Raw genomic sequence first — 55,379 nt, 5'->3', positions numbered from 1 at the left:
TCATTTCTTTATATACGGCTTTTTCGATCAAAGTAAAGTGGCAAGACTGGTGTCCTTACATCACAGCGGGGATACCACCATGCCTATTGCCCTCCTGGCGCTGACCATCAGCGCCTTCGCTATCGGGACGACGGAGTTCGTCATCGTCGGCCTGATTCCCACCATCGCCGCGGACCTCGGCGTGAGCCTGCCTTCGGCCGGCCTGCTGGTGTCGCTGTATGCACTCGGCGTAGCCGTCGGCGCGCCGCTGCTGACCGCGCTGACCGGCAAGGTGCCGCGCAAGGCGCTGCTGCTCGGGCTGATGGCCTTGTTCACCGTCGGCAACCTGGTGGCCTGGCAGGCGCCGGGCTACGAATCGCTGATCGTCGCGCGCATCCTCACCGGGCTGGCGCATGGCGTGTTCTTCTCGATCGGCTCGATCATCGCCGCCAGCGTGGTGCCCAAGGACAAGGCCGCCAGCGCGATCGCCATAATGTTCACCGGCCTGACCGTTGCACTGGTGACGGGCGTTCCGCTGGGCACCTTCATCGGTCAGCACCTCGGCTGGCGCGCGACCTTCCTGGCGGTGGCGGCGCTGGGTGTGATCGCCTTCCTCGGCAGCCTGGCGTTCGTACCGAAGAACGTGCCGCACAGCAAGCCGGCGACCATCCGCCAGCAGCTCGGTGTGCTGGCACAGCCACGGCTGCTGCTGGTCTATGCGATGACCGCGGTCGGCTACGGCGGCTCGTTCATCGCCTTCACCTTCCTGGCGCCGATGCTGGAACAGGTCAGTGGCTTTTCCGCCAGTGCGGTCGGCGGGGTGATGCTGGCCTACGGCGTATCCGTGGCGGTGGGCAATCTGTGGGGCGGCAAGCTGGCCGACCGTCATGGTCCGATCCCGGCGCTCAAGCTGGTGTTTGCGCTGTTGGCAGCGGTGCTGCTGGTACTGACCTTCACTGCGCCGAACAAGTGGCTGATGCTGGCCACGGTGCTGGCCTGGGGTGCGGTCGCCTTCGGCAACGTGCCGGGCCTGCAGGTCTACGTGGTCAAGCAGGCACAGCGCTTCGCGCCACAGGCCGCCGACGTGGCCTCGGGTCTGAACATCGCCGCCTTCAACCTTGGCATTGCCGGCGGTGCGTGGCTGGGTGGCCTGATCGTGGCCCGGTTCGGCCTGATCCACACGGGCTGGATCGGCGCGCTGGTGGTGCTGGGCGCCTGGGCGCTGACTGCCTGGAGCGGCCGCCTGGATCGCCGCGATGGTGTGGACGTGCGCGCGGCCGGCATCGCACCCGCCGCGCACTGAGGCCGCGCCATGATTGCCACCGACATGGCACTGCGTCCTTCACGTGCCGAGTGGACGTACCCGGCCTGGACGTGGAAGCAGCCAGGAGACGCCGGTTCGCTCCAACGCCAGGACAGGCGGAGCACACCACCTGCCTTTGGCGAAGTCTGGGTCGCCAACCGTGCCATCGGCCTCAATCCGGTGGATTGGAAAGTGATCCAGGCGGGGCACCCCGAATGGTCGCCGGGGCACGTCCCCGGCGTGGATGGGGTCGGCCACATCGTGGCCGTCGGCCCGGGCGTCGTCCTGCCGCTGGGCATGCGCGTGGCCTATCACCAGCATTTGGCGCGCGACGGCAGCTTCGCGCACTACACCCGGCTGCGGGCCGACAGCCTGCTGCCCGTGCCCGACGGCATTTCCGACGTCCAGGCCGCTGCGCTCCCGTGCCCGGCGCTCACGGCTTGGCAGGCACTGCACAAGGTGCCTGCGTCGAACGATCGCGACGTGCTGATCACCGGCGCGGGCGGCGCGGTGGGGCGGGTGCTGGTCCAACTCGCCGCCGAGTGCGGCTGGCGCGTGTGGGCGGCCGCCGCCACCGGGCACCATCAAGCTCTGCTGGCGCATGGGGCCGCCGGGGTCTTCGACCATCATGACAGCAGGTGGACGCAGGCATTGGATGACGTGCTCGGTCCGCGCCGCCTGCATGCTGTCTTCGACACCGTCAGCGGCGAGCATGCCGGGCTGCTGGCGCAACGGCTCGGCTACAACGGCCACCTGGTCTGCATCCAGGACCGTCAGGAACAGGCGCCGCTACCGGCCTTCACGCGGGCCATCTCGCTGCACGAAGTGGCCCTCAACAGCATTCACGCCCACGCCACCGAGCGCGAATGGCGGGACTGGCGCGTGGCCGGCAGCGCGCTGTTCGCGCGCCTGCTGCGTGGCGGTCTGTCACTGGGCGAGGCGCCTCGGTTGCTGAGTTTCGAGGATGTGCCGCAAGCACTGGCGGCGCTCCACTCGGGGCGAATGAAGGGCAAGGCCGTCGCACTGCTGCCAACGCCCGTGCCCCAGAACAATGAACCTGTTTCACAAGGGTGATCCCATGAAAACGACTTTTCTTGAACGACTGACCGCCGGCGGCTTCGGCATTGGCGTGGAGCTGCCACTGGACAACGACTGGTCGCCACAAGGCGAGCGGCGCCGGCATGCGGACGGCCGCCCCTTCGGCGTGCCCGACATCACCCGCCACGGCGAACTAGCGCGGCTGGCTGATCGTCTGGGCTATCGCGCGCTATGGGTACGCGACGTGCCGGTATACGACCCAGCATTCGGCGACGCGGCGCAGGTGTTCGAGGTCTTCACTTACCTCGGTTATCTCGCCGGAGTGACCGAACGCATCCTGCTCGGCACCGCCGCCGTGGTGCTGCCGATCCGCGAGCCGGTGCTGACGCTGAAGTCGGCCGCCAGCGTGGACCGGCTCAGCCACGGGCGTCTGCTGCTGGGCGTGGCCAGCGGTGACCGTCCTGTGGAGTATCCGCTGTTCGGCCGCGACTTCGAAGGCCGCGGCGAGACCTTCCGCGAGCAGGTGGCGATGCTGCGCCAGTGGCGTAGTGCGCGGCTGCCAGAGGAGATCGAGATCCTGCCGCGCCCACAGGCGCCGCTGCCGCTGCTGGTAGCCGGGCTGGCGCAGCAGCGGCCGGAATGGGTGGGTGCACACATGGACGGCTGGCTGGCCTATCCAGGCGTACCCGAGGACCACGTACGCCGCGTGGCGATGTGGCGCCAGGTGGCCGGCGACAAGCCCTACGTCAGCTTCATCCATCTGGACCTGGCCGAGCATCCCGATGCCTTGATGCAGCGTCACCGTTTCGGCGGACGCGTCGGCCGCAACGGGCTGATCGCGGAATTGAACGCGATGCGCGAAGCCGGCGTGCAGCACATCGGATTGCAGTTCCGTCGCAACCAGCGCCCCTTGGACGAAACCTTGCAGGAAATCGCCGAGTTCGTGCTTCCGGAGTTCCACGTTCACGCCAACGAAGCCGCTGTCGCGACCTGACGCACGCGTCCTCCTCGAAAGGTCAATCCCGATGACGTCTGCAATCCCCGAAACATCCTCGCGTCGCCCGTGGGTTCTCGCTTTCCTGTTCCTGTCGATCGGCCTGGCGACGGCGGCCGGCGGCATCGCCCTGGCGCTGCTGGGGGGCTCGCCTTACTACGCGCTGGCCGGCGTCGGCGTGTCGTTGACCGGCATCCTGTTGTGGATCGGCCGGCGGCTGGCACTGTGGTTCTATGCGCTGGTGCTGCTGGGCAGCACCCTCTGGGCGCTGGCCGAAGTCGGCCTGGACTTCTGGCAATTGCTACCGCGCCTGGACGTCTGGTTCGGGCTCGGGCTGCTGCTCCTGCTGACGTTTGCGCGGCGCCAGCGGTGGTCCGTCAGCGGAGCGCTGCCACTGGCCGGCGCGCTGGCCGTGGCCTTGGTCGTGGGCCTGGCGAGCCTGCCGAAGACACCCGGCGACATCGACGGTGCGCTGGAGCGTGGCCTGGCCGAAGTCCAGCCGCAGCAGCGCCAGGCACTGCCGCCCACGCCGGAGGGCGACTGGACCAACTATGGCGGCACAGCCTTCGCCCAGCACTACACTGCGCTCGACCAGATCACCCCGGACAACGTCGGCCAACTCCAGGTCGCCTGGCGCTACCACACCGGCGATTTGCCCGGAGTGGAAGACCCGCACGAGATCACCAACCAGGTCACGCCGCTGAAAGTGGGCGACACCCTGTACCTGTGCACGCCGCACAGCATCGCCATCGCGCTGGACGCGACCAGCGGCCAGGAGAAATGGCGCTTCGACCCCAAGATCCAGAGCGCCAGCGGCAGCTTCAGGGACTGGGCGCATATGACCTGCCGCGGCGTCTCCTACTACGACGCCAACGCCTACGTCTCACTCGACGCCAGCGCTACCACGCCCAGGGCTACGGCCGCCAGCAGTTGCCCGCGCCGCATCTTCCTGCCCACGGCCGACGCGCGCCTGATCGCGCTCAACGCCGAAGACGGCAGCGTCTGCACCGACTTCGGTGACCAGGGCACCATCCATCTGCTGACCGAGAACCTCGACGGCCGGATGCTGCCTGGCGGCTATTTCTCGACCTCACCGCCGGCCGTCACGCGCGACCTGGTGGTCATCGGCAGCCACGTCAGCGACAACTACTCGATCCACGAGGCCTCCGGCGTGGTGCGCGCCTTCGACGTGCATGACGGCCACTTGGTGTGGAACTGGGATAGCGGAAACCCCGACGAGACCGAGCCGCTGCCCGAAGGACGCCTCTACAGCCACAACTCGGCCAACATGTGGTCGGTCATCAGTGTCGATGAGACGCTGGGAATGATGTACCTGCCGATGGGCAACCAAACGCCGGACCAATGGGGTGCCAATCGCAGCGAGGGGGCCGAGAAGTACAGCTCCGGCGTGGTCGCGCTGGACGTTGGCAGCGGTCAGGTGCGTTGGCATGCCCAGTTCACCCATCACGATCTGTGGGACCGCGACGTCAGCGGACAGCCCACGCTGGTGGACATCAGGACCGCCAATGGGGTGAAGCCCGCGCTGATCTCGGCCGGCAAGCAAGGGCACGTGTTCGTGCTCGACCGCCGCGACGGCACACCGATCTTCCCAGTCCGCGAAGTGTCGGTCCCGCAAGATGCGCTCCCGGGCGACCGAGCCGCGCTGACCCAACCGGTATCGGATATCAGCTTCGAGCCCCCGGCACTGACCGAAGCGGCGATGTGGGGAACCACACCGTTCGACCAGTTGTACTGCCGCATCCGCTTCCGCCAGATGCGCTACGACGGGCCTTTCACGCCACCTGGCCTGACCGAGACCTTGGTCCACCCAGGCAACGCCGGGGCGTTCGATTGGGGTGGCGTGTCGATTGATCCGGTCCGCCAACTGATGCTGCTCAACCCCAACTCGTTCGCCTTCGTCTACAAGATGATCCCGGCCGAGCAAGTGGCCAGCCGCGAACGCGGCGCCAGCGAAGGCTCAGGCGTACAGCCCAACACGGGGGCGCCGTACGGCATCGAGATCACGCCGTTCGTGACGCCATGGGGGCTGCCGTGCCAGGCGCCGCCGTGGGGCTGGGTGGCGGCCGTGGACCTAACCAATGGCGAGACCGTGTGGAAGAAAAAGAATGGCACCACCCGCGACAACGCGCCCCTGGGTATCCCGCTGCCGCTGGGCGTGCCCGGCCAGGGCGGCATGCTGACCACTGCCGGCGGCGTGACCTTCTTCGGCGCCGCGCTCGACAACTACCTGCGAGCCTATGACGTGACCAGCGGCCGCCAACTTTTCAAAGCGCGGTTGCCCGCCGGCGGCCAGGCCACGCCCATGAGCTATCAAGGCAAGGACGGCCGCCAATACGTCGTCATCATGGCCGGCGGCCACGGCTCGCTGGGCACCAAGATGGGCGACAGCTTGATCGCCTATGCACTGCCATCCGGCCATAGCAAACAAAGCGAATGAAGTTCTACGATGCCGAACTTTTACGCCATTCCGCCATCCGTAAGCGTCGAGGCCTCTCTCAGCAGTCAAGATGCCGAAGTATGTACCCGCCCGGGAGGCGTCATCGCACATCAGCATCGCCCTTTCCCATCACCCTATCCATCACCGCTCGGAGCATGACCATGAGCATTCCCGCCTTCGGCCTCGGCACCTTCCGCCTCAAAGGCCAGACCGTCATTGACTCGGTACGCGCCGCGCTCGACGTCGGCTATCGTGCCATCGACACCGCGCAGATCTACGAGAACGAGGCCGAGGTCGGCCAGGCCATCGCCGAATCCGGCGTGTCGCGCGACGATCTGTTCCTCACCACCAAGATCTGGATTGAGAACCTGTCCGCGGACAAGCTGACCCCAAGCCTGCAGGATAGCCTAAAGAAGCTGCGCACCGATCGCGTGGACCTGACCCTGATCCACTGGCCTTCGCCTGGCGGCGCGGTGCCGCTGGCCGAGTCGCTGGAAGCGCTGCTCGAAGCGCGGACGCAGGGGCTGACCTGGATGATCGGCGTATCCAACTTCACCATCGCCTTGCTGGGCGAGGCCATCGCCATCGCCGGACGCGAGAACATCGCCACCAACCAGGTGAAGATCAGCCCCTACCTGCAGAACCGCAAGCTCGCCGCCCTCGCCCGCGATCAGGGCATCCACCTGACGTCCTACATGACCCTAGCCTATGGCAAGGCAGTGCAGGAACCGGTGTTGCAGCAGATCGCCGGCAAGCACGATGCGACCGCAGCGCAGGTGGCGCTGGCCTGGGCCTTGCAGAAGGGTTACTCGGTGATCCCGTCCTCGACCCGGCGCGCCAATCTGGAAAGCAACCTCAAGGCGACGGCGCTGCGGCTGGACGGCGAGGATGTGGCCGCCATCGCCACGCTGGATCGCGGCGAGCGACTGGCGAATCCCGAAGCCATCGCGCCGCAATGGGATTGACCACCGTCCGTCACCTGTAGTCTGTCCGGGAGCACGCCGCCATGCTGATGATCGACGAGAACCGCCGCATCCAGTCGGTCGAACGCGCGATGGCCTTGCTGGAAGCCATCGCCGCCGCTGGCGGTGAGGCGCGCCTGGTCGATCTGTCGGTGCAACTGGGCTTGAACAAGAGCACGCTGCACGGGCTGCTCAACACGCTGGCGGCCATGGGCTACGTGTCGCGCCACGGCACCCGCTACGCCCTGGGGCTGCGCCTGCGCGAAGTCGCCCAGCCGCTGGCCGACGCCGACGCGACGTTGCGGATGGCATTTGCCCCCGCGCTCGCGGAGTTGGCCAGGCGCAGCGGCGAAACCTGCTACCTGGCCGTACCCTGCGGCACGCGCGAGTACCTCTACATCGACGCCGTGGAAGGCAATGGCAGCCTGCGCGTGGCCAGTCCGCGCGGGCGCCGCGAGGGGCTGACCACCTCGGCCATCGGCAAAGTGTTCCTCGCCCATGATCCGGGCCTGGTACGCAGCCTGCGGCGGGCAGGACTGCTACCGACCGCGCTGGAAAAGGAACTGCAAACCATCAACGCGGCGGGCTATGCGCTGGACCTGGGAGAAGCCGAGCCCGGCCTGAACTGCCTGGCGCTGCCATTGCGACGCGAAGGCCGTGTCGTGGCCGCGCTCGGTGTTGCCGGGCCTGCACATCGCTTGCGTAAATCCGTACTGCGCAGCCTTGCCGCCACCTGCATGCGGTATTTGTTCGGCATGCTCAAACTTTAGCGGCCAATCGGCCGTGACACCTTCCCGCTCCAGTCGCGCGCCGGAATCATTGAAGGCCCTAGCAACCTACAAGGAGTTTTCGAGATGCCTTCTTCCCTGAGCGAACCCACGGTCCAGCACGTCATCGAGCGCGCTCGGGCGCTCGCACGTGAACAGAACTTCGCCATCAACATCGCCGTCGTGGACGAGGCCGGCCTGCTGCGCGGCTTCCTGCGCCTGGATGACGCAGTACCCGGTGCGATAGACGTTTCGATCAAGAAGGCGCGCACGGCAGCCCTGTTCCGCACCGACAGCCTGGAGCTGGGCGCGGCGGCGCAGCCGGGCGGTGCGATCTACACGCTGGAGGCGACCAATGGCGGCCTCATCAGCTTTGGTGGCGGCGTGGTGCTGCGCGACGAACAAGACCGCGTGATCGGTGCCGTTGGCGTGGCCGGTGCCACGGTCGATGCGGACCAGGCCATTGCCCTGCATGCGGCAGGCCGCGCATGACCCAAGCCCATCGCACCCATCCCGGCGTCTGGGCGCTGGCTGTGACGGCCTTCGCCATCGGCGTGGCCGAGTTCATCGTGGTCGGTGTGCTACCGGCCATCGCCGAGGATCTGGGCGTGGCGCTGGCGCGCGCCGGCGGGCTGGTCGGGCTGTACGCGCTGGCGCTGGCGGTCGGCACGCCCATCGTCGTGCTGGCCCTGGCGCGGTTGCCGCGCAAGCCGCTGCTGCTGGGGCTGGTGGCGGTGTTCCTGGCTGGCAACCTGCTGTCGGCGTTGTCCACCACCTATGAGGTGCTGTTGGCCGGGCGCATCCTGACCGCGGTGGCGCACGGCAGCTTCTTCGCCATCGGCGCCACCGTCGCGGCGCGCCTCGCGCCCGAGGGCCAGGCCAGCCGCGCCATCGCCGTCATGTTCGCCGGCCTGACCCTGGCGATGGTGATCGGCGTGCCGCTGGGTAGCCTGGTCGGCAATACCCTGGGCTGGCGCCTGCCGTTCTTCGCCGTGGCGGGGCTGGCTGCGCTGGCGTGGCTGGCGACGGCGCGCTGGGTGCCGGCGCTGCCCACACCGGCCGCCGGCCCGGCGGGCACGCAACTGGCGGCGCTGGCCAGCCCGGCGATCCTGGCGATGATGGCCGTCACCGTGCTGGGGTTCGGCGCGAGCTTTCCCGCCTTCACCTTCGTCACGCCGATCCTGACCGACATCACCGGCTTTTCCACCCACACGGCCAGCGGGCTGTTGGTGGTGTTCGGCGTCGCCACGCTGGTCGGCAACCTTGCCGGCGGGCGCTGGGCCGCCAGCCTGGGCTGGCCTGTGGCGCTGCGGCGCATGCTGGCGGGCCTGCTCGTGGTACTGGTGGCGCTGGCCGTGACGATGCCGTGGCAGTGGGCGATGGTGCCGCTGCTGTTCGTCTGGGGCGTGCTCGCCTTCGGCATGTCGCCGGGCTTCCAGGCCGGCATGCTGGAGACCGCGCAGCGCTGGACGCCGCGCGCGGTGGACTTCGCCTCGGCACTGAACATCTCGGCCTTCAACCTCGGCATCACCCTGGGCGAGACGCTGGGCAGCGGCCTGGTCGCGCAGCAGCGGATGGCACTGACGCCCTGGGCCGGCGTGGCGCTGGTGGTGCTGGCGCAGGGGCCGCTGTGGTGGCTGACGCGCAGGCAGGCACGCCCGCAAGCCGATACCGCTCAACGCCAAGGAGGATGACATGCCGGCTATCGATCTGATCGTTGCACTGCAAGCGTCGGAGGGACGCATCGAGGAACTGCGCGAGACGCTACAGGCGTTGCGTGAAGCCAGTCTTCAGGAGCCGGGGTGCCTGGACTATCGCATTGCCCAGGGAAGCGTGTCGGCCAACCGCTTCTTCCTGCTGGAGCGCTGGGTCGATGCCGAGGCCCTGTTCCTGCACGAGCACACGCCGCACTTCCTTGACGGTGCGGCGCGCGTGCGGGCGTGCTGCGAGTCCGTGGATCTTCAACCCATTGGTTGGTTGCTGGAATGAGGACGCGGCATGGAACTGCGCCATCTTCGCTGCTTCCTGGCCGTCGCCGAAGAACTCCACTTCGCTCGTGCGGCCGAGAAGCTGCACATCGAGCAGTCGCCGCTGTCGCGCGCCATCAAGGAGTTGGAGGAAGAACTGGGCGTGGTGCTGTTCGCCCGTACCACGCGCAGTACGCGCCTGACCCGTGCCGGCAAACTATTCCTGGATCATGTGCCGCGCGTCTTCGCCGCCTTGCAGCAGGCGCGTGACAGCGTGAAGGCGGCCGCCAACGGTTTTCATGGTCAGTTGCGCATCGCGCTGTCCGACGGCATCACACCATCGCGCCTGCCTGCCTTGCTGGCCTTGTGTCGGCAGGAAGAACCGGAAATCGAAATCCGCCTGACCGAAGTGCCGCTGGCGCACCAGATCAAGGGCCTGCACGACGACCTCTATGACCTGGGCTTTGCCTGCGCCGACGAAGCCGGCGATGACATCGTTGCCTTGCCGGTGTGGAACGATCCGCTGATGGTGGCCGTTCCTGCGCGCCATCCCTTGCTCGCCCACAAGCGCATTCCGCTCGAAGAACTGCTGCGCTATCCGCTGGTGCTGTGCGATCAGCAGGCGTGCGAAGGCCATGCGCGGCAGGTCGAGCGCGTGCTGCGCCGCGTGGATATGGAACCATTGGTGGCCGAGCGCGTCGCGTCCTTCGACTTGATGGTGACGCTGGTATCGGCCGGGTTTGCCCTGGGGCTGGCAGGTGCGTCGCATATCGCGGCCAGCCGTGAATCCGGCGTCGTCGCGCGGCCGCTGGCGGGGCGTTCGCCGATGCTCACGACCTATCTGCTGCGCCTGGATCGCAAACCTTCGGAAACGCTGGCCCGCTTCATTGAGCGCCTACAGGCCATCGAGTCACCGGAAGACACAGGGCCAACACCGAACGACGATCCCGACTCCCTGGAGGACTCCGAACCATGAAGAAGACCATCCCATGCTTGTTGGCTGCGATACTGACTGGCTGCGGCCCGACCGAAACGCCAGAGAACAAGAACGTGCCGACCGTTGAAGAACTGGCGTCCGATCCCGCGCGCCTGAAAGAACTGCGCCAGCAATGCAAGACCGATCGTGCCACGCTGGGCGACGCGCTGTGCGACCGGGTGGCCGAAGCCACGCGCAAGCGGTTTTATGGTGACGGCGATACACCCTATACCCCGCCGAAAGAGCCGCCCAAGTTTTGACGCCTCGCGGGTCTGGTACGGTAGCTGCGTTACTTGCTGCGCCTGACCAGCGCCAGGATGGTTTGCGACAATTCTTCTTCGGCTTGGGCCGGGCTGATGTCGCCCGCGACGGCGGCCAGCGACAGCGCATCGGCCGCGCCCAGCATCGCCCACAGGCCGGGGCGTGCAATGCCTGTCGGCCCGGCGAACGGCGCAAGAATGCCTCTGCACTTCTCGATGAAGGCTTGCTGGTACGCACGCTTGACCGCCCCCAGTTCCGCCGATCCGCCCAGCGCGGCCAGCACGCCCGGAATCTCACGTCCCTGTGTTAGTACGCATTCGACGTAGCTCGATGCGATCACGCGCGCCTTGTCCTTTAAGGTCGGTCTTGCCGCGTCGATGGCCGCGTCGATGATCGCGGTCTGTCGTACATCGAAGTCCTGGTAAAGCGCGACCAACAGCCCATTGCGCGTGCCGAAGTGGTCATAGACCACGGGCTTGGTGACACCCGCTTCGCCAGCCAGCCGCCCCAAGGTCAGCGCATCGGTTCCCTCATCGCCGATCAACTTCCACGCCATGTCCAGCAGTTGGCGCGCACGTGCCTGCCTGGGCAGTCGGCGGCGCAGGGGCGTTTCGGAAGATGCAGGCATGGCGGAATGCTCTCGTTCGCGGATCATGGCCGAGGGACGAATACTTTGCCGCCTATCGTCTTGGCCGTGTCGAGGTGTGTCTTCGGGAAACCCGCATCCGAGGCCAGCAGCAATTCCGATGTCACGACACGCGCCCCGCAGTAGCTGAAGATGCCGTAGTCGATCTGGGTCTTCATCGCACCGAAGTAGCCGTGCCGGGCATAGGTGCGCTGATCCGCGCCCCCGATGGCGAGCAGATGCACTTGAAGATGTTGCAGCTTCTTCACCAGCTTGCCGTTCGCATCGTCCTCGTAGGCCCAGCCCTGGGTGAAGACCCGATCTATCCAGCCCTTGAGCAGCGCGGGGAAAGACCACCAATAGATCGGGTAGACCAGCACCAGCGCATCGGCGCGTTCGAGCCGGGCATGCTCCGCTGCGACATCCGCAGGCGGTGCGGCTTGTTTCAGAAGCAGGGCATGGTCGATCCGTGTAAAGCGGGGATCGAAGCCTTCAGCCGCCAGATCGGCGATCTCCCAGGAATGCTGCGTACCAGATGCGGCGATACCAGCAGCGACCTGTGCAGCTATGGCATGGGTCAATGAATTGGGATCGGGATGAGTGGCGACGATGAGCGCGTGCATAGCGGCTTCCAGCGAAATTTATAAATACCAATGGTAACTTACTCATGGTAGTTTGTCGATGCCTATCAGGTTGAACCTCATCCCCATCCGGTCATTCGCCTCGCGCAATGAATCCCATGCTTTTTGACCGACACGCCGCAATGCGCCCTCGCTTGCGGCGTTTTTCTTTGGCGCGATACAGCCCCAATTCTTTCCAATTACTCGACCTTTCTTCCGATAACGGTCTTTGACCGGCACCGACCCGGCACTGATCCTCACGTCATCCGGCACGTCCATGTGCCGCGCTTGAACGAGGAATCAGCGCAAGGAAATCGGAGGCCAGTCTATGCAAGGTCAGGGTGTGCTGTTCGGGCAGATCGCTGCCGTCTTCGGCATCGTGATCGCCGGTGTGTGGGGTGCCACGCAATGGACGGCCGCCGCCCTGGGCTATCAACTACGCCTTGGCTCGCCCTGGTTCGACTTCTTCGGCACGCCGGTCTATCACCCCTGGCGGCTGTTCGAGTGGTGGTTCTTCTTCGACGCCTATGCGCCGCAGGTCTTCGACACCGGCGGCGCGATTGCGGGCGGCAGCGGCCTGCTGGCCGTGGTGGTCGCCATCGCCATGTCGGTGTGGCGTTCGCGGCAGGCCAAGCTGGTCACGACCTACGGCTCGGCGCGCTGGGCCGATGCCGCCGACATCCGCAAGGCCGGCCTCGACCAGCCTGCCGGCATTTTCCTCGGCAAGTACCGCAATGACTATCTGCGCCATGAAGGGCCAGAACACGTCCTGACCTTTGCGCCCACCCGTTCGGGTAAGGGCGTGGGTCTGGTGGTGCCGACGTTGCTGTCGTGGCCCGCGTCCGCCGTCATTCACGACATCAAGGGCGAGAACTGGCAGATCACGGCCGGCTGGCGTTCGCGCTTCTCGCATTGCCTGCTGTTCAACCCGACTGATGCGCAGTCGGCGGCCTACAACCCGCTGCTGGAGGTACGGCGTGGCGCGCATGAAGTGCGCGACGTGCAGAACATTGCCGACATCCTGGTCGATCCCGAAGGCGCGCTGGAGAAGCGCAACCATTGGGAGAAGACCAGTCATGCGCTGCTGGTCGGCGCCATCCTGCATGTGCTCTACGCGGGCGAGGACAAGACGCTGCGCGGCGTGGCGAACTTCCTCAGCGACCCGGCTTGCCCGTTCGAGCTGACGCTTCACCGGATGATGACGACCAAGCACCTGGGCGAGACGCCTCACCCGGTTGTCGCATCCGCCGCCCGCGAAGTGCTCAACAAGTCGGACAACGAGCGGTCGGGCGTGCTCTCCACCGCCATGTCGTTCCTGGGCCTGTACCGTGATCCGACCGTGGCCGCAGTCACGTCGCGCTGCGACTGGCGCATCGCCGACCTGATCGCGTCCGCATCCCCTGTGTCGCTGTATCTGGTGGTGCCGCCTTCGGACATCAGCCGCACCAAGCCGCTGATCCGGCTGATCCTCAACCAGATCGGGCGACGGCTCACCGAATCGCTCGACGGTACGGATGGCATCGCGCGTCGCCACAAGCTGCTGCTGATGCTCGATGAGTTCCCGGCGCTGGGCCGACTGGACTTCTTCGAGACGGCGCTGGCCTTCATGGCCGGCTACGGCATCCGCAGCTTCCTGATCGCCCAAAGCCTGAACCAGATCGACAAAGCCTACGGCCAGAACCATTCGATTCTGGACAACTGCCACGTGCGCGTGACGTTTGCGACGAACGACGAACGCACGGCCAAGCGCATTTCCGAAACGCTCGGCACGGCCACCGAACTGCGCGCGCAGCGCAACTACGCCGGCCACCGGCTCGCGCCGTGGCTCGGGCACCTGATGGTGTCGCGGCAGGAAACGGCGCGGCCGCTGCTGACGCCGGGCGAAGTGATGCAGCTTCCGCCCGATGAATCCGTGGTGATGGTGGGAAGCAGTCCGCCGATCAAGGCGAAGAAGCTGCGCTACTACGCGGACGCCAATTTCAAGCGCCGCGTGCTGCCGCCGCCCGTGCTGGCGGCAGGACGCTATGCCGACGCACCACCAGCCCGCGCCGACGACTGGAGCGGCTTGGCGATCCCGGCCGTACCCGCCGCACCGGCGACGGTATCCGCTGATGCCCTGGGCGGCCCCGATGACGGCGGCCCACGTCGCCAGCCGGAGCTGACCGAAGTCACCGAATACAGCCCCGAACCGCTGTCCGCAGGCAACGACCTGGGGCTGCTTGATGACGACGACGACTTCTCGCTGCCGCTTCCCGGCCAGCTCGACCCGGCCATGCAGCGCACGGCCCGGCTGGCATCGCTGAACCCCAACGACGGAATCGACTTATGAGCCAATACCGCCTCAATCTGTTCATCCAGCACGAGCACGCCAAGCGCCTGGACGAACTGGCCGCCAAGAAAGGCGTGTCGAAGTCCAGCATCGTTGCCGCTGCCCTGGCGTCCTGGCTGTCGCCGGATGCCGGCGACCAGCGCGAAGCCGCCATTGCCAAGCGGCTGGATCGCCTGTCGCGTCAGGCCGAACGCATGGAGCGCGACCAGACCATCCAGATCGAGACGCTGGCGCTGTTCATCCGCTACTTCCTGACCGTCAGCACGCCGGTTCCCGAAGCCCATCAGGACGCGGCCCGCGCCCAGGGCAAGGCACGCTTCGAGCAGTTCGTTGAACAGTTGGGCCGCCACCTGCTGCGCGGCCGCAGCCTGGTGCGGGACGTGGTGGAGGAACTGCATCCCGACCCGATGCGGATGGACGACGCGGCGGCGTTGGCCGAAGCCCATGAACGTGCTGCGGAGCGTGCCTCATGAGCGCCGTTCCGCAGATGCCGCCCGAACCGCGTTCGTCGGCCGCGACTTCGCTGGATCGCCGCATCCAGATGCTGCGCACGGCAATGGGGCCGCTGATTGCCACCGCGCTGGAAGACCCGGACGTGGTGGAAATCATGCTCAACCCCGACCGCACCCTATGGGTGGATCGGCTGTCGTCGGGCCGCGCGCCGCTGGGCGGGGAACTGCCCGAAGCCGATGGCGAACGCATCATCCGCCTGGTCGCGGCCCACGTCGGCGCGGAAGTGCATCGCGGCCAGCCGCTGCTGACTGCCGAGCTGCCCGAGACGGGCGAACGCTTCGAGGGCATCTTGCCGCCGGCCGCGCCCGGCCCGGCCTTCGCGCTGCGCAAGCGGGCCGTGAGCATCATCGGCCTGGATCGCTACGTGGCCGACGGCATCCTGACCGCCGGGCAGGCCGAGTTCCTGCGTCGCGCCGTGCGCGAGCGCCAGAACATCCTGATCGCCGGCGGCACCAGCACGGGCAAGACCACGCTCGCCAATGCCTTGCTCGCCGAAATCGCCGCCACCGGCGACCGCGTGCTGGTGCTCGAAGACACCATCGAACTGCAATGCGCGGCGCGCGACCACGTGCCGTTGCGCACGCGCGCAGGCGTGGTGTCGATGCAGGAGCTGGTGCGCGCCACGATGCGGCTGCGCCCGGACCGCGTGATCGTCGGTGAGGTGCGCGGCGGCGAGGCGCTGGATCTCATCAAGGTGTGGGGCACCGGCCATCCAGGTGGCATCGCCACCATCCACGCCGGCTCCGCGCTGGGCGCGCTGCTGCGGCTGGAGCAACTGATCCTCGAAGTCGCGGTGAACCCGCCGCGTGCGCTGATCGCCGAGGCGGTCAACGTCGTCATCCACATCGCCGGACGTGGCCGCAAGCGCCGCGTCGAAAGCATCGCCCGCGTCGTCGGCTTCGACGCCGCCGGCTATCAACTGGCGGACGCGCTGGAAGCGCCGCTTCCCGAGCTGCCGCCGGTTTCCCTCGCAGCCGCCGCCGCTGCGCCTTTCCCGTCCCCCGATCCCTCTGGAGAACTGCCATGACGCCTACCCATGCTTTCCGTACTTCCGTAAATCCGGTGCCCATCCTTGCACGCCTGCGGCGCCTGGCCCGGCCTGCCCATCGGGGCCTGATGCTGGCCGCCATCATGTTGATGACGGCCGGCACGGCGCAGGCCGCCGGTTCTTCGATGCCCTGGGAAGGGCCGCTGCAATCCATCCTGGAGTCGATCCAGGGGCCGGTCGCGCGCATCGTCGCCGTCATCATCATCATTGCCACGGGCCTGGCGCTCGCCTTCGGCGACACCAGCGGCGGCTTTCGCAAGCTGATCCAGATCGTCTTCGGCCTGTCCATCGCGTTCGCCGCGTCGTCGTTCTTCCTCTCCTTCTTCAGCTTCTCCGGCGGGGCGGTCGTATGAGTGCGGCCAACGAAGGCGCGCCCGGCTTCGCGCCCGGCTTCGAGATTCCGCTGCATCGCTCGCTAACCGAGCCGATCCTGCTGGGCGGTGCGCCGCGCACCGTGGCGATCGCCAACGGCACGCTGGCCGCCGCCGTCGGGCTGGGCCTGCAACTGTGGATTCCCGGCGTGGTGCTCTGGATCGTTGGCCACTCGCTGGCCGTATGGGGTGCGCGCGTCGATCCGCAGTTCATGCAGGTCTTCGCCCGGCACATCAAGCACAAGCCGCTGCTGGACGTGTGAGGGGGATGCCATGCTGAACCTTGCCGAATACCGCCAGCGGCCTGCGCTGCTGGCCGACTGGCTGCCCTGGGCCGGCCTGATCGCGCCGGGTGTCGTCTTGAACAAGGATGGCTCGTTCCAGCGCACGGCGCGCTTTCGCGGGCCTGATCTGGACAGCGCCACGCAAGGCGAGCTGATCGCCACGTCGGCGCGGCTCAACAACGCGCTGCGCCGCCTGGGTTCGGGCTGGGCATTGTTCATCGAGGCCGAGCGCCGGCCGGCGGCGGACTACCCGCACTCCGACTTTCCTGAACCGCTTTCCTGGCTGGTCGATGAAGAACGCCGCGCGGCCTTCGAGGAATCGGGGCATCACTTCGAGAGCGCCTATCACCTGACGCTCGCGTACCTGCCGCCGGAGGAATCGCGCGCCCGTGCGGCCAAGCTGCTCTACGAGAACTCGCCCGGCGACGGCGTGGACTGGCGTGGCCGGCTCGATACCTTCGTGGCGGAAACCGATCGCGTGTTCGACCTGCTCGACGGCGTGATGCCGGAAATCGCCTGGCTCGATGATGCCAACACGCTGACCGGCCTGCACGCGACGGTTTCGACGCGGCGCTACCGGCTGGGCGTTCCCGAAGTTCCGTTCCATATCGACGCGCTGCTGGCTGACTGCGCCCTGGTCGGTGGCCTTGCGCCGATGCTGGGCGACCAACACCTGCGCGTGGTGTCGGTGCGAGGCTTTCCGACTTCGACGTGGCCTGGGATTCTGGACGACCTCAACCGCCTGGGCTTTGGCTACCGCTGGAGCACGCGCTTTCTCTGCATGGACAAGGCGGAAGCAGAAAAAGAACTTGGCCGCCTGCGCCGCCAGTGGTTTGCGAAACGGAAGAACGTCGTCGCGCTGCTACGCGAAACGATCTTCCAGCAGGAAAGCCCGCTGGTCGATACCGACGCCAGCAACAAGGCGGCAGACGCCGATGCCGCCTTGCAGGAGCTGGGCGGCGATCAGGTGGCCTTCGGCTACCTCACCGCCACGGTGACGGTGCTCGATGCCGACCCGGCTACGGCCGACGAGAAGCTGCGCATGGTGGAGCGCGTCATCCAGGGCCGGGGTTTCGTGACCATCCCCGAAACCCTCAATGCCGTCGATGCGTGGCTGTCGTCCATTCCCGGCAATGCCTATGCGAACGTCCGCCAGCCCATCGTCTCGACGCTGAACCTGGCGCACATGATGCCGCTGTCGGCGGTGTGGGCCGGGCCGGAGAAGAACGACCACCTCGACGGCCCCCCGCTGATCGTCACCCGCACCGATGGCGCGACGCCTTTTCGCTTGGCCACGCACATCGGCGACGTGGGCCACACACTGGTCGCCGGGCCGACCGGCATGGGCAAGTCGGTACTGCTTGCCATCCTGGCGATGCAGTTCCGGCGCTACCCCGGCTCGCGGATCTTCGCTTTCGACATGGGCCGCTCCATGCGGGCAACTGTGTTGGGCTTGGGCGGCGAGCACTACGACCTCGGCGCCGATGGCGGCATTGCCTTCCAGCCGCTGGCCCGTATCGAGCAGGAAGGCTATCGCACCTGGGCGGCCGAATGGGTGGAAGGCCGCCTGCTGCACGAAGGCGTGACCGTCGGCCCCGACGAGAAGGTGGCCATCTGGTCGGCCCTGGGCAGCCTCGCGGGTGCGCCGCCGGAGCAGCGCACGCTGACCGGGCTTTCCGTGCTGCTGCAATCGAACGCGCTGCGGCAGGCGCTGTCGCCGTATGTGCTGGGCGGTGCCCACGGCAAGCTGCTGGATGCCGACCGCGATCGGCTGGGCATGGCCGACGTGCAGGGCTTCGAGATGGAAGAACTGATGCACAGCCCCGCCGCCGTGCAAGCGGTGCTGCGCTACCTGTTCGCCCGCTTCGATGAGCGGTTCGACGGTGCGCCCACGCTGCTGATTCTCGATGAGGCGTGGCTGTTCCTCGATGAACCGTCGTTTGCCGCCCGCATCCGCCAGTGGCTCAAGACGCTACGCAAGAAGAACGTCAGCGTCATCTTCGCCACGCAGTCGCTGGCCGACATCAAGGACTCGACCATCGCGCCCGCGATCATCGAAAGCTGCGCCAGTCGGATTTTCTTACCTAATCCGCAGGCGACGGAACCGCAGATTCGCACGATCTACGAGGGTTTCGGCCTCAACAGCCGGCAGATCGAGATCGTCGCCACCGCCGAACCCAAGCGCGACTACTACTACCAATCGCGCCTCGGCAATCGCCTGTTCGACCTCGACCTGGGGCCGGCTGCGCTCGCGTTCGCGGGTGCATCCACACCGCAAGACCAACGCGACATCGACCGCGTGCTAACGCAGGCCGGCGCACCCGGCTTCGCCGGCGCCTGGCTGCGTCATCGCGGCCTCGGCTGGGCGGCCAATCTGCTGCCCTCGTTCCCCGGCTTCTCGCCGGCAGCCGCCACCGTCCTTTCCCAACCACAGGAGAACCTGCCATGAAGAAGCGTCTTCTCGCGGCCACCGTCGCGGCCATGCTTTGCACCGCTTCCACCGTTCATGCTCAATGGGTCGTGGTCGATCCCACGAACCTCGTGCAGAACACGCTGACGGCCATCCGCACGCTGGAGCAGATCAACAACCAGATTCAGCAACTCCAGAACGAAGCCCAGATGCTGATGAACCAGGCGCGCAACCTGGCGAATCTGGACTTCAACATCGTCAACCGGCTGCGCTCGACGCTCGCCACTACCGAGCGTCTGATCGCCGAGGCACAGGGGTTGGCTTACGACGTGCAGAACTTCGACCGCGATTTCGCGCGCCTGTACCCCGAGCAATACGCCGCCACCGTCAGCGGCGATCAGATGTTCCGCGATGCCCGCGAACGCTGGAAGAACACCTTGGACGGCCTGCATACCGCGATGCGCATGCAGGCGCAGGTATCGCAGAACCTGCGCGAGGACGAAACCGCACTGGCCGACCTCGTGAGCCAGAGCCAGTCCGCCACCGGCGCCTTGCAGGCCGCGCAGGCAACCAACCAGCTCCTGGCCTTGCAGGCCAAGCAGTCGATCCAGTCCCAGCAGCTCCAGATCACGCAAGACCGCGCGACCTCGCTTGAACTGGCGCGGCAGGCGGCGGCCACCGAGCGCGCCCGCGAAGTGCGGCGGCGCTTTCTGGGCACCGGAACGCCGTACACGCCGCAGCGCGTGGACTTCTACGGCAACTGACGGGAGACGGTCATGCGATGCGCTTCCGTCCTGCTGACCGTGCTGCTGACTGCCTGCGGCCAGCGGCCCACCGAGAACCTGGCCGACACCTTGGCCGCCGATCCCGTGCGGCTCAAGGCATTACGTGCGCAATGCGCAGCCGACCGGCAGGCCGTGGGCGAGGACGCTTGCCTGGCCGCCGCAGAAGCCTTCCGCCGGCGCTTCTTCGCCGGCCAGACCGGGCCGGACGAGTACCGGACGCTGGCCGAGCTGCCGCCCATTCCGCCCACCTTCGATGAACCCATCGGAGGGGAGACGCCATGAACGACGTGACCATCATCGACCGCTTCCTCGATACGTTCTCACGCTACATCGACTCCGGGTTCGGGCTATTGCAAGGCGAAGTGGCGTTCCTGACCGCCACGCTGATCGTCATCGACATGACCATCGCCGGTTTGTACTGGGCGATGAGCCACGCCACCGGCCAGGGCGAGGACGTGATCGCCAAGCTGCTGCGCAAGGTGCTCTACGTCGGCGCCTTCGCCTACATCATCGGCAACTTCAACTGGCTGGCGAGCATCGTGTTCCGCTCGTTCGCCGGCCTGGGGATTACAGCCACCGGCTCGGCCATCACGATGGAGAACTTTCTTCAGCCTGGGCGGCTGGCCAAGACCGGCATCGACGCCGCCGCGCCGATCCTGGAGCAAGTCGGCGACATGGCGGGCTTTCCCGAAGTGTTCGTGAACGTCGATGCCATCGCGGTGATGTTCCTCGCCTGGCTGGTCGTGGTGCTCTGCTTCTTCGTGCTGGCGATCCAGCTTTTCATCACGCTGATCGAGTTCAAGCTGACCACGCTGGCCGGCTTCGTGCTGGTGCCGTTCGCGCTCTGGAACAAGACGAGCTTTCTGGCGGAAAAGGTGCTCGGCAACGTGGTGTCGTCGGGCATCAAGGTCTTGGTGCTGGCCGTCATCGTCGGCATCGGTTCGGGCCTGTTCGCCGAGTTCCAGGTGCATCCCGACGAACCATCCATCGACCATGCGCTGGTCATCATGCTGGCGTCGCTTTCGTTGCTGGCGCTGGGGATCTTCGGGCCGGGCATCGCCACGGGGCTGGTGTCCGGTGCGCCGCAGCTTGGCGCGGGCGCGATGGCCGGTGCCGCTGTCGGCGCTGCCGGCACGGCCGTCGCCATCGGCGCCGCCGCGACCGGCGTAGGCGGTGCCGTGGCCGCCGGGGCGCGCATGGCGCCAGCCGCCGCGAAGCTGGCCGGCAGCGGCGCGCGTGCCGCGACTTCTGCTGCCGGCAGCGCCGGTGCGGCATTCCGGGCCGGTTCCGCCGCCGCTGGCGGCGGTGCCAAGGGGGCGATGGCCGGTATGGGCAACGTCGCCAAGACCGGCGCGCAGGCCGCCGGGCGCCGCGCCGCATCCGGTGCTTCCGCCGTCGGGCAGAAGATGGCCGGCCCTTTCCGCGCCGGATGGAACGGCGCGGAGGCCGAAGGCGGCGCAGGGGCCACATCCGGCGCCGGCGCAGCCGCAGACGGTGCCGCCGGCTCGCAGAAGCAGGAGCAGCCCGCCTGGGCCAAGCGGATGCACCGCCGCCAGCAGATCACCCATGCCGCCACCACCGCCGCCCACACGCTGCGCGGTGGCGACGGCGGCGGCTCCGGGCAAGGCCCGAGCCTGCGCGATTCCGATTCATAAGGAGAAACGACTATGCGATTCAAGCGACCGCAGGTGCGCTACGCCGACACGCCGCAGCCTGCCACTCCCTATCAAGCCGCCGCGCAGGTGTGGGACGACCGTATCGGCTCGGCGCGTGTGCAGGCGAAGAACTGGCGGTTCATGGCCTTCGGCTGCCTGGTGCTCGCGCTGCTGATGGCCGCCGGCCTGGTGTGGCGCTCGGCGCAGTCCATCGTCACGCCCTATGTCATCGAGGTCGATCAGGCCGGGCAGGTGCGCGCCGTGGGCGAGGCGGCCACGCCGTACCGGCCCGCCGACGCGCAGATCGCGCACCACCTGGCGCGCTTCGTGACGCTGGTGCGTTCGCTGTCCATTGACCCCATCGTGGTGCGGCAGAACTGGCTCGATGCCTACGACTACACCACCGACAAGGGCGCGGCGGTGCTCAACGACTACGCCCGCACCAACGACCCCTTCACCCGCGTCGGCAAGGAAACGGTGACGGTGCAAATCACCAGCGTCGTGCGCGCAAGCGACACGTCGTTCAACGTGCGCTGGACGGAACGCCGCTACGTCAACGGCGCGGCCGCTGGGCTGGAGCGGTGGACGGCCGTGGTGTCCATCGTGCTGCAAACCCCGCGCACCGAAGAACGCCTGCGCCGCAATCCCCTGGGCATCTACGTCAATGGTCTGTCGTGGAGCCGAGAACTGGATTCTTCCGATGGAGCCAAGCCATGACATCCCCTTTGCGCTTTTACACCTTTCCGCTGATCGTCCTCGCCCTGGCGGGCTGCGCCACGCAGGGCAAGCCGCCGCCCGTGATCCCCCTGGACGAGCCGGTGGAGGCGCAATTCATCCCCGAGCCGCCCGCGCCGGTGGAAGTCGTCGCCTTGCCCGAACCGCTGGCGCTGCCAGCGCAGTTGAAGCCGCTGCCGGACGCCGGCGAGGCCGAGTCCGCACCGGAGCCGGCCGACGAAACCGTGCGCGTGTCCAAGGCCAATACCGAGGCGCGGGTGGCGCCCACGCGCGAGGGCTACGTCAATGCGATTCAGGTCTGGCCGTTCACCGATGGCGCGCTGTACCAAGTCTATGCCGCACCGGGGCGCGTGACCGTAGTTTCGCTCCAGCCGGGCGAAGAACTGGTGACGGTCGCCGCCGGCGATACCGTGCGCTGGATCGTCGGCGACACGTCCAGCGGCGCCGGCGACGAGCTGCGCGTCAATGTGCTGGTCAAGCCCGTGCGTTCGGGCCTCAAGACCAATCTGGTCATCACCACCAATCGCCGCACCTATCTGCTGGAGCTGACCTCGACCGAGCGGGCATGGATGGCATCCGTCTCCTGGGACTACCCGCGCGACCGGATGCTGGCATTGCAGCGCCAGGCACAGGCCGCTCAGACGGTTGCGCCGGTCGATACCGGGCTTTCGCTGGAGCGCATCCGCTTCCGCTACGCGATCAGCGGCAGCAATCCGTCGTGGAAACCGCTGCGCGCCTTCGACGATGGCGAGAAGGTCTATATCCAGTTCCCGGCGGGCATCGCCCAGGGTGAGCTGCCGCCCTTGTTCGTCATCGGCGCGCAAGGTGACAGACAACTGGTGAACTACCGTTTCCGCTCGCCGTACTACATCGTGGATCGGCTGTTCGGCGCGGCCGAACTGCGCCTGGGCGGGGACAGGGGCGACGTGGTGCGGATCGAGCGCACCGACGGCGTGGCGCGGAGGAATTGAGCATGAGCCAGGACGACACTCCCGACCGTGCCATCCCGCAGGCGGACAAGGTGGCCCCGGAAACGGTGGCGCTGCGCGCCCAGCCGCGTCCGGTCACGCGCTTGAACCGGCGTGTTCTGGCGATCATCGCCGGCAGCCTGTCGGTCGCCGTGCTCGGCGCGCTGATGTGGTCGCTGCAACCACAGCGGCGCGGCGCAGGCGAATCCACGGAGCTGTACAACGTCGATCGCGTCTCGCGCTCCGAAGGGCTGGAGCGCCTGCCGACCGACTATTCCCAACTACCGCCCGCCTTGCCGTCCGAGGTGCCGGAACTGGGGCCACCGCTGCCGGGCGATCTTGGCCCGGCCATCGTCAATGCGCAGCAGCAGCAGCCGGCGGTCGGCTATGCGCCGCCCGGCCACGACCCGGCCGAGGCCGAGCGCCTGGCCCGCTTGAAGGAAGCCGAGGAAGCCGCCGCCTCATCCGTGTTCTTCCGCTCGGGCACGCAAAGCGCCGCGCCGGTGGCGCAGTCGCAGGTCGCCGCTGCGCCCGGCTTCTCTGCCAATGCGGCCTTCGATCCGATGGCTGCCGGGCCGGCCTCGACGGCGGCCCAGCCCGCCGATCCGACCGCCGTGCAGAACCGGCAGGAACAGAAGGAGGCATTCCTGCAAGGCGCTTCTACGGGAACCCGTAATTCCGGCAACCTGACCCGGCCGGCTTCGCCGTATCAGGTCATGGCCGGCACGGTGGTCGCCGCTGCGCTGGTGACGGGCATCAAGTCCGACCTGCCGGGCGACGTGATCGCCACGGTGACGGAGCCGGTCTTTGACACGGCCTCGGGCAAGTTCCTGCTGATCCCGCAGGGATCGCGCATCCTTGGGCGCTACAACAGCCAGGTCAGCTACGGGCAGAGTAGGGTTCAAGTTGTCTGGAACCGGATCATCCTGCCGGACACGTCTTCGCTCACGCTCGACAACCTCGTGGGTACCGACCCGGCCGGTTACGCCGGCCTGGAAGACGACGTGGACTACCACTGGGGCCGCATCTTCGCCGGTGCGGCGCTGACGACACTGCTGGGCGTCGGCGCCGAACTGGCCGCGCCGGAGAACCGCCAGGACGGCAACCGCATCGTCATCGCCGGGCGCGACAGCGCCCAGGACAGCATCAATCAGGTCGGCCAGGAGATGACCCGGCGCAACATGAACATCCAGCCGACCTTGACCAGTCGGCCGGGCCTGCCGGTGCGGATCATCGTTGCGCGCGATTTGACGCTTCGCCCCTACCAGCCGCTCATGTTCAACCGAGGAACATCACGATGAGCACGACCAAGAAGTTGCGCTTGGGGCCGCTGCCGTCCAGCAGCAGCGTAAAGCTGACCTTTGCCTGCCCGGCCAGCCTGAAAGCTGACCTCGACCGCTATGCACAGCTCCATGCGCAAACCTATGGCGAAGCGGTCGATGCAGCGACGCTGATCCCGCACATGCTGGAGGCGTTCATCGCCGGGGATCGGGGATTCAGAAGGGGCGGCACGGCCAAGGCCGCGCCACCAAAACCAAGCTGACGATGCACAGCAACCACGCTGGCCATCCCTCGAACGCGCAGCCAAACGCTGCGCGTTCTTCGTTCTGGAGTGCCGCGAACGATTGGGCTATGATGATCGAACAAGCCCGCCGTCCCTTGGCAATCGTCACCGCTACAGCGCGACCCGGCTTGCTTTCCCAAGGCTCTCATGTGGCTCCCAGCCCACAACGCCGCATCCCCTGCAAGCGGCACGAAACAGAGCTAACCTATTGCCCCGTATATGGTTTCAAGCCTCGCGTGATTTGCACGAAGGGCTTGACACCGGCCCTTTTTTGTCCTGCGCCGTTGCACGAATTGTTTTTAGGTGACATAAAGTACAAAGAGTTTGGTGATGTCGTGATCGCCCTAGGCTCACCCACCAGGCCGACGTTCCCACAGAATCTACAAGGAGAAAACAATGCGCATTCTGGTCCTGCCCTGCGACGGTATCGGTCCTGAAATCATCCAGGCGTCCATGTCCGTGCTGGATGTCGCCAACGAGAAGTTCGGCCTGGGATTGACCTTCGATTACGACGACGTCGGCTTCACCAGCCTGGAGAAGCACGGCATCACTCTGCGCGACGAGACCCTGGAAAAGGCCAAGACCTACGATGGCGTGATCCTCGGCACCCAGTCCCATGCCGACTACCCGGCGCCCGAGAAAGGCGGTCGCAACGTCTCCGCCGGCTTCCGCATCGGCCTCGATCTCTATGCCAACGTACGCCCGGCACGCACCCGGCCGTTCCTCGCCTCCAACATGAAGGAAGGCAAGAGCATGGACCTGGTGATCATGCGTGAGGCCACCGAAGGCTTCTATCCGGATCGCAACATGAGCCGCGGCTGGGGCGAGGTGATGCCCTCCCCGGACATGGCACTGTCCACCCGCAAGATCACTCGCCACTGCAGCGAGCGCATCGCGCGCCAGGCCTTCGAGCTGGCAATGAAGCGCCGGCGCAAGGTCACCGCCATCCACAAGGCCAACAGCTTCCACATGACCGACGGCCTGTTCCTGGAATGCGTGCGCAACGTGGCCAAGGAATTTCCCGAGGTGCAGCTGGACGACCTGCTGGTGGACGCCTCCACCGCGCACCTGGTGCGCAACCCCGAGCGCTTCGACGTGCTGGTGGCCACCAACTTCTATGGCGACATCATCAGCGACCTGGCCAGCGAGCTTTCCGGCAGCCTGGGCCTCGCCGGCTCCATCATGGCCAGCAACATCCACTGCTGCGCCCAGGCCCAGCACGGTTCTGCACCGGACATCGCTGGCCAGGACAAGGCCAACCCGGTGTCGATGATCCTGTCCATCGGCATGATGCTGCACTGGATGGGCGAGCACCGTGGCAATGCCAAGCTGCAGGAAGCGGCCGCCGCGATCGACCAGGCGGTGGACAAGGTGCTGGAAGATCCGGCCAAGCGTACCGCCGACCTGGGTGGCAGCTTGGGCTGCGCCGCTTTCGGCCAGGCGGTTGCCCAGGTCCTGCGCGGCTGAGGCGGTACCCGTTGCTCCCGGGGACATCCGCGCCCCGGGCATCCATGACAAGAACAAGGAAAATCACCATGGCCACGCCGCTCCTGGGCTGCATTGCCGACGACTTCACCGGCGGTACCGATCTCGCCAGCACCCTGGTGGCCCAGGGCATGCGCACCGTTCAGGTACTGGATGTGCCGGACCGTCCGCTCCCCAGCGACGCCGATGCCGTGGTGATAGCCCTCAAGACCCGCACCCTGCCCGCCGCCGAAGCGATTGCCCAATCCCTGGCAGCCCTGGCCTATCTGCGCGCGCTGGGATGTCGGCAATTCTTCTTCAAGTACTGCTCCACCTTCGACTCCACCGCGGCCGGCAACATCGGACCGGTGGCAGACGCCCTGGCCGATGCCCTGGGCGCCAAATTGAGCATCGCCTGCCCCGCCTTCCCCGAGAACGGCCGCACCCTCTATCTCGGCCAGCTGTTCGTGGGTGACCAGCCCCTGGCCGAGTCGGGCATGCGCCACCATCCGCTGACGCCCATGACCGACAGCAACCTGATGCGGGTGCTGCAAGCCCAGACGCCCCACCCCGTGGGCCTGGTACGCCTGCCCCAGGTGCGCCAGGGCAGCGCCGCGCTCTCCACGGCCCTGGCCGACCTCCAGGCGCAGGGCGTCCGTCATGCCATCGTCGACGCCATCGACAATGCCGACCTTCACGCCATAGGCGCCGCAGTGGCGGATCATCCGCTGGTCACCGGCGGCTCCGGCGTGGCGCTGGGACTGCCGGCCAACTTCCGCCGTCGCGGCCTGCTGGCTGCCCATGCCGAAGCGGCAGCGCTGCCCGCTATGCCGGGTCACGCTGCCGTGCTATCGGGCAGCTGTTCGACCGCTACCCGCGGGCAGGTTGCCGTCTGGCTAGCGCACCGACCGGGCTTTCGCCTCGATCCGCTGGCCCTGGCCGCTGGCGAGGACCAGGTCGGCGCCGCCCTGGCCTGGGCCGAGCAGCGCCTGGCGCAGGAACCGGTCCTCATCTACGGCAGCGCCGATCCCGAAGAGGTACGCAAGGCCCAGGCGCAGCTGGGCGTCGAGCGAGCCGGCCAGTTGGTCGAAGACGCCCTGGCGCGCATCGCCCAAGGCCTACGTGAGCGCGGCGTGACACGCCTGGTGGTGGCCGGGGGCGAAACCTCCGGCGCGGTGGTCAAGGCGCTGGCGATCTCTAGCCTGCGTATCGGCGCCTCCATCGCCCCTGGCGTACCCTGGACGCTGGGCAGCGACGCCCGGGGAAACATCGCCCTGGCGCTCAAATCCGGCAACTTCGGCACGCCGGACTTCTTCGAACGGGCCCTGGCCGTCGCCCCCTGACCCTTCAGAGGATCGTCCATGAGCGGCTCCCCACCCCGCTACGATCTGGTCAGCCTGAACGTCTTCCGGGTGGTGGCTCAGGAGCGCAACGTCACCCGCGCCGCGCGGCTCTGCCACCTGGCGGTCTCCGCCGTGAGCAAGAGGATCAGCGAGCTGGAAGACCAGGTCGGGGTACCGCTGTTCATCCGTCATGCCCGCGGCATGGGGCTTACCCCGGCCGGCGAGACCATGCTGCACTATGTGGAGCGGGTGCATGACGATCTTCGTCACATGCAGCTGGAACTCAACGAGCACGGCAGCGGCGCCACCGGCCATATCCGCCTGCAAGCCATCACCTCCGCGCTGACCAACCACCTGACTCCGGACCTCGCCAGCTTCATGGGCCTCTATCCGCGGGTCGATTTCGACATAGAGGAGCGGGTGGGCGGCAGCATTGTCCAGGCGGTGGCGGAAGGTCGCGCGGATGTGGGCATCGTTGCGGCCGATACCGCCGCCCTGGACCTGGAGACCTTCGCCTATCGCCGCGAGCGACTGGTAGTGATCGCCGCCGCGGATCACCCCCTGGCCGAGCACAAGCGGGTAAGCTTCGCCGCGACCCTGGACCACGAGTTCATCGGTCCCCACGTGGAAAGCTCGATGAACGTCCTGCTCTCGCGCCAGGCGGCGCTGCTCGAGCGCAGTATCCGTCAGCGCGTGCGCATCAGCAGCTTCGAGGCGATGTGCCGCCTGGCGGCGATTCGCCTGGGCCTGTGCGTGTTGCCCGAATCCATCGTGCGGCCCTATCTCAAGCCGATGAAACTGGTGGCCCTGGAGCTGGACGAAGCCTGGGCCAGTCGCGCCATCGTCGTGGTGGTGCGGCGCTACAGTGCGCTGTCGCCCGTGGCCAAGGCTTTCGTCGGTCATCTACGTTCCTGAACCTGCTACCGGATCCCTGAACAACGCCATGCCGACCTCCCGCTTCGCGCCTCGCCCCTGGTGGCCCACCCCCTTTGTCGGCCTGTTCGGCGGCTGGCTCGCCAGCCTGGTCCACTGGCCGCTGCCCTGGATCACCGGCGCGCTGGTCGCGGTGACCCTGTGCCGCTGCCTGGGCTGGCGCATCAGCGCCATTCCCCACGGCCGCCCGGCCGGGCAATGGCTGATCGCCACGGCCATCGGCCTGCATTTCACTCCGGCGGTACTGACCGAGGTCGTCGGCCACCTGCCATTGATGGCCCTGGCCGCCGTCGCCACCCTGCTGCTGGCGCTGCTCGGCATCATGGCGGTGCAGCGCCTGGGCACGGAACGCAAGACCGCCTTCTTCGCCTTCATGCCGGCGAACTTCGCCGAGATGATCAATCTGGCCGAACGCCATGGCGCCGATGCGCCCAAGGTCGCCGCCGCCCATACCCTGCGCCTGGTGATCATCGTGCTGGTGGTGCCGCCGGCCATGCTCTGGGGCGTGCCAGGTATCGCCCATGCCGCCCACGTGCCGCCCCCGCCGGACTGGCGCTGGCTAGCGCCGCTGCTGGCGGCGGGCCTGGTAGCGGCCCTGGCCTGGAAGCGCCGCGGCTGGCCCAATCCCTGGATGTTCGGCCCCCTGGCGCTGTGTTGCCTGGTCACCGCCTCCAGCGGTCTGGTTACCAGCCTGCCGCCGACGCTGAGTCACCTGGCCCAGATGCTCATCGGCGTCACCCTGGGGTGTCACTTCGACCGCGCCTTCTTTCGCCGCTCGCCGCGCTTTCTGCTGCTGGCTACGCTCTACACCCTGCTCTGCCTGGTCGCCACCTTCCTGATCGCCTGGCTGCTGGCCAAGGTGTTCGCCCTGCCCTTCACCACCCTGGGCCTGGGCATGACCCCAGGCAGCACCACCGAGATGTACCTGACGGCCGAGGCCCTGGGGCTGGGCGTGGGCACCGTCACTGCCATGCAGATCCTGCGGCTGGTGGTGGTGATGGCGGTGGCCGAGCCGCTGTATCGACGCTGGTTTGCACGCCCGGTAGAGCCGGTGGTCAGGGAACCGCACTAGCGCCGGCGGCGACAGCGCAACGCTGCCAGCCGCGTGGCGAACGCCGAGGACCGGGCTGCGACCTCTGCCCGCAGCCTGGTCCAGATGCTGTCAGCCGCCCAGTGCCGGTCCCACCCGGGCCTCGGACTGACCGCTGGTGGCCAGCTCGCGGGCGACGAAGCCATTGCGGATCTGCTCGTCAAGAAAACCACGGACGAAGGCCGCGCCGGCGCTGCGCCCCCTGGGGACGGCCATGGCCTGGCGAATTTCGGTGAAGCTGTCGGCCAGCACGCGGTAGCCGGCGTGATCCCGGGCATAGGCTTCCAGCGGTTGGCGAACGCCGGCAGCCGCGTCCAGGCGCTGGTCGACGAACCAGTCCACCGCTGCCGCCGAGGTCGGCGCCCGCACCAGCTCGGCCTGGGTCAGGGTGCGGCTCAGATAGAGATCGTAGGCGGCGCCCTGCCCCACGGCGATACGGCGGCCGGCACGGTCCAGCTCGGCCACGCTCTGGGCCGGGTCGGCGTCCCGCAGCAGATAGGTGCCCTCGATGATGACGTAGGGGTGGCTGAAGTCGATCTGCGCCGCCCGCACCGGTTCGATGGCCAGAAAGGCCAAGTCCCAGGCGTCGCCTTCGAGGGCGGCGAAGACCTTGCCGGCGGCGTCGTAGGTGCTGAACTGCACGGGTACGCCCAGGCGCTCGGCCAGGGCATGGGCCAGGGCCGCGGACACCCCGGCCGGCTGCCCCTCGGCACCGCGCTGCGCCAGCACCGGATTACCGTAGTTGATCGCCGTCCGGAGCGCGCCCTTGGGGGCGAGGTCCGCGAGTACCGCTGAGCTGGGGGTCATGGGAAAACTCCTTGGAGGTCAGGTGGTAGCCGCGGCGGCGCGGGTGTCGTCGTCACCACGGTCGAGGCGGATCAGCAGGGTCATGATGAAGGCGATCGCCAGCAGCGCACTGAGAAACAGCAGACCCGCCGAGGCGCTCTGGGTATTGCCCTTCACCATGCCGATCATGAAGGGGCCGACAAAGCCGCCCAGGTTGCCAATGGAATTGATCACGGCGATGGATACTGCGGCCGTGGAGCGGCTGAGAAACAGCGTTGGCAACGCCCAGAACGGCGACTTGAAGCTGTACAGACCGGCCAGCGCCAGGCTGATCAGGCCGATCGCCAGGTAAGGCTCGCGCACCAGTCCGGCCCCCACCAGCGCCGCCGCCGCGACCGCCAGCGGCAAGGCCGAATGCAGCCGCCGTTCGCTGAGACGATCCGAACGCCGCGACCAGGCGATCATCACCAGGGTGGCGACGATATAGGGGATGGTGGCGATCAGGCCGATCTGGGTGTGACTCAGCGTGGACGAGAAGCCCTTGATGATCTGCGGCATCCAGTAGCCTACACCCAGGCTGCCGCACTGGTAGACGAAGTAGATGAAGGCCAGGTAGAGCACCTTGGGATTGCTCATGGCCTTGAGCGCGCCGAAATGCTTGACGTTCTTGCGCGCCTGGCGATCACGCTCCAGCTCGGCGAGCAGCCAGACCTTTTCTTCATCTGCCAGCCAGCGCGCCTGTTCGGGCCGATCGGTGAGGTAGAGGTAGCACATGACACCCAGGAACACCGCCGGGATGCCTTCGAGGAACAGCATCCAGCGCCAGCCACTCCAGCCCAGCCAGTGGACGTTGTCCATGATCCAGGTCGAGAGCGGCGCGCCGATGATGTAGGACACCGGAATCGCCGCGGTGAAAAGGGCCACCGTGGTGGCCAGTTCGCGGGAACGGAACCAGTAGGTCAGGTAGACGATGATCCCGGGAAAGAAACCCGCTTCGGCCACCCCCAGCAGAAAGCGCAGGACATAGAGGTGCATGGCGGTCTGGGCAAAGGCCGTGGCCGCGGCGATCACACCCCAGGTGACCAGGATGCGCGCGATCCACACCCGTGCGCCAAAGCGCTCGAGCATGACATTGCTCGGCACCTCGAACAGGAAGTAGCCGATAAAGAAGATGCCCGAAACGAAGCCGAAGACCTCGCTCGACAGAGCCAGCTCGGCGTTCATCTGCAACGCCGCATAGCCGATGTTGGCCCGATCCAGATAGGAAACGATGTAGAGCAGGAAGACGAAGGGGATGATGCGCCAGGCCACCTTGCGGATGATGGCCTGCTCCCGGGTGACGGGGGTAGTGTTCATGATGGCCTCACAGGGCCGCGACGAGGCGGCCGATCTTGTTGTTGTAGGATGTGGCGACGATCTTCAGCGGCTGAAGACCAGGCACACTGGGCTGCCGCAGCGCACCGCCGTGCCCGTGGGTTCGAGGATTCCGCGGGTCTCGTCGACCAGGAAGGAGACGATGCTGTCGCTGTCTTCGTTGAGGGCGAACAGCTGGCGGCCATCGGGTGCGAGGGCGAAGGCGCGTGGCGTGCGGCCCCCGCTCGACAGGCTGCCGATCGGCGTCGGCAGCCCGCTCTGGGAATCCAGCGTGAAGACCATCAGACTGTCGTGGCCGCGATTGGAGGTGTAGAGCAGGCGGCCGCTCCGATCCAGTTCGATGGCCGCCGCCCGGCTGTTGCCAGTGAAGTCGGCCGGCAGCGTCGAATGGATGGTCAGGGGTTCGAGGACACCGGAGCTAGCATCGAAGGCATAGCTGGTAAGGGTCGAATCGAGTTCGTTGACCACATAGGCGCGCAGCAGGCGCGGATGGCATACCAGATGCCGCGGCCCCGCCCCTTCGCGGGTCGCCACCTCGGCCACCGGCACCAGGCGTCCGTCGCGAAAGGCGAAGCTGAAGATCCGGTCCAGCCCCTTGTCCGGCACCAGCACGAAGCGGCCACTTGGGTCGAAGGGATTGCAGTGCGGCTTGGCATGGGGCTGTTCCTGGCGGTGCGGCCCGGGCTCGCCCTGCAGCTCCAGCAGCTGGACCAGCGGCGCCAGCCGGCCATCTTCCGCTACGGGCAGGACGGCGAGACTGCGACCGAGATGATTGCTCACCACCAGGTGGCGATCGTCCGGCGCCAGCGCCAGATGAACCGGATTGCAACCGCCGCTGGCCTGCTGGTTGAGCAGGGTCAGGCAGCCGCTCGAGCGGTCGACGGCGAAGGCGCTGACCGCCTGCTCGTCGCCATGCACCGTATAGAGACGGTCCCCCGCCCGATTCAGGGTCAGGTAGGATGGATTGATCAGGTCACCGACCACCTGGACGAGTTCCAGCGCGCCTGCGGGAGTAACGCGGTAAACGCTGATCCCCTCCCCGCGGGCCTGACGGGCACGGGTGGTTCGGCTGCCGACATAGGCGTACATAGGACTCTCCTGGCACCGACTGGAAAGGTCCGACGTCCGCGCCATGGCGACCGTCAGACCCGCTTGCGCCACCTTAGGCAACCCGCTGCCCAGCGAAAATTGACCTTTGGCCAACGCAGCGTTCGCGCCTGGCGAACTCTTGCGACGTGCCTGTTTCAGCGTTCGCTGTAAGGCACACCGCCGCGCGCCTTGTCTTCCGGCTCGGCCTCGACGATCTGCACCACAACCCTGTCGGCGGGTACACCGAAACTGTCTACGACGGCTTCGGTGATGCGTTTCATCAGTAGCTTCTTCTGTTCCGCACTACGGCCCTTAACTGCATGGACGATGATTTCCGGCATGAGAGACTCCTTGGCTAGCTGCGATGTTCGGCGGCGATCGGGCGCATTTCGCCCGTCTCCACCAGGGTACGGGTGGCGTCGGCCGAGCCGTAGATCCAGAGGATCTTCATGGGCTCGGTCGCCGAGGCATTGCGAAAGCGATGGGGCACCCCGGCGGGGATATAGGTGACGTCCTGGGGGGCGATGGTGAATTCCTGGCCGTCGATGTCGAAGATCGCCTGGCCCTCCACCAGCATCACGCTCTCTTCGCAATTGTGGAAATGGAAGGGAATCTGCGCCCCACCCTGGAATTCGGTGTAGCCGTTGATGAAGGTGCGTGCCCCCAGGCCTGCGGTCACCAGCGGCGTGGTAGCGGCGCCACCGCCGCGGTCGTGCTTGGTGATAGCCTCGGGTTTGAGCAGCCAGGCATCGGAATTGGTCTTGATCATGGAAAACTCCTTGAGGTCAGCCTTGCCAGACGGTCTTGACGTTGGTGAATTCGCGAATGCCCCATTCGCCCAGCTCACGGCCATAGCCGGACTGCTTGATGCCGCCGAAGGGCACCCGCGGATCCGAAGCCACCAGGGCATTGATGAACACTGCACCGGCCTCAATGCGTCGGGCGAGATGCTGGGCTTTCGCCAGATCACGCGTCCAGAGGGCAGCGCCGAGCCCGAATTCGCTGGCGTTGGCGACGCGGATCGCCTCCTCCTCGTTCGCGACGCGGATGATCGCGGCCACCGGCCCGAAGGTTTCCTCACGGGCCACAGTCATCTCGGGCGTCACCCGGTCGAGGATGGTGGGTGGGTAGAAGAAGCCAGGTCCCGGCAGCGGCGTACCACCCAGAACTAGACGCGCGCCTTCGGCCAGACTGAGGGTCACCTGGCGCTGCAGATCCTCGCGCAGACTGGCACGGGCCAGCGGACCGATCTGAGTGGTCCGCTCCAGCGGATCGCCCAGCCGCAAGGTAGCGGCAGCGGTCACGAAGGCCTCGGTGAAGGCATCGGCCACCGCCTCGACGACGATGAAGCGCTTGGCGGAAATGCAGCTCTGACCAGCGTTGCCGAAACGCGCTTTGACTGCGGTCTGCGCGGCCAGGGCCACGTCGGCATCGGCCAGCACGATGAAGGGGTCCGAGCCACCCAGTTCCAGTACCTGCTTCTTCATCAGCGTGCCGGCCTGGCTGGCCACCTGCTGGCCGACCGCGGTGGAGCCGGTCAGGGTGACGGCGGCGATGCGCGAATCGGCCAGCACCCCGGCGACCTCCCTGGCCTCGATCAGCAGGGTCGCCACCAGGCCGGTGGGCAGGTCAGCCTCGGCAAACGCCTGTTCCAGCGCCAGGGCGCAGCCCGGCACATTGCTGGCGTGCTTAAGGATGGCACCATTACCGGCGGCAATAGCCGGTGCGGCAAAGCGGACGAATTGCCAGAACGGATAGTTCCAGGGCATCACCGCAAGCACCACACCGAGCGGATCGTAGACCACCCGGCTGTCGGCAGCGGCGCTGGCCATCGGGGTGTCGGCAAGAAAGCCGGACGCCTGCTCGGCGTAGAACTCGCAGGTCAGCGCGGATTTTTCGATCTCCGCTTCGGCTTCCACAAGCGGCTTGCCCATCTCGCTGACGATGAGCCGCGCATAGGTGTCGCGCCCGGCGCGCAGGACGGCGGCCAGGCGCACCAGGGCCGCGCAGCGCTCCGCCAGAGGACGCTCAGCCCAGCACCGCTGCGCAGCAGCGGCCTGGGCCAGACGCGCTTCGACCTGGGCCGGCGTGTGGGTGTAGTAGGTCGCGATGGCGGCCCCGGTGGCGGGGTTGATGACTTCGATCATGAGCAAACTCCATATGTTTTTTATTATATCAAAAGACAATACCAGGCACGGTGATTGGCAGGACGATACCTGCCTCTTCGCTAAAGCGACTTGGCAAAGAGATAAATCAGCTCCATCACATGGTACTTTGAAATAACATTATACCAGGTCGATCGCCAAGACAAGGGCTCTCTGGCTGCCACCAGGCGGGCGTCGAACTGCGCCAGATCGGCAGACCGGTGACAGCCCTGTGGAAGGCGCAGGCCATACCCGTTGCGGTGCGCTCAGAGCGACACCCTGAGCCGCTGCAACTCCTCATAGGCCTCGGCGGCCTGGGCCAGCAAGGCGGGGCTGCGCCTTTCACGCGGATGGGGCGCCGCCGCGGCGAAGCGGCGCTGCACGCGGGAGGGCGCGCCGCCCAGGACCAGGATGCGGTCGCCCAGGTAGAAGGCCTCGTCCAGATCGTGGGTCACCAGCAACATGCCGATGTGGTACCGCGCCACCAGGCGCAGCACCAGATCCTGCAACTGCCAGCGGGTGAAGGCATCCACTGCACTGAAGGGCTCGTCGAGCAACAGCAACCGTGGGCGACCATAGAGCCCGCGGGCGATGGCGACGCGCTGGGCCATGCCGCCGGAGAGCTGCTTGGGCAGCAGCGCGCCCTGCCCCTCCAGCCCGACATCGCGCAGCAGTTGCTCGATCCAGGCCCGATCGGCCCGCGCGCCGTCGGCGAAGCCAACGTTGGCGGCAACGTCCAGCCAGGGCATCAGTCGCGGCTCCTGGAACACCACGCCGACGCCGTGGCTTGCCGAGGCCAGGATCCTGTGGCCACCGAAGTCGTCGTCCAGCCCGGCCGCGATGCGCAGCAGGGTACTCTTGCCGCAGCCACTGGCCCCCAGAAGGCTGACCACCTCGCCGGCGGCCAGGGCCAGGTCGACGCCTTCCAGTACCCGGCGCCCGGCGAAGGCCTTGCCGATGCGCTCGAGGCGCAGCAGGGGTTCGCTCATCACTGGCCCCCCTGGTAGGTATCGCGCCAGGCCAGCGCCCGGCGTTCCAGCCGCAGCAGCAGTTCGTCGCTGAGCTTGCCGAGCACCGCCAGCACCAGGATGGCGGCGATGACCACGTCCGGTCGCGAGGTCTCCCGACCGTCGCTGAGCAGATAGCCGAGGCCGGCGGTAGCGGCGATCAATTCGGCCGCCACCAGGAACATCCAACTCATGCTCAGCGCCCCGCGCAGCCCGGTGAACAGACTGGGCAAGGCAGCGGGCAACAGGATGCGGCGGATCAACGCCGGGCGTGACAGGCGATAGAGTCGGCCCACCTCCACCAGGCGGCGATCCACGTCGCGGATACCGCTGACCAGCGCCAAGTACAGCGGAAAGAAGGCGCCCAGGGCGATCAGCACGATCTTGGGTGTTTCGTCGATGCCCAGCCAGAGCAGCAGCAAGGGTACCCAGGCCAGGCTGGGAATGGCTCTTAGCGCCTGGAACAGCGGATCGAGATAGGCCTCCGCGCGGCGCGACAGTCCTACCCAGGCGCCGATCAACAGGGCCAGGCCCGCGCCTAGGGCAAAGCCGCCGGCGACCCGCACCAGGCTGGCTGCCAGGTGCCGCCATAACTCCCCTTCCCCCAGCACCCACAGAGTGCGCAGCACCTCGCTGGGCGGCGGCATCTGGTAGGCCGGCAGCCAGCCGAGGCGGACCACCGTCTCCAACACGGCCACCAGCCCCAGGGGCAGCACGGCGCCGCGCCAACGGCCACCGCCAGCCCGTACCAGCCTGGGGGCCTGGCTGAGCGGAGCGACCTGGGCCAATTCATCGCTCACGGTGTAGCCACCTGAGCCAGCGGTTGCTCGTTCTTGATCACCGCCTGGGCCAACGCGGGCTGGACCAGGGCATCGACTGCCGCCACCGCGTCCACCCCGGGGCGTACCAATCCCTCTTCACCCAGCAGCGGCGCGGCGCCCTTTAGCGCGGCGACGAACTGCGGTCCCGGCAGGGGCTGGCTGAAATCGGTGCGGGCGAGCTGGCGCTGGGCGACCTCCAGTGGCAGGCCGGACGCCTTGGCCAGCAACTCGGCGGTCTCCTGGGGATGGGCCAGGGTCCAGTGGCGGGCGTCTTCGTAGGCGCCCAACACCCCCTTGACCAGCTCCGGCTGGGCTTTGGCGAAGGCCTCGGTGGTGCTCAGTACGCCATAGCTGTTGAAGTCGAGATTGCGATAGAGCAGTCGCGAGCCCGCCTGCAATTCGCTGGCGGCCATGTGCGGATCGAGACCGGCCCAGGCATCCACCTGGCCACGCTCCAGGGCGGCGCGACCGTCCGGGTGCTGGAGATGGACGATTTCCACGTCGCCCTTCGTCAGGCCCGCCTCGCGCAGGCTGCGCAGCAGGAACAGATAGGGATCGGTGCCCTTGGTCGCGGCGATCTTCTTGCCCTTGAGATCGGCCAGCGACTTGAGCGGCGAATCCTTGGGCACCACCAGGGCGGTCCACTCCGGGCGACCGGCGAGATACAGGGTTTCGATCGGGGCACCATTGGCGCGGCTGAGCAGCGCGGCAAGTCCCGCGGTGGAGGCGAAATCCGTACTGCCGCTGTTGAGGTACTCCAGCGAGCGGTTGCTGCCCTGGCTGAACACCCAGCGCACGGCGATGCCGCGGTCGGCCAGGCGCTGCTCCAGTAGCCCCTGCTCCTTGAGCACCAGGCTGGTAGGGGCGTAGTAGGCGTAGTCCAGGCGGATTTCCTGGGGCGCGGCGGCCTGCGCCAGCAGCGTGCTCCCCAACAGGGCGAGGCCCGCGGCCCAGCGTAGCGTGGTCTTGTACATATCGAGCTCCTGGTCGGCTAGCGTTGGGTCACGGTGGGCGTGGGGGTCCAGATGTCCACGGCGCTGGCGTCCACCGCATGAGGCAGCAACTTGGCCGAGTGGAAGGCATCGGCGATACGCTGTTGTTCGCCGAGAGCCGTGCGACTGACCGGCTGCACATCGTAGGTGCGGCGGCTGTTGGCCAGTTCCACGGTGGCCTCGTCCAGGCGCCCCCACTGCGGACCCAGGATGCGCGCCGCCTCGGCGGGGTGTTGCTTCACCCACTGCCCCGTGCGCTGCAACTCGGCGAACACCAGGCCCAGCACCTCGGGATGGGCCTGGGCATAGGGAGTGGCGGCCAGGTAATAGCGCTGGTAGCTGGCCAGGCCTTCGCCGGAGGCGAGGATACGGACGTGCTGCTGGCGCTGGGCGCTGGCGACGAAGGGCTCCCAGGTCACCCAGGCGTCCACCTTGCCGTTCTCCAGGGCGGCTCGACCGTCGGCGGGCGTGAGGTAAGCCGGCTGGATGTCGGCGAAGGTCAGACCGGCCTTCTGCAAGGCGGCGATCAGCAGGTAGTGGCTACCGGCGGCCTTGGTCACGGCGATTCGTTTGCCCTTGAGATCGCTCAGGGACTTCAGCGGCGAGTCCGCCGGGACCAGGATGGCCTGGGCCTGGGGCGAGGGTGTCTCCCGGGCGAAATAGGTGAGCTTGGCGCCCGCCGCCTGGGCGAACACCGGCACGGTATCGGCCACATCGGCGGAGAGATCCACGTTGCCCACGTTGAGGGATTCCAGCAGCGGCAGGCCGCTGGAGAACTCATGCCAGCTCACGGTGATGCCCTTGGCTGCCAGATCCCGTTCCAGGGTGCCCTGCTCCTTGAGCAGCACCAGCAGGGTGGAAGACTTCTGGTAACCGATGCGCAGGGCGGTATCGGCCTGGGCGGCGCAGGCCAGGCCCAGCAGGCTCAGGGCGAGTAGCGCGAGCCCCAGACGCGAGCAGCGTGGAACAGGGATGGCGAGCATGGATTCCTCGAATGGCAGCCAACTGACATTCGGCCACGATAAGGAATATGCAGAGGGCCTCTTAATATCGATTTGGAATTTATTTAGAGGCAGGCAATGCACCTTCGAACGCCTTAAAGTTATTCCGAAAAGCTATTTAAAGCCCTGTATATCTTGAAGCTAACGTATAACCACCGGACCACCGGATCTCTCCTTTCGCCTTGAACCCGAGGATCCCATGGCCGTGCTCCGGACTCTTCTCCCCACGGGGGCGCCCGCCCCATGAGCGCCCCTGCCAAGCAAGTGCTGCTCAACGCCTTCAACATGAACACCGTGGGCCACATCAACCACGGCCTCTGGACTCATCCGCGCGATACCTCTACCGCCTACCGCACCCTCGACTACTGGACCGAATTGGCCCAGCTGCTGGAGCGCGGCCTGTTCGATGGCCTGTTCATCGCCGACATCCTCGGTGTCTACGACGTCTATGGCGGCAACGTCGACCTGACCCTGCGCGAATCCATCCAATTGCCGGTCAACGATCCTTTCCTGCTGGTCTCGGCCATGGCCGCCAGCACCCGCCACCTGGGTTTTGGCCTTACCGCCAACCTCACCTACGAGCCGCCCTACCCCTTCGCCCGCCGCCTCTCCACCCTGGATCACCTGAGCGAAGGCCGGGTCGGCTGGAACATCGTCACCGGCTACCTGGACAGCGCCGCCCGGGCCATGGGCCTGGACCGGCAGATCGCCCATGACCGCCGCTACGATCAGGCCGATGAATACCTGGAAGTGCTCTACAAGCTGCTCGAAGGCAGCTGGGCCGACGATGCCGTGGTCCGTGACCGCGCCCAGCGGATCTATGCCCGTCCCGAGCGCGTGCGCAAGATCGAGCACCATGGCGAATTCTTCGATGTCGAGGGCTACCACCTCTGCGAGCCCTCGCGGCAGCGCACCCCGGTGCTGTTCCAGGCCGGCTCCTCGGATCGCGGCCTGGCCTTCGCCGGGCGTCATGCCGAATGCGTGTTCATCTCCGGGCAGGACCAGGCCGCCACCCGCGCCCAGGTCGAGCGCGTCCGAGGCGCGGCAGTGGCCGCCGGCCGGCGCGCGGATGACGTGAAGTTGTTCATGGGCCTCACGGTGATCGTCGCCCCCACCGCCGCCGAGGCGCGCGACAAGCACGCCGAGTACCTGAGCTATGCCAGCGCCGCGGCCGGCGTGGCCCACCACGCCGCCTCGGTGGGCATCGATCTGGCCGCCTACGGCCTCGACGACCCCATCCGCCCGCAAAAGACCGAGGCCATCGAATCGGCGCTCAAGCGCCTGGTCGCCAAGGACGCCGGCTGGACCCGCCGCAAGTTGCTGGAGCAGCACGCCCTGGGCGGACGCTACACCGCCATCGTCGGCGATCCCCAGCAGGTAGCCGATGCCCTGCTCGGCTGGATCGACGAGACCGGACTGGACGGCTTCAACCTGGCCCGCACCGTCACCCCCGAGTGCTACGCCGACTTCATCGACCTGGTGATCCCGGAGCTGCAGAGCCGGGGTCGCTACAAGACCGCCTACGCCGAGGGCAGCTTCAGACACAAGCTGTTCGGCCGCGGCGACCACCTCGACACCCACCACTTCGGCACCCGTTTCCGCCAGGACTGACCCCTCAAGGACGCCCTATGACCCGCCTAAGCCCCCTGCTCTTCGCCCTCGGCCTCCTCAGCACCGTGGCGCTGGCCGATCCGCTCAAGATCGGCACCACCGCCGCCTTCGCCCCGCCGCTGGAAGTGGCCGTGCAGGAGGCCAAGGCCGCCGGCGTGGACGTGGAGATCGTCGAATTCAGCGACTGGATCGCGCCCAACACCAGCCTCGCCAACCGCGACATCGACGCCAACTACTACCAGCACATTCCCTTCCTGGAGAACGCCAAGCGCACCGCCGGCTACGACCTGGTGGCCGTGGCACCAGGGATCATCAACAACGTCGGGCTCTATTCGAAGAAGTACAAGACCCTCGCCGAGGTACCCAAGGGCGCGCGGGTGGCCATCGCCAACGACGCCATCAACGGCGGCCGTGGCCTGTTGCTGCTGGAAAAGGCCGGCTTCATCACGCTCAAGCCCGGCGTTGGCTACCACGCCACCCTGGCCGACATCACCAGCAATCCGCGCGACATCCAGATCGTCGAGCTGGAGGCCGTGCAGTTGGCGCGCTCGCTGGACGACGTCGACGTGGCCCAGGGCTATCCGCACTATTTGCGCCTGGCCAAGACCATCGACCCCAACCAGGCCCTGCTCTTCGACGGTCTCGACCATCCCGAGTACGTCATCCAGTTCGTCGCGCGGCCAGACAACAAGGACGATCCACGGCTGGCCAAGCTGATCGATGTCTACCAGCATTCGCCCAAGGTCCGTGCCGCCCTGGACCAGGCCCACGGCACGCTCTACCAGCCAGGCTGGAAGGAGTAGCGCTCGTGGACTGATCAGACCTTTTCGACGACGAAGGCGCAACGTCCCCTGTTGCTGCTGCCGTCGGGCAGGTCCATGAATTCCTCGACGAGGACGCGCGTGCCCTGCTCCAGCAGGAGGGCACGCAGCGCCTCAGGGGGATGGGAGTCGTAGAAGAACGGCTGGTCGAACATCCGGTCGACGAAGGCCTCGTTCGCCGAACCGCCCGAGGTCAGCATCAACCGCCCGCCCCGCGGCAGTCCGGCGATCACCCGGCCCAGGACGACGGCATGCCAGTGACGTTCGAGATGGAATAGCGAATCCCAGAGCAGCGCGCCCTGGTAGGGCTCGGCGCAGGCATAGGTTTCCAGGCGTGCCTCGATCCAGCGTTGCTTGGGGAATTCCCGGCGAGCATGAGCCAGCATGGCGGCCGCCTGATCGACCCCGAGAACGCGATGCCCCCGGGCGACGATGGCCGCCGCGACCGGCGTCCCCGTGCCACAGCCCAGATCGAGCAGCGTGGCATTGGGCGCCAGGTTCTCCAGCAACACGTCCAGATAACGCCCCTCGTCCTCTCGGAGGCTGATCCTGGCCTGGCGGAAGGTATCGGCGATGGCGTTGTAGGAGGTCTTGTTCATGGTGAAAACCTGGTTGCCGCTTTGAAAATTCAGCCCAGGGTAGCAACAGGAACGGCGTCCTAGGCTAGACGCCCGTCACGCCTCGGAGCCTGTTCACGATCTGCCGTGCGTCGGCCAAACAGCGTTGAAGAGCCCCCTGGAGCGCCAGCCCCGCCTGGGCGGCCCCGTCGCAATGCTCATTTACCACCCGTAAACTCGTGCGCGAGTCCGATCCGCTTCCTCAGGTGTTTTCGCGGGGTCGCCTAGGCTTGTTTGGCTCTAGCTCGCGAGATCGTGAACAGGTTTTCAGAACTGAAAGCGATGCAGCATCCGCTGCAACTCACCCGAGGTTCCGCTCAGCTCGTCGATGGCACTGCCCACCAGGGACGAGGCCTCGGAGTTGCGGACCGACAGGTCGCGGATGTTCACCAGGTTGCGGTCGATTTCCCGGGCGACCTGCGCCTGCTCCTCGGCCGCGCTGGCGATCACCAGGTTGCGCTCGTGGATGGCGACGATCGCCTGGTTGATCTCCTCCAGCGCCTGGCCGCTGGCCTCGGCGCTGACGAGGCTCTCGCCCACTTGGCGAGTACCACTTTGCATGGCGCCCACCGCCTGCCGAGTACCGTTCTGTATACGCGAGACCATCTGCTCGATCTCGGCGGTGGAACTTTGGGTACGTCCGGCCAGGGCGCGAACCTCGTCGGCGACCACGGCGAAGCCGCGCCCGGCATCGCCCGCACGAGCCGCTTCGATGGCCGCGTTGAGCGCCAGCAGGTTGGTCTGTTCGGCGATGGCGCGGATCACGTCCAGCACCGTACCGATCTTCTGCGACTCTTCCGCCAGTTGCTCGATGTCGGTCGACGCCTGGTCCATGCCTTGCCCCAGCACCCGGATGGTGGTCAGGGTGTGCTGTACCTGCTGGCTGCCCCGCTGAGCGATCCGCTGGGAATCGTCGGACGCCTGCGAGGTTGAAACCGCGTTGCTGGCCACCTCTTCCACGGCAGCCGTCATCTCGTTCACCGCGGTAGCGGCCTGCTGGATCTCGTCATGCTGCTGGGCGACTTCCCCCAGGTTGCGCTGGGTGATGCGGCTCACCTCGCCGCAGGCACCGCCGAGCTGATCCGAGGTGCTGTTGATCAGGCCCAGGGCCTGGCGCAGGCTTGCCTGCATTCCGGACAAGGCTTCGAGCAACTGCGAAGGTTCGTCGCGGCCTTGCACCTGCAGGCTCTGGCGCAGATCACCATCGGCCATGGCCCGTGCCGCCGCGATGGCGGAGCGTAGCGGCTTCACGATGCTGCGGGTCAGCCCCCAGGCCAGCGCGATCGTCAGCAGCAGGGCCAGGCCCAACACCACCAGCGAGCCGAACCAGATGGTCTGGTAGCGAGCGGTAGCCTCCGCCGTATAGAGGTTGCTCTCCTCGACGTTGGTCTTGAGCAGGGCATTGAAAAGGTCGCCGGTCTTGTTGGAGGCATCCTGGATACCACCGTTGAGCAGCGTCCGCATGGCCTCCACGTTGCCCTGGTCGGACAGGTTCCGATATTGAGCAAGCAAGGTCCGATAGGTGCCGATGGTGGCGTCCAGTTGCTCGAAGCTGCTACGGCCCTGGGCGGTCACCACCTGGCGGTAATCCTGCATGGCCTTGTCCAGCAGGCCGATCAGCACCTCCAGCCGAGCCACGGTGGGCGTGAGCACCGCGGGCTCGCGATTGAGCATCATGCGCAGGGTGATGACCCGGATACCCAGCTGATTGTCGCGGATCTGGGCCAGCGAACGACTGCCCGCCAGGGAGACGTTTTCCGTATGCACCAGTGCGCTGCGCAGCGAGTGCGCATTGTAAAGGCCGAAAAGACCGAGTAGCAGCACCAGCACGGCGATCACCGCGAAGCTCAGCCCTGCCCGAGTACCGATATTGTAATTGTTCAAATTCATCGAGCCCCACCCATGGAAGGTATTGATTAACCCTCAGGGTTTCGGTCCGAGCGGAGCGGACTTGAGCGCTCGCAGCCCGGCGGGAAGCAGGTTCCGGGCGATTATCGTCCAGTCGTCATGCCAGGGCTCCAGTGCCCTGTTCGCGCGCGCCCGAGAACTAGGACGTGACCCTCAGCCCACCCCCAGATAGGCCGCCTGCACCGCCTCCCGCGTCAGGCTTTCGCCGGGTACTCCCGCCTGCACGAGGCGTCCGCTTTCCAGTACGTAGGCCTGGTGGGCATAGTCCAGGGCGATGGCACTGTTCTGCTCGGCCATGAGCACGCTCAAGCCCTCTTCGCGATTCAACCGGGCGACGCTTGCGAAGATCTCCTCCACCACCAGCGGCGCCAGGCCCATGGACGGTTCGTCCAGCAGCAACAACCGGGGCCGGGCCATGAGCGCACGACCGAGGGCGATCATCTGCTGCTCGCCGCCGGAGGTCAGGCCGGCCAGCTGCTTGCGCTTGGCCGCCAGCCGGGGAAACCAGCCATAGATGCGCTCCAGTTCGGTACGCTGCGCGCCCCGCCCCAGGCGCCGGGCGAAGCCCCCGCTGAGCAGGTTTTCCTCCACGCTCAGCCGCCCGAAGCAGTGGCGACCCTCCAGTACCTGGACCAACCCCGCCCGTACCCGGGCATCGGGCGTCTGGTCGGCCAGGTCCTGGCCCCCGTAGCGGATGGCGCCCCGAACCAGCTCGCCACGACCGGCGCCGAGCAGGCCGGAGATGGCCTTGAGCGTGGTGCTCTTGCCCGCGCCATTGGCGCCCAGCAGGGCCACCACCTGCCCCTGCCGGACCTCCAGACTGACCCCGCTGACGGCCAGGATGGCGCCGTCGTAGCGGACTTCGATGGCGTCGACCGCCAGCAAGGGGGTAGCCGTCATGCTCAGCTCTCCTTGCTGCAATCGCGTGGCGTGATGCCCTTTTCCTTGGCGTACTGCTGTGCCGACGCCTCGATGATCGGCCGCAGGAAGGCGCGGTCGGCCTGCACCCAGTCGCTCACCAGTTTCCACTGCTCGCCATCCCACTGCTGGATGCGAATGGCGCCGCCGCCTTCATGGTCGGCGCAGGAGAGCTTGAGCGGCTGCACCAGGCCCTTGGCGCCCAGGGCCTGCAGGCGGGCGTCATCCAGGTTCAGGTGCTCGAAGCCCCAGCGTACCTGCTCACCGGTGAGGGGCTTGTCACCGTACTTGGCCTGGGCCAGGCGCAGCGCCTCGACGTTGAGGATGCCGTTGACCACCCCGAGGTTGTAGTAGACGGTGCCGAATCTCTTGGGATCGGCCAGGTCGCTCTGCCCCTTGGCCACCACGTCGCGCTCGATGCCCTGCAGCACGGGGAAGTCGGTGCCCGAGGGATGGGTGGTGATGGCCAGGAAGCCCTTGGCCGCCGCGCCGGCCGGACGCACGTCTTCCTCGGAGTTACTCCAGATGTTGCCGATGATGTGGTCGACCGGATAGCCGACCTTCTGCGCGGTCTTGATCGCCACCGGATTCATCACGCCCCAGCCGCGCAGGATCACCCAGTCGGGCTTGATCCGGCGGATGTTGAGCCACTGGGACTGCTGCTCGTTGCCCGGGTGGGGCACTTCCAGCAGGGTCAGCTCGAAGCCATAGCGATCCGCCAGCTTCTGCAGGACCTCGTTGGTCTCCTTGCCGTAGGGCGAGCCATGGTAGAGGGTGACGATCTTCTTGCCCTTGAGGCTGGCCTCGCCACCGCCCTGCTGGGCGATCCAGTTGAGGATGGCCGAGACCTCGGAATAGGGATTGAGCTGCAGCGGGAAGACATAGGGGAAGACGCTGCCGTCGGTGGAGTCGGTACGGCCATGATTGATGGTGATCAGCGGCAGCCGGTCGGCGGTGGACCTTTCCAGGGTGGCATAGGCGATCCCTACCGACAGCGGATTGGTGGCAGCTGCAGGCGCGCCGTCACGCCCCTTCTTCAGGCGCTCGTAGCACTCCACGCCTTTCTCGACGATGTATTCGGTTTCGCACTCGCTCCACACCAGCTTGACGCCGTTCACGCCGCCGTTGGCGTTGACGTATTTCATATAGTCGATGAAGCCGCCGAAGAAGCCGGTGCCCCCCGCCGCATAGGGGCCGACGCGATAGCTCTGCAGGGGGAAATATTGCTCGCCCGCCGCCTGGACCGGGCCGAGGGTGGTGAGGCCCAGGGCCAGGACGAGACTACCGAGCAGGGTACGCTTGAACATGAGGACTTTCCTTGTTGGGGGTGTTGGGCCGGCGAGCCTTCCCGCCGACGAAGGTTGAGATCAGCGTCGGCGCAGGCGTTGCCAGGCGCGCGTGGCGAGGCGGGCCAGGCCCTCGGGCTCCTTGATCAACACCAGGATGATCAGGGCGCCGAAGACCATCTTCTGCAGGTTCTCCAACTGGCCCGCGGCGATGAGGTCGCCCGGCAGCCAGCCGGCCAGGTTGGAGAGCAGCAGTGGGAACAGCACGATGAAGGCCGCGCCGTAGAGGCTGCCGGCCAGGCTGCCCAGGCCACCGAGGATGACGATGAAGAGAATCTGGAAGGAGCGACTCAGGTCGAAGCCGTTGGGCTCCACGGTCCCCAGGTAGGTGAAGGCCCAGAGCGCCCCGGCGACGCCCAGGTAGAAGCCACTGAAGGCGAAGGCCAGCAACTTGGCGCGTACCACCGACAGGCCCATCACCGCGGCGGCGGTCTCGCGATCGCGCACCGCCATCCAGGTGCGACCCAGTTCGCCATGCACCAGTCGCGCGGCCAAGGCGAACAGCACCAGCGCCACCACCAGGGTGGCCAGATAGCGCCCCAGCGGCCCGCCGAAGTCATGGCCCAGCAGCACCAGGGGTGGCGCGCTGATGACCCCCGAGGCGTTGCCATGGGAGAACCAGTCGAAGCGGGTCAGCGCCCAGAGGATGAAGAATTGCGCGGCCAGGCTGGAGACGATCAGGTAGAAGCCGCGAATCCTCAGGCTGGGCAGGCCGAACAGCACCGATACCAGCGCCGCCAGCAGGCCGCCGGCAAACAGGCACAGCGGCAACGGCCAGCCCAGGCGCACCTGCAGGTTGTAGGTGGCGAAGGCGCCCACCGCCATGAAGGCGGCCGAGCCCAGCGACAGCTGCCCGGCGTAGCCGGTGAGCAGATTCAATCCCAGCCCGGCCAGGGCCAGCACCAGGAAGGGAATCAGCAGGGCATTGAACAGATAGTCGTTGCCGATCCAGGGCAGCACGCCGCAGGCCAGGGCCAGGAGCACGGCCACTACCAGGCGTACCGGCCGAATCGCGGGCGCACGGGAAGACAGCGGACGCGCGGCCAGCGCGTCGACGGAGGTGGTCATGGTGAATCCTCTAGACGCGCTCGACCGTGGGTTCGCCGAACAGGCCGACCGGTCGAATCAGCAGAAATACCAGGGCGAAGGCATAGGGAAACCAGTTCTCGATGCCGCCACCGATGACGGGGCCGAGATAGACCTCGGCGAGCTTTTCAGTGGCCCCGATCAGCAGGCCGCCGACGATGGCACCGGTGATCGAGGAGAAGCCGCCGATGATCAGCACCGGCAGCGCCTTGAGCACGATCAGCGACAGTGAGAACTGCACCCCCAGCCGCGCGCCCCAGAGCAGCCCGGCCACCAGGCCGACGCAGCCCGCCACCGCCCATACCAGCGCCCAGATCCGCGGCAGCCGGATACCCACCGCCTGGGCCGCCAGCGGATCGTCGGCCACCGCGCGCAGCGAGATACCCAACCGCGTCCGTTCGAACAGCAGCGACAGGACCACCACCAGCATCGCCGCTACCGCCGCGGCGAACAGATCGAAGGACGACAGCAGCAAGCCACCCAGTTCCAGCGGGCTGTCCTCGATGCCCAGGTCCAGGCCGTGCACCTGGGCGCCCCATAGCGCCTGGGCCGCACCCTCGATGAAATAGGCCAGCCCCAGGGTGGCCATGAACAGCACCAAGGGTGAACGATTCACCAGCGGCCGCAGCACCGTGCGCTCCACCGCCACGGCCAGCAGCACCATGGCACCCACGGTCGTCGTCAGCGCCAGCCAGACCGGCAGGCCGCGCTCCACCAGGCTGACATAGGTGAGGGCGGCGAACAGCAGCATGGCGCCCTGGGCGAAATTGAACACGCCCGAAGCCCGGTAGATGAGCACGAAGCCCAGCGCCACCAGCGCATACATCACCCCGGCGAGCAGGCCGCCGAGCAAGACTTCCAAGAAAAACGCCATGGTTTTCTCCCTGTGGCGTCCAATGTCCTAATGACGGGTACCTAGGTAAGCAGCTATAACCGCCGGGTCCTGCCGTACCTCAGCAGGCGCGCCATCGGCGATGAGGCGACCGTAGTCCAGCACCACCACGTGGTCCGCCAGCTGCATCACCACCTGGATGTCGTGCTCGATCAGCACCACGGTGACGCCGCGCTCGCGGTTGATGGCCTGGATGTAGCCACTCAGCTCCCGCTTCTCGCCGGCGTTCATCCCCGCCATGGGCTCGTCCAGCAGCAGCAGGCGTGGCTGGGCAGCCAGCGCCCGGGCCAGTTCCACCCGCTTCTGCAAGCCATAGGGCAGGCTGCCCACGAGGGTCTCGCGCCAGGGGCCCAGGTGCAGGAAATCCAGCGCCCACTCGGCCACTGCCCGCTGCGCCCGCTCTTCCGCCGGCGCCCGTCCCAGGGCGAAGACCTGTTCCGGCCAGGAGGCCCGGCGATGGCGCCCCCGTCCGGTGAGCACGTTGTCCAGTACGCTCATGCCCTTGAACAGCGCCAGGTTCTGGAAGGTGCGGGCGACCCCGGCGTGGGCGGCGGCCTGGGGGCGCCGCAAGGCCGCGGCGCTACCGGCCAGCCGCACACTGCCCTGCTGTGGCCGGTAGAGTCCGTTGATCACATTGAGCAGCGAACTCTTGCCGGCACCATTGGGCCCGATGAGGGCGCAGATCTCGCCCTCGCGGACCTGGAAGCTGACCCCGGTGAAGGCCGTGACGCCACCGAAGGCCAGCGTCAAGTCGCTGACCTCCAGCAATACCGGCGGTAGCGCGCTAGCCGTCGCCAGGTTTGCCCCCATGGCCTAGGCCGCCGCCTGCGCCGCAGCGCGGGCTTCCAGCTCGCGCACCAGCGGCAGCACCCGCTTGCCGAAATACTCCACCTCCTCCTGGAAGTGCAGGAAGCCCGCCAGTACCAGGTCTACGCCTTCCGCCTTGAGCGCCACGATGCGCTCGGCGACCTGTTCCGGAGTACCGATCAGGTTGGGCTTGAAGCCGTCGTTGTACTGCACCAGGTCCTCGAAACTGGAGTTGGCCCAGTTGCCCTGGCCTTCCGGGCTGGCAGCACCGGCTTGGCGCGCCGCATCACCGAAGGCCTTGACCGCTTCGGGATTGGCCTGGGCGACGATGTCCTGCAGGACCTCGCGCGCCTCGGCCTCGGTGTCGCGGGCGATGATGAAGGCGTTGACGCCGATCTTGACCTGGCGCCCCTCCGCCGCGGCCTTGGCGCGCAGATCCTGCACCTGGGCGCGGATGTCCTCGCGGGTGCCACCGTTGGTGAAGTACCAGTCCGACACCCGCGCCGCCATGTCCCGCGCTGCCCGCGAACTGCCGCCCTGGAAGATTTCCGGGTGTGGCTGCTGTAGCGGCTTGGGCTTCAGGGTGTAGTCGCGGAAACGATAGAAATCGCCGGCAAAGGTGAAGTTGTCCTGGGTCCAGATGCCCTTGAGGGCGCGGATGAATTCCTCGGAACGGCGATAGCGCTCGTCGTGCTCCAACCAGGGTTCGCCGATGCCGTGGAATTCGCCCTTGAACCAGCCGGACACCAGGTTGATCGCGATGCGGCCGTTGGTGAGCTGGTCGATGGTCGCCAGCTGCTTGGCCGCCAGCGCCGGATTCCAGGGACCGGGCAGGATGGCGGCGATCACCTTGAGTCGCTCGGTGGCGGCCAGCAACGCATGGCTGAAGGCCACCGATTCATGCTGGTACTCGGCGCCGTAGCCGGCGGTGAAGCGGATCTGCGTCAGGGCGTAGTCGAAGCCGGCCTGCTCGGCGAGCTGGGCCAGCTTGCGGTTGTAGTCGATGCCCCAATGGGTGCGCTGCTCGATGTTGCTGACGACCAGGCCGCCGCTGACGTTGGGGACCCAATAGGCGAATTTGACGGGGTTCTGCGACATCCAAAGGCTCTCCGGGTTGGGCTCGCCGCAGGGGCGAGCGATACAGTGACCCTGAACCTCTAATCAAGAACCGAACCAAGTCTAAAAGAACAATAAAATCAATGACTTGATTATAAAATAAAGACGATGTCGGCTGTAGCCCGAGCGACAGCTGCCCGACCACTGTTGCCGCAGCAACAGCTCGCCAACGGCTCTGGCACGGCATTTTCGTACAAAGGCCAGGTCAGCCCGCGGTGGTCCGCAGGAATTCGCTCCAGCGACGCACCAGGTAGTTGTGTTCGTCCATCACCGAATTCCACACGCCGATATGGCTCATCCGCTCGGCATAGGAACCGCCTTCACGACGCTGGCCCACCTCGATCAGTGGCAGGCCGTCGCTACCGTGCAACTCCTCCCGTGCGGGCAGGCCGTCGTACCAGAAGTCCCACTCGGCTGCGCTGAGGTGATCCCGCGCCCGGACCGGATTGGCGATGTAGAAGCCCTGGCGCGCCATCACCGCGCCGGGCCAGCCGGCCAGCCACCAGTTGAGGTAGGCATAGGCGGCGTCGCGTACCCGTCCCTCGGCGCAGCGCGACAGCGACAGGCCACCGAACCAGGCGCGATAACCCTCGCGCGGTACCGCCACCCGGTAATCCACCCCCGCCCGGTGCAGGGCCATGAGCATGGGCGACCAGAGACTCTGGATATCCACCCCGGCAGCCAGGGCCAGCTCACCAGCGCTGCGGTCGTCGGACCAGAACGCCGCGAAATGCCGATGGCGCTGGCGCTCCACCAGCAGCTCGGCCAGGCGGTCGATCTCCTCCAGGCGCAGGTTGCCAATGTCGTCGAAACGGGCGAGACCAGTGGCCTGGATCGCCAGGGCGGCATCCAGGGCGCCGATGGCGGCGTCGCTCTGCAGGGCGCTGTGGCCGCACCAGCCTTCGTCGATCAGCCAGGCCCAGCTCTCCTGCTGACCCACCAGGGCGGCAGGCAGGCTTTCCGGACGATAGGCGAAGCTGTCGGCGTTGTGGGTCAGCGGCAGCATGCTGATACGTTCGCTGGGCTGGCCACCGAGACTGCCGTCGTGCTGCACATAGAGGCGGTCGCAAGGGCGGCAGCCCGGCGCAAGGCGATCCGTGGCATGTAGCCGGCCGCGCTTGGGCAGGTCGTTGATCTCCTCCCAGAGCGCGATACGGCGGATGTCGATGGGCTGGATCGCCCGCGCCGGCCAGACGAAGTCGACGTTGTGGAACCACTGGTCATAGAGATCGTAGCTGCCCGGCTCCAGCACCGCGATGCGCTGGGCGGTCTGGACATCATGGATCTGGTAGACCAGGCGGATGCCCAGCTCCGCCTCCGCCCGCTGGCGGATGGGTTCGAGCAGGGTCACCGAGGTGCCCAGCACCCTCAGGGTCAGCGGCGTGCTCATGCGGCCCGTCCCAGTCCGCCCATGAAGGCGGCGAAGGAGCGTCTGAGCAGCGCGGTGTCCAGGTCACGGACGATGAATACCAGCCGCGAGCGGCGTTCGCCCGCCGGCCAGGCCGGCAGGTGCACCGGCGGATGCAGGCTGTGCTGCACACCGTGGATGACGATGGGTTGGCTGGCGTCGATCACGTCGAGGATACCCTTGACTCGGAGGATGCGTTGCCCGTGGCATCTTAGCAGCATCGACAGCCACACCCCGAAGGCCATCCAGTCCAGCGGCCGGTCGAACTCCAGGCAGCAGACCTCGGCGCTGCCGTGGCGGCCTTCGGCGACCGCGGCGAACAGCCGCCAGCGACCAACCTCGGCGGCGGGATCGGCGGCGCGCAAGCCCTCGCCCAGCAGCAGCTCGTCACCATTGACCACACTGGACGTCAGCGCCCGGGTGGCGGTGGGATTGAGCTGGGCCAGATGCCGATCCAGCCGCTCCAGCACGGCAGGCGCGACCCGGTCGGCCTTGCTCAGCAGCAGGCGGTCGGCGGCGGTGACCTGGTTGAGCCACTCCGGGTGCAAGCCCTCCTGCAACGCGGCGTGCTCGGCGTCCACCACGGTCACCAGCAAGCCCAGGTGGAAGCGGCCGCGCAACTGGGGATCGAGATTGAGGGTGGCCAGGATGGGCCCTGGATCGGCCAACCCGGTGGTCTCCAGCAACACCCGGCGAAAGGCCGGGATCTCGCCGCGGCTGCGACGTCCGTGCAACGTCAGCAACGCCGCCTTGAGGTCACCCCGCACCGAGCAGCAGACGCAGCCGCTGGGCAGCAGCACGGTGTCCGGGGCCACCTCTTCCACCAGCAGGTGGTCGATGCCGACCTCGCCGAATTCGTTGATCAGCAGCGCCGTCTCGCCCAGGGTCTCCTGGGCCAGCAGCCGCCGCAGCAGGGTGGTCTTGCCGCTGCCGAGAAAGCCGGTGATGACATTGACGGCAAGGCTCATGGCGCCAACTCCAGCGGCGCCAGCACCCGCGGGTCCAGGGGATCGAGCGGTCGCCCCAGCACCGCCTCGGCCTGGCGCCAGAGGTCGTCCAGGCCCTCGGCCAGGGCCTGGCGCCCGGTCGGGCCCTGGATCAGGTAGGAGGCGCCCTGAACATCGCTCACGGTCAGCCGGAAAGGCGCCACCACCCGGTTGATGGCGGCGACCCGACGCAGGCGCTCACGCCGCCGGGGCAGGTCATCGCCCAGCGGATCGCTCCAATGGAGATCCGGGCCGAGCAGGCCGCACAGTCCGCACATGGCTACCTCCTAGGGCATGACGTCGCCGGCATTGGGACCCAGGGTCTGGCCGACGAAGAGATTGCCACCCGGATCGCTGGCCAGCAGCAGCGCCACCGGCGCCACCTCCTCCGCGCGACCGAAGCGGCCCAGCGGCAGTTCACGCGCCTTGGCCGCCTTCCACTCGGCGCTGATACCGTCCACCAGGGGCGTCTCGATGGGCCCGGGGGCGATGGCGTTGACCAGCACGTTGTCGCGGCCCACCTCCAGTGCCAGCGACTTGGTGAAGCCGATCACCCCGGCCTTGGCCGCCGCATAGTGACAGAGTTCGGCGCCGCCCTTGATGCCGAGCTGGGAAGCGACGTTGATGATGCGTCCCCAGTGTTGCGCCTGCATGTGCGGCAGGGCGCGCTGGCTGGCGAGAAAGACGCTGGTGAGGTCGACGCGCAGCATGTCGTTCCACTGCGCCAGGGTCAGGTCGACGCAGGGCGCCTGGGTCAGCATCCCGGCGTTGTTGACCAGGATGTCGATGCCGCCATGGGCCGCCACGCAGGCATCCACTCCGGCCCAGGCGCCCTCCGGCTGGCCGACGTCGGCGACGGTCTCGGTCACCACGGCCCCCAGGGCACGGCATTCCGCGGCCGCCCGCGCCAGTCGCTCGGCGTCGCGGTCGGCCAGCACCAGGCGCGCCCCCGCAGCGGCATAGCTGCGGGCGATGGCGGCGCCGATCCCGCTGGCCGCGCCGGTCACCAGGGCGCGGCGGTCTGTCAGCTCGAACATGCTCTTCTCCTCAATCGGGCCAGCGGACGGTGAGACCGCCATCGACGATCAGACTCTGGCCGGTGATGTAGCTGGCTTCGGTACTGGTCAGGAAGCGCACCAGCGCCGCCACCTCGTCGGGCCGGCCGACCCGCCCCAGGGGAATGCTGCGGGCGGCCTTGGCCAGGCCCTCCGGACCCAGGGAGTTCTTGGCGTCCAGCGATTGCGGCGTCTCGATCAGACCGGGAATCACCGCGTTGCAGCGGATGCCACGCGGCGCCAGTTCGACGGCCAGCGAGCGACACAGTCCCGGCACCCCGGCCTTTGCGGCGGCGTAATGGGCATGGTCCTGCCAGCCATAGACGCCGCCGGCGATGGAGGAGATGGCCACCAGGGCACCGCCCTCCCCCAGGTGCCGCGCGGCGGCACGAAAGGTGCGCATGACGCCGGTGAGGTCGACGTCGAGCATCTCGTGCCAGCGCTCATCGCTCATCTCCAGCAGCGGTGCGGCGCGCAGGAGCCCGGCGTTGGCCACGGCATAGTCGAGGCGGCCGAAGTGCGCCAGGGCGGCATCGGCCAGGGCATCCACCGAGGCGCTGTCGCTGACGTCCAGGGGTTCGAGCAGGCATTCGCCACCTGCGGCGGCCACCAGCCGCCGGGTGTCTTCGGGGTCATGAGGATCGCCGGGATAGTAGCCGCCGACCACCCGCACGCCATGGCGAGCATAGGTGACGGCCAGGGCCTGGCCGATGCCGCTGGCGGCGCCGGTGATCAGGGCGACGGGTGAGGTGTGAGCGTTCATCGAGGCTCCTGTCATTTGAGGCTGCTGGGTTCGACATGGCGCGCGGCCCACATCACCAGGCCGGAGAGGAAGCACGGCAGGGCGCCGAACCAGAGCGCGGCGCTGTGCCACTGGCCACCGCTGCCGAGCACGCTGGTGATGCCGAGGCCGGCGAGGATGGCGCCGATCGGTCCCATGGCATGGACGATGGCTCCCCCCGTGGCGCGGATGCTGGTGGGAAAGCTTTCGCCCATGAAGAACAACATGGCCGAATAGGGGCCGGTGAGAAAGAACAGCCCCAGGCTGTAGAGCGCCACCACCGGTACCAACTGGCTGGGCGCCTGCAGCATGGCGAAGAAGGCCAGGCCGCCGCACATCCAGCCGAGGGCCACGGTGTTGCGCCGGCCGATGCGATCGCCCAGCCAGCCATGGAAGAGGTAGCCGATGAAGCCGACGGCGTTGGACAGCACCAGGATCCACAGCGAATTCTCGAAGCTGAGCTTGTGCACGCTGACGATCACCGAGGTCCCCAGCACGCTGAACACCTGGATCGCCGACCAGTTGAGCAGGATGGCCAGGCTCAGCACCAGGATCGGGCGCAGGGCCTGGCCCTTGAAGGCCATGGCCACGCCGGCCTTGGCGTGCTCTTCGTAGTCCACCCCGTACTCATGGGCCAGGCTGCGGGCGTCCTGTTCCTGGCCTTCGCGACGCAGGCGCTGGATCCGGGCATGCACCTGGAATTGCGGACTCTCCTTGAGCTTGCGCGCCAGCACGGCGATGACGAAGGCCGGCACGGCAGCGAACACGAAGCAGCCCTGCCAGCCGATGTGTGGCAGCAGCAAGGCGGTGAGCCCGGCGGCGATCAGGGCGCCGATCGGCCAGCCGCTCTGCACCAGGCTGTAGATGAAGCCCCGGCGCCGGATTAGCCGCGGATCGTCGGAGGCGGCATAGACCTCGGTCAGGTAGGTGGCGTTGACCCCCTCCTCCGCGTAGCCCAGGCCGGCCACCGAGCGCACCAGCACCAGCGGCACCTTGCCCATGCCGGCGCACAGCGCGGTCAGCGCCGAGCACAGGGCGGTGCCGCCGATGGTGACGATGATGCCGCCGCGGCGACCGATGCGGTCCACCAGCGGGCCGATGGCGAAGGCGATGATGGCCCCGCCCAGCGCCACCCAGGTGGCGAGTTCGGCCTGTTCGGCCTCGCTCCAATTGAAGTGTCCGCCCATCACCGGCAGCAGGGTGCCGAACAGGATGAAATCGTAGACGGCGAACACCCAGGCGAAGAAGGCGATCCAGGTGGCGTAGCGGACATCGCCGGAAGACAGCGGCTGCGGTTTCCAGGCAGCCGTGGGGGTTTCCGGGTGGAGCGAAGGGGCGGCAGGGAGGGTCATGGTCCTGTACCTTTGGGCT

Annotated in this window: 57 protein-coding genes; 30 read left to right on the top strand and 27 right to left on the bottom strand. The window is 67.2% G+C overall.

The window, feature by feature from the left end; translation table 11 throughout:
- The first annotated feature begins 79 nt into the window (after positions 1 to 79).
- The 11 genes from RND78_RS14290 to RND78_RS14240 all read left to right on the top strand — a co-directional run bounded on the left by RND78_RS14290 (position 80) and on the right by RND78_RS14240 (position 10,704).
- Complete coding sequence (locus tag RND78_RS14290) at positions 80 to 1,282, top strand: MFS transporter (RefSeq protein WP_312729627.1); 1,203 nt, start codon at positions 80 to 82, stop codon at positions 1,280 to 1,282.
- A 9-nt stretch (positions 1,283 to 1,291) separates the two neighbouring features.
- Positions 1,292 to 2,356, top strand: coding sequence for a zinc-binding dehydrogenase (locus tag RND78_RS14285; RefSeq protein WP_312729625.1), 1,065 nt, complete (start codon positions 1,292 to 1,294; stop codon positions 2,354 to 2,356).
- A gap of 4 nt (positions 2,357 to 2,360) precedes the next feature.
- Positions 2,361 to 3,314 (top strand): TIGR03571 family LLM class oxidoreductase, encoded by a 954-nt coding sequence (locus tag RND78_RS14280; RefSeq protein ID WP_312729623.1) that lies wholly within the window; start codon positions 2,361 to 2,363, stop codon positions 3,312 to 3,314.
- Between the two features lie 31 nt (positions 3,315 to 3,345).
- A complete protein-coding gene (locus tag RND78_RS14275) occupies positions 3,346 to 5,772 on the top strand; it encodes a membrane-bound PQQ-dependent dehydrogenase, glucose/quinate/shikimate family (RefSeq protein WP_312729621.1) in 2,427 nt (808 codons plus the stop codon).
- 161 nt (positions 5,773 to 5,933) lie between these two features.
- The gene (gene dkgB / locus RND78_RS14270) at positions 5,934 to 6,737 is read left to right on the top strand and encodes a 2,5-didehydrogluconate reductase DkgB (RefSeq protein ID WP_312729619.1); all 804 of its coding nucleotides are present in this window, start codon (positions 5,934 to 5,936) and stop codon (positions 6,735 to 6,737) included.
- Between the two features lie 41 nt (positions 6,738 to 6,778).
- The gene (locus RND78_RS14265) at positions 6,779 to 7,504 is read left to right on the top strand and encodes an IclR family transcriptional regulator (RefSeq protein ID WP_312729618.1); all 726 of its coding nucleotides are present in this window, start codon (positions 6,779 to 6,781) and stop codon (positions 7,502 to 7,504) included.
- A gap of 84 nt (positions 7,505 to 7,588) precedes the next feature.
- Positions 7,589 to 7,993 (top strand): heme-binding protein, encoded by a 405-nt coding sequence (locus tag RND78_RS14260; RefSeq protein ID WP_312729617.1) that lies wholly within the window; start codon positions 7,589 to 7,591, stop codon positions 7,991 to 7,993.
- Complete coding sequence (locus RND78_RS14255; protein WP_312729616.1) at positions 7,990 to 9,195, top strand: MFS transporter; 1,206 nt, start codon at positions 7,990 to 7,992, stop codon at positions 9,193 to 9,195. Before RND78_RS14260 ends, RND78_RS14255 begins: the two co-directional genes overlap by 4 nt.
- Before the next feature lies 1 nt (position 9,196).
- Positions 9,197 to 9,490, top strand: a complete 294-nt coding sequence (locus RND78_RS14250) for a putative quinol monooxygenase (RefSeq protein WP_312729614.1) — start codon at positions 9,197 to 9,199, stop codon at positions 9,488 to 9,490.
- Positions 9,491 to 9,499: 9 nt separating this feature from the next.
- Complete coding sequence (locus RND78_RS14245) at positions 9,500 to 10,444, top strand: LysR family transcriptional regulator (protein WP_312729612.1); 945 nt, start codon at positions 9,500 to 9,502, stop codon at positions 10,442 to 10,444.
- Positions 10,441 to 10,704: an EexN family lipoprotein gene (locus RND78_RS14240; RefSeq protein ID WP_312729611.1), complete on the top strand. Its 264-nt coding sequence runs from the start codon at positions 10,441 to 10,443 to the stop codon at positions 10,702 to 10,704. The genes RND78_RS14245 and RND78_RS14240 overlap by 4 nt, the downstream gene beginning before the upstream one ends.
- A 29-nt stretch (positions 10,705 to 10,733) precedes the next feature.
- Here the strand turns inward: RND78_RS14240 and RND78_RS14235 are convergent, their stop codons facing one another.
- From RND78_RS14235 to RND78_RS14225, 3 genes are read right to left on the bottom strand one after another with little or no spacing between them, the layout of a single operon-like run.
- Positions 10,734 to 11,333 carry a TetR/AcrR family transcriptional regulator gene (locus RND78_RS14235; RefSeq protein WP_312729610.1) on the bottom strand — a complete coding sequence of 200 codons (600 nt, stop codon included), beginning with the start codon at positions 11,331 to 11,333 and terminating at the stop codon, positions 10,734 to 10,736.
- A gap of 23 nt (positions 11,334 to 11,356) precedes the next feature.
- Entirely contained in the window at positions 11,357 to 11,953 is a 597-nt protein-coding gene (locus RND78_RS14230) for an NAD(P)H-dependent oxidoreductase (RefSeq protein ID WP_312729608.1), read from the bottom strand.
- Between the two features lie 42 nt (positions 11,954 to 11,995).
- Positions 11,996 to 12,229, bottom strand: a complete 234-nt coding sequence (locus tag RND78_RS14225; protein ID WP_312729607.1) for a hypothetical protein — start codon at positions 12,227 to 12,229, stop codon at positions 11,996 to 11,998.
- Positions 12,230 to 12,278: 49 nt separating this feature from the next.
- Here RND78_RS14225 and RND78_RS14220 point away from each other — a divergent pair, with 49 nt between their 5' ends.
- The 17 genes from RND78_RS14220 to RND78_RS14140 all read left to right on the top strand — a co-directional run bounded on the left by RND78_RS14220 (position 12,279) and on the right by RND78_RS14140 (position 29,424).
- Positions 12,279 to 14,279 (top strand): conjugal transfer protein TraG, encoded by a 2,001-nt coding sequence (locus RND78_RS14220; protein ID WP_312729606.1) that lies wholly within the window; start codon positions 12,279 to 12,281, stop codon positions 14,277 to 14,279.
- Positions 14,276 to 14,752, top strand: coding sequence for a CopG family transcriptional regulator (locus RND78_RS14215; RefSeq protein WP_312729604.1), 477 nt, complete (start codon positions 14,276 to 14,278; stop codon positions 14,750 to 14,752). Before RND78_RS14220 ends, RND78_RS14215 begins: the two co-directional genes overlap by 4 nt.
- Entirely contained in the window at positions 14,749 to 15,819 is a 1,071-nt protein-coding gene (gene trbB / locus RND78_RS14210; RefSeq protein ID WP_312729603.1) for a P-type conjugative transfer ATPase TrbB, read from the top strand. The genes RND78_RS14215 and trbB overlap by 4 nt, the downstream gene beginning before the upstream one ends.
- Positions 15,816 to 16,193: a TrbC/VirB2 family protein gene (locus RND78_RS14205; protein ID WP_047712939.1), complete on the top strand. Its 378-nt coding sequence runs from the start codon at positions 15,816 to 15,818 to the stop codon at positions 16,191 to 16,193. The genes trbB and RND78_RS14205 overlap by 4 nt, the downstream gene beginning before the upstream one ends.
- A complete protein-coding gene (locus tag RND78_RS14200) occupies positions 16,190 to 16,474 on the top strand; it encodes a VirB3 family type IV secretion system protein (protein WP_130562408.1) in 285 nt (94 codons plus the stop codon). Before RND78_RS14205 ends, RND78_RS14200 begins: the two co-directional genes overlap by 4 nt.
- Before the next feature lie 10 nt (positions 16,475 to 16,484).
- Complete coding sequence (gene trbE, locus RND78_RS14195) at positions 16,485 to 18,944, top strand: conjugal transfer protein TrbE (RefSeq protein WP_312729599.1); 2,460 nt, start codon at positions 16,485 to 16,487, stop codon at positions 18,942 to 18,944.
- Entirely contained in the window at positions 18,941 to 19,669 is a 729-nt protein-coding gene (gene trbJ, locus RND78_RS14190) for a P-type conjugative transfer protein TrbJ (RefSeq protein WP_312729598.1), read from the top strand. Before trbE ends, trbJ begins: the two co-directional genes overlap by 4 nt.
- Before the next feature lie 12 nt (positions 19,670 to 19,681).
- On the top strand, positions 19,682 to 19,972 hold the full coding sequence (locus RND78_RS14185; RefSeq protein ID WP_312729596.1) for a hypothetical protein: 291 nt from the start codon (positions 19,682 to 19,684) through the stop codon (positions 19,970 to 19,972).
- Positions 19,969 to 21,345, top strand: a complete 1,377-nt coding sequence (gene trbL / locus RND78_RS14180; protein ID WP_312729594.1) for a P-type conjugative transfer protein TrbL — start codon at positions 19,969 to 19,971, stop codon at positions 21,343 to 21,345. The genes RND78_RS14185 and trbL overlap by 4 nt, the downstream gene beginning before the upstream one ends.
- Positions 21,346 to 21,357: 12 nt before the next feature.
- Positions 21,358 to 22,062: a conjugal transfer protein TrbF gene (gene trbF / locus RND78_RS14175; protein WP_089238546.1), complete on the top strand. Its 705-nt coding sequence runs from the start codon at positions 21,358 to 21,360 to the stop codon at positions 22,060 to 22,062.
- A complete protein-coding gene (gene trbG / locus RND78_RS14170) occupies positions 22,059 to 23,051 on the top strand; it encodes a P-type conjugative transfer protein TrbG (RefSeq protein ID WP_312729592.1) in 993 nt (330 codons plus the stop codon). The genes trbF and trbG overlap by 4 nt, the downstream gene beginning before the upstream one ends.
- Before the next feature lie 2 nt (positions 23,052 to 23,053).
- Positions 23,054 to 24,349, top strand: coding sequence for a TrbI/VirB10 family protein (locus RND78_RS14165; protein ID WP_312729590.1), 1,296 nt, complete (start codon positions 23,054 to 23,056; stop codon positions 24,347 to 24,349).
- Complete coding sequence (locus RND78_RS14160; RefSeq protein WP_312729589.1) at positions 24,346 to 24,591, top strand: DUF2274 domain-containing protein; 246 nt, start codon at positions 24,346 to 24,348, stop codon at positions 24,589 to 24,591. Before RND78_RS14165 ends, RND78_RS14160 begins: the two co-directional genes overlap by 4 nt.
- A 417-nt stretch (positions 24,592 to 25,008) precedes the next feature.
- Positions 25,009 to 26,079: an isocitrate/isopropylmalate dehydrogenase family protein gene (locus RND78_RS14155; protein ID WP_059232449.1), complete on the top strand. Its 1,071-nt coding sequence runs from the start codon at positions 25,009 to 25,011 to the stop codon at positions 26,077 to 26,079.
- 68 nt (positions 26,080 to 26,147) lie between these two features.
- Positions 26,148 to 27,419, top strand: coding sequence for a 3-oxo-tetronate kinase (otnK, locus tag RND78_RS14150; RefSeq protein WP_312729588.1), 1,272 nt, complete (start codon positions 26,148 to 26,150; stop codon positions 27,417 to 27,419).
- Positions 27,420 to 27,437: 18 nt separating this feature from the next.
- Entirely contained in the window at positions 27,438 to 28,334 is an 897-nt protein-coding gene (locus tag RND78_RS14145) for a LysR family transcriptional regulator (RefSeq protein ID WP_312729587.1), read from the top strand.
- 28 nt (positions 28,335 to 28,362) lie between these two features.
- The gene (locus tag RND78_RS14140) at positions 28,363 to 29,424 is read left to right on the top strand and encodes an AbrB family transcriptional regulator (RefSeq protein WP_312729585.1); all 1,062 of its coding nucleotides are present in this window, start codon (positions 28,363 to 28,365) and stop codon (positions 29,422 to 29,424) included.
- A 90-nt stretch (positions 29,425 to 29,514) separates the two neighbouring features.
- Here RND78_RS14140 and RND78_RS14135 read toward each other — a convergent pair whose 3' ends face one another.
- From RND78_RS14135 to RND78_RS14090, 10 genes are all read right to left on the bottom strand, one after another.
- Positions 29,515 to 30,249 carry a transporter substrate-binding domain-containing protein gene (locus RND78_RS14135; protein ID WP_312729584.1) on the bottom strand — a complete coding sequence of 245 codons (735 nt, stop codon included), beginning with the start codon at positions 30,247 to 30,249 and terminating at the stop codon, positions 29,515 to 29,517.
- Positions 30,250 to 30,267: 18 nt separating this feature from the next.
- Positions 30,268 to 31,584 (bottom strand): MFS transporter, encoded by a 1,317-nt coding sequence (locus RND78_RS14130; protein ID WP_312729583.1) that lies wholly within the window; start codon positions 31,582 to 31,584, stop codon positions 30,268 to 30,270.
- A 63-nt stretch (positions 31,585 to 31,647) separates the two neighbouring features.
- Entirely contained in the window at positions 31,648 to 32,691 is a 1,044-nt protein-coding gene (locus tag RND78_RS14125; protein ID WP_312729582.1) for a lactonase family protein, read from the bottom strand.
- A 155-nt stretch (positions 32,692 to 32,846) separates the two neighbouring features.
- Positions 32,847 to 33,032 (bottom strand): tautomerase family protein, encoded by a 186-nt coding sequence (locus RND78_RS14120; protein ID WP_059232442.1) that lies wholly within the window; start codon positions 33,030 to 33,032, stop codon positions 32,847 to 32,849.
- 14 nt (positions 33,033 to 33,046) lie between these two features.
- Positions 33,047 to 33,460, bottom strand: a complete 414-nt coding sequence (locus RND78_RS14115) for a cupin domain-containing protein (RefSeq protein WP_312729580.1) — start codon at positions 33,458 to 33,460, stop codon at positions 33,047 to 33,049.
- A 16-nt stretch (positions 33,461 to 33,476) separates the two neighbouring features.
- Entirely contained in the window at positions 33,477 to 34,838 is a 1,362-nt protein-coding gene (locus tag RND78_RS14110) for an NAD-dependent succinate-semialdehyde dehydrogenase (protein ID WP_312729579.1), read from the bottom strand.
- 263 nt (positions 34,839 to 35,101) lie between these two features.
- On the bottom strand, positions 35,102 to 35,824 hold the full coding sequence (locus RND78_RS14105) for an ABC transporter ATP-binding protein (RefSeq protein WP_312729577.1): 723 nt from the start codon (positions 35,822 to 35,824) through the stop codon (positions 35,102 to 35,104).
- Positions 35,824 to 36,630 carry an ABC transporter permease gene (locus tag RND78_RS14100; protein ID WP_409457053.1) on the bottom strand — a complete coding sequence of 269 codons (807 nt, stop codon included), beginning with the start codon at positions 36,628 to 36,630 and terminating at the stop codon, positions 35,824 to 35,826. The genes RND78_RS14105 and RND78_RS14100 overlap by 1 nt, the downstream gene beginning before the upstream one ends.
- An 8-nt stretch (positions 36,631 to 36,638) precedes the next feature.
- Complete coding sequence (locus tag RND78_RS14095) at positions 36,639 to 37,637, bottom strand: aliphatic sulfonate ABC transporter substrate-binding protein (protein WP_312729576.1); 999 nt, start codon at positions 37,635 to 37,637, stop codon at positions 36,639 to 36,641.
- Positions 37,638 to 37,654: 17 nt separating this feature from the next.
- Positions 37,655 to 38,638 carry an aliphatic sulfonate ABC transporter substrate-binding protein gene (locus RND78_RS14090; protein ID WP_312729575.1) on the bottom strand — a complete coding sequence of 328 codons (984 nt, stop codon included), beginning with the start codon at positions 38,636 to 38,638 and terminating at the stop codon, positions 37,655 to 37,657.
- A 261-nt stretch (positions 38,639 to 38,899) separates the two neighbouring features.
- Here RND78_RS14090 and RND78_RS14085 point away from each other — a divergent pair, with 261 nt between their 5' ends.
- Positions 38,900 to 40,267, top strand: coding sequence for an LLM class flavin-dependent oxidoreductase (locus RND78_RS14085; protein WP_312729573.1), 1,368 nt, complete (start codon positions 38,900 to 38,902; stop codon positions 40,265 to 40,267).
- A gap of 17 nt (positions 40,268 to 40,284) precedes the next feature.
- The gene (locus RND78_RS14080; RefSeq protein ID WP_312729572.1) at positions 40,285 to 41,070 is read left to right on the top strand and encodes a MetQ/NlpA family ABC transporter substrate-binding protein; all 786 of its coding nucleotides are present in this window, start codon (positions 40,285 to 40,287) and stop codon (positions 41,068 to 41,070) included.
- A gap of 14 nt (positions 41,071 to 41,084) precedes the next feature.
- Here the strand turns inward: RND78_RS14080 and RND78_RS14075 are convergent, their stop codons facing one another.
- From RND78_RS14075 to RND78_RS14010, 14 genes are all read right to left on the bottom strand, one after another.
- On the bottom strand, positions 41,085 to 41,687 hold the full coding sequence (locus RND78_RS14075) for a class I SAM-dependent methyltransferase (protein WP_312729570.1): 603 nt from the start codon (positions 41,685 to 41,687) through the stop codon (positions 41,085 to 41,087).
- A 285-nt stretch (positions 41,688 to 41,972) separates the two neighbouring features.
- On the bottom strand, positions 41,973 to 43,595 hold the full coding sequence (locus RND78_RS14070; RefSeq protein WP_312729569.1) for a HAMP domain-containing methyl-accepting chemotaxis protein: 1,623 nt from the start codon (positions 43,593 to 43,595) through the stop codon (positions 41,973 to 41,975).
- A 171-nt stretch (positions 43,596 to 43,766) separates the two neighbouring features.
- Positions 43,767 to 44,513 (bottom strand): ABC transporter ATP-binding protein, encoded by a 747-nt coding sequence (locus RND78_RS14065; RefSeq protein WP_312729568.1) that lies wholly within the window; start codon positions 44,511 to 44,513, stop codon positions 43,767 to 43,769.
- A gap of 2 nt (positions 44,514 to 44,515) precedes the next feature.
- Positions 44,516 to 45,838, bottom strand: a complete 1,323-nt coding sequence (locus tag RND78_RS14060) for an ABC transporter substrate-binding protein (protein ID WP_312729567.1) — start codon at positions 45,836 to 45,838, stop codon at positions 44,516 to 44,518.
- Between the two features lie 60 nt (positions 45,839 to 45,898).
- A complete protein-coding gene (locus RND78_RS14055; RefSeq protein ID WP_312729565.1) occupies positions 45,899 to 46,945 on the bottom strand; it encodes a branched-chain amino acid ABC transporter permease in 1,047 nt (348 codons plus the stop codon).
- Positions 46,946 to 46,955: 10 nt separating this feature from the next.
- Positions 46,956 to 47,837 carry a branched-chain amino acid ABC transporter permease gene (locus RND78_RS14050; RefSeq protein ID WP_312729563.1) on the bottom strand — a complete coding sequence of 294 codons (882 nt, stop codon included), beginning with the start codon at positions 47,835 to 47,837 and terminating at the stop codon, positions 46,956 to 46,958.
- A gap of 27 nt (positions 47,838 to 47,864) precedes the next feature.
- Positions 47,865 to 48,665 (bottom strand): ABC transporter ATP-binding protein, encoded by an 801-nt coding sequence (locus RND78_RS14045; protein ID WP_312729562.1) that lies wholly within the window; start codon positions 48,663 to 48,665, stop codon positions 47,865 to 47,867.
- 3 nt (positions 48,666 to 48,668) lie between these two features.
- Positions 48,669 to 49,760, bottom strand: coding sequence for a dimethylsulfone monooxygenase SfnG (sfnG, locus tag RND78_RS14040; protein WP_312729561.1), 1,092 nt, complete (start codon positions 49,758 to 49,760; stop codon positions 48,669 to 48,671).
- A gap of 223 nt (positions 49,761 to 49,983) precedes the next feature.
- Positions 49,984 to 51,168, bottom strand: a complete 1,185-nt coding sequence (locus RND78_RS14035; RefSeq protein ID WP_312729560.1) for a signal peptide prediction — start codon at positions 51,166 to 51,168, stop codon at positions 49,984 to 49,986.
- Positions 51,165 to 52,154 carry a GTP-binding protein gene (locus RND78_RS14030; RefSeq protein ID WP_312729558.1) on the bottom strand — a complete coding sequence of 330 codons (990 nt, stop codon included), beginning with the start codon at positions 52,152 to 52,154 and terminating at the stop codon, positions 51,165 to 51,167. The genes RND78_RS14035 and RND78_RS14030 overlap by 4 nt, the downstream gene beginning before the upstream one ends.
- Positions 52,151 to 52,450, bottom strand: coding sequence for a hypothetical protein (locus RND78_RS14025; protein WP_158897133.1), 300 nt, complete (start codon positions 52,448 to 52,450; stop codon positions 52,151 to 52,153). The genes RND78_RS14030 and RND78_RS14025 overlap by 4 nt, the downstream gene beginning before the upstream one ends.
- 9 nt (positions 52,451 to 52,459) lie before the next feature.
- A complete protein-coding gene (locus RND78_RS14020) occupies positions 52,460 to 53,209 on the bottom strand; it encodes an SDR family NAD(P)-dependent oxidoreductase (protein ID WP_312729557.1) in 750 nt (249 codons plus the stop codon).
- 10 nt (positions 53,210 to 53,219) lie between these two features.
- Complete coding sequence (locus tag RND78_RS14015) at positions 53,220 to 53,990, bottom strand: SDR family NAD(P)-dependent oxidoreductase (RefSeq protein ID WP_312729556.1); 771 nt, start codon at positions 53,988 to 53,990, stop codon at positions 53,220 to 53,222.
- 11 nt (positions 53,991 to 54,001) lie between these two features.
- Positions 54,002 to 55,360: an MFS transporter gene (locus RND78_RS14010; protein WP_312729555.1), complete on the bottom strand. Its 1,359-nt coding sequence runs from the start codon at positions 55,358 to 55,360 to the stop codon at positions 54,002 to 54,004.
- Positions 55,361 to 55,379 lie beyond the last annotated feature (19 nt).

The organism is Pseudomonas oryzihabitans (assembly GCF_032027545.1).
In the GTDB taxonomy this organism is placed as follows: Bacteria; Pseudomonadota; Gammaproteobacteria; order Pseudomonadales; family Pseudomonadaceae; genus Chryseomonas; species Chryseomonas oryzihabitans_F.
The sequence above is the reverse complement of the archived record's forward strand: the minus strand, read 5'-3'. Positions and strand labels throughout refer to the sequence as shown.

Coding starts and splice junctions, on each gene's coding strand:
- RND78_RS14020 (WP_312729557.1), bottom strand. CDS start 53,209: ATGTTCGAGCTGACAGACCGCCGCGCCCTGGTGACCGGCGCGGCCAGC.
- RND78_RS14245 (WP_312729612.1), top strand. CDS start 9,500: ATGGAACTGCGCCATCTTCGCTGCTTCCTGGCCGTCGCCGAAGAACTC.
- RND78_RS14275 (WP_312729621.1), top strand. CDS start 3,346: ATGACGTCTGCAATCCCCGAAACATCCTCGCGTCGCCCGTGGGTTCTC.
- RND78_RS14260 (WP_312729617.1), top strand. CDS start 7,589: ATGCCTTCTTCCCTGAGCGAACCCACGGTCCAGCACGTCATCGAGCGC.
- RND78_RS14135 (WP_312729584.1), bottom strand. CDS start 30,249: ATGACCCCCAGCTCAGCGGTACTCGCGGACCTCGCCCCCAAGGGCGCG.
- RND78_RS14185 (WP_312729596.1), top strand. CDS start 19,682: ATGCGATGCGCTTCCGTCCTGCTGACCGTGCTGCTGACTGCCTGCGGC.
- RND78_RS14145 (WP_312729587.1), top strand. CDS start 27,438: ATGAGCGGCTCCCCACCCCGCTACGATCTGGTCAGCCTGAACGTCTTC.
- RND78_RS14140 (WP_312729585.1), top strand. CDS start 28,363: ATGCCGACCTCCCGCTTCGCGCCTCGCCCCTGGTGGCCCACCCCCTTT.
- RND78_RS14025 (WP_158897133.1), bottom strand. CDS start 52,450: ATGTGCGGACTGTGCGGCCTGCTCGGCCCGGATCTCCATTGGAGCGAT.
- dkgB (WP_312729619.1), top strand. CDS start 5,934: ATGAGCATTCCCGCCTTCGGCCTCGGCACCTTCCGCCTCAAAGGCCAG.
- RND78_RS14215 (WP_312729604.1), top strand. CDS start 14,276: ATGAGCCAATACCGCCTCAATCTGTTCATCCAGCACGAGCACGCCAAG.
- RND78_RS14285 (WP_312729625.1), top strand. CDS start 1,292: ATGATTGCCACCGACATGGCACTGCGTCCTTCACGTGCCGAGTGGACG.
- RND78_RS14155 (WP_059232449.1), top strand. CDS start 25,009: ATGCGCATTCTGGTCCTGCCCTGCGACGGTATCGGTCCTGAAATCATC.
- trbF (WP_089238546.1), top strand. CDS start 21,358: ATGCGATTCAAGCGACCGCAGGTGCGCTACGCCGACACGCCGCAGCCT.
- RND78_RS14240 (WP_312729611.1), top strand. CDS start 10,441: ATGAAGAAGACCATCCCATGCTTGTTGGCTGCGATACTGACTGGCTGC.
- RND78_RS14125 (WP_312729582.1), bottom strand. CDS start 32,691: ATGTACGCCTATGTCGGCAGCCGAACCACCCGTGCCCGTCAGGCCCGC.
- RND78_RS14120 (WP_059232442.1), bottom strand. CDS start 33,032: ATGCCGGAAATCATCGTCCATGCAGTTAAGGGCCGTAGTGCGGAACAG.
- RND78_RS14080 (WP_312729572.1), top strand. CDS start 40,285: ATGACCCGCCTAAGCCCCCTGCTCTTCGCCCTCGGCCTCCTCAGCACC.
- sfnG (WP_312729561.1), bottom strand. CDS start 49,760: ATGTCGCAGAACCCCGTCAAATTCGCCTATTGGGTCCCCAACGTCAGC.
- RND78_RS14200 (WP_130562408.1), top strand. CDS start 16,190: ATGAGTGCGGCCAACGAAGGCGCGCCCGGCTTCGCGCCCGGCTTCGAG.
- RND78_RS14205 (WP_047712939.1), top strand. CDS start 15,816: ATGACGCCTACCCATGCTTTCCGTACTTCCGTAAATCCGGTGCCCATC.
- RND78_RS14035 (WP_312729560.1), bottom strand. CDS start 51,168: ATGAGCACGCCGCTGACCCTGAGGGTGCTGGGCACCTCGGTGACCCTG.
- RND78_RS14015 (WP_312729556.1), bottom strand. CDS start 53,990: ATGAACGCTCACACCTCACCCGTCGCCCTGATCACCGGCGCCGCCAGC.
- RND78_RS14010 (WP_312729555.1), bottom strand. CDS start 55,360: ATGACCCTCCCTGCCGCCCCTTCGCTCCACCCGGAAACCCCCACGGCT.
- RND78_RS14225 (WP_312729607.1), bottom strand. CDS start 12,229: ATGGACGTGCCGGATGACGTGAGGATCAGTGCCGGGTCGGTGCCGGTC.
- RND78_RS14095 (WP_312729576.1), bottom strand. CDS start 37,637: ATGTACAAGACCACGCTACGCTGGGCCGCGGGCCTCGCCCTGTTGGGG.
- RND78_RS14130 (WP_312729583.1), bottom strand. CDS start 31,584: ATGAACACTACCCCCGTCACCCGGGAGCAGGCCATCATCCGCAAGGTG.
- RND78_RS14160 (WP_312729589.1), top strand. CDS start 24,346: ATGAGCACGACCAAGAAGTTGCGCTTGGGGCCGCTGCCGTCCAGCAGC.
- RND78_RS14055 (WP_312729565.1), bottom strand. CDS start 46,945: ATGACCACCTCCGTCGACGCGCTGGCCGCGCGTCCGCTGTCTTCCCGT.
- RND78_RS14265 (WP_312729618.1), top strand. CDS start 6,779: ATGCTGATGATCGACGAGAACCGCCGCATCCAGTCGGTCGAACGCGCG.
- RND78_RS14105 (WP_312729577.1), bottom strand. CDS start 35,824: ATGAGCGAACCCCTGCTGCGCCTCGAGCGCATCGGCAAGGCCTTCGCC.
- otnK (WP_312729588.1), top strand. CDS start 26,148: ATGGCCACGCCGCTCCTGGGCTGCATTGCCGACGACTTCACCGGCGGT.
- RND78_RS14060 (WP_312729567.1), bottom strand. CDS start 45,838: ATGTTCAAGCGTACCCTGCTCGGTAGTCTCGTCCTGGCCCTGGGCCTC.
- RND78_RS14045 (WP_312729562.1), bottom strand. CDS start 48,665: ATGGGGGCAAACCTGGCGACGGCTAGCGCGCTACCGCCGGTATTGCTG.
- RND78_RS14280 (WP_312729623.1), top strand. CDS start 2,361: ATGAAAACGACTTTTCTTGAACGACTGACCGCCGGCGGCTTCGGCATT.
- trbL (WP_312729594.1), top strand. CDS start 19,969: ATGAACGACGTGACCATCATCGACCGCTTCCTCGATACGTTCTCACGC.
- RND78_RS14220 (WP_312729606.1), top strand. CDS start 12,279: ATGCAAGGTCAGGGTGTGCTGTTCGGGCAGATCGCTGCCGTCTTCGGC.
- RND78_RS14255 (WP_312729616.1), top strand. CDS start 7,990: ATGACCCAAGCCCATCGCACCCATCCCGGCGTCTGGGCGCTGGCTGTG.
- RND78_RS14085 (WP_312729573.1), top strand. CDS start 38,900: ATGAGCGCCCCTGCCAAGCAAGTGCTGCTCAACGCCTTCAACATGAAC.
- RND78_RS14090 (WP_312729575.1), bottom strand. CDS start 38,638: ATGCTCGCCATCCCTGTTCCACGCTGCTCGCGTCTGGGGCTCGCGCTA.
- RND78_RS14230 (WP_312729608.1), bottom strand. CDS start 11,953: ATGCACGCGCTCATCGTCGCCACTCATCCCGATCCCAATTCATTGACC.
- RND78_RS14235 (WP_312729610.1), bottom strand. CDS start 11,333: ATGCCTGCATCTTCCGAAACGCCCCTGCGCCGCCGACTGCCCAGGCAG.
- trbE (WP_312729599.1), top strand. CDS start 16,485: ATGCTGAACCTTGCCGAATACCGCCAGCGGCCTGCGCTGCTGGCCGAC.
- RND78_RS14050 (WP_312729563.1), bottom strand. CDS start 47,837: ATGGCGTTTTTCTTGGAAGTCTTGCTCGGCGGCCTGCTCGCCGGGGTG.
- RND78_RS14110 (WP_312729579.1), bottom strand. CDS start 34,838: ATGATCGAAGTCATCAACCCCGCCACCGGGGCCGCCATCGCGACCTAC.
- trbB (WP_312729603.1), top strand. CDS start 14,749: ATGAGCGCCGTTCCGCAGATGCCGCCCGAACCGCGTTCGTCGGCCGCG.
- RND78_RS14065 (WP_312729568.1), bottom strand. CDS start 44,513: ATGACGGCTACCCCCTTGCTGGCGGTCGACGCCATCGAAGTCCGCTAC.
- RND78_RS14250 (WP_312729614.1), top strand. CDS start 9,197: ATGCCGGCTATCGATCTGATCGTTGCACTGCAAGCGTCGGAGGGACGC.
- trbJ (WP_312729598.1), top strand. CDS start 18,941: ATGAAGAAGCGTCTTCTCGCGGCCACCGTCGCGGCCATGCTTTGCACC.
- RND78_RS14070 (WP_312729569.1), bottom strand. CDS start 43,595: ATGAATTTGAACAATTACAATATCGGTACTCGGGCAGGGCTGAGCTTC.
- RND78_RS14030 (WP_312729558.1), bottom strand. CDS start 52,154: ATGAGCCTTGCCGTCAATGTCATCACCGGCTTTCTCGGCAGCGGCAAG.
- RND78_RS14290 (WP_312729627.1), top strand. CDS start 80: ATGCCTATTGCCCTCCTGGCGCTGACCATCAGCGCCTTCGCTATCGGG.
- trbG (WP_312729592.1), top strand. CDS start 22,059: ATGACATCCCCTTTGCGCTTTTACACCTTTCCGCTGATCGTCCTCGCC.
- RND78_RS14165 (WP_312729590.1), top strand. CDS start 23,054: ATGAGCCAGGACGACACTCCCGACCGTGCCATCCCGCAGGCGGACAAG.
- RND78_RS14115 (WP_312729580.1), bottom strand. CDS start 33,460: ATGATCAAGACCAATTCCGATGCCTGGCTGCTCAAACCCGAGGCTATC.
- RND78_RS14075 (WP_312729570.1), bottom strand. CDS start 41,687: ATGAACAAGACCTCCTACAACGCCATCGCCGATACCTTCCGCCAGGCC.